The organism is Telluribacter sp. (assembly GCF_035998675.1).
In the GTDB taxonomy this organism is placed as follows: domain Bacteria; phylum Bacteroidota; class Bacteroidia; order Cytophagales; family Spirosomataceae; genus Telluribacter.
Genome location: NZ_DASYHI010000013.1, coordinates 173,014 through 230,684 on the forward strand (window position 1 = coordinate 173,014; position 57,671 = coordinate 230,684).

General features: G+C 50.3%; 47 protein-coding genes (2 of these 47 only partly in view). 36 read left to right on the forward strand and 11 right to left on the reverse strand.

Annotated features, from left to right (window positions below):
• A protein-coding gene (locus VGN67_RS05645; protein WP_327485804.1) for an MFS transporter crosses the window boundary here: on the reverse strand, window positions 1-637 show its 5' portion. Its footprint begins 611 nt before the window's first position; the window shows 637 of its 1,248 coding nt (coding positions 1-637); its start codon is at window positions 635-637; its stop codon lies beyond the left edge, outside the window.
• A 174-nt stretch (window positions 638-811) separates the two neighbouring features.
• Here VGN67_RS05645 and VGN67_RS05650 point away from each other — a divergent pair, with 174 nt between their 5' ends.
• On the forward strand, window positions 812-1,462 hold the full coding sequence (locus VGN67_RS05650) for a phosphoribosylanthranilate isomerase (RefSeq protein ID WP_327485805.1): 651 nt from the start codon (window positions 812-814) through the stop codon (window positions 1,460-1,462).
• A 15-nt stretch (window positions 1,463-1,477) separates the two neighbouring features.
• Here the strand turns inward: VGN67_RS05650 and VGN67_RS05655 are convergent, their stop codons facing one another.
• Both VGN67_RS05655 and VGN67_RS05660 read right to left on the reverse strand, forming a co-directional pair.
• Window positions 1,478-2,386 (reverse strand): carboxypeptidase-like regulatory domain-containing protein, encoded by a 909-nt coding sequence (locus tag VGN67_RS05655; protein ID WP_327485806.1) that lies wholly within the window; start codon window positions 2,384-2,386, stop codon window positions 1,478-1,480.
• Window positions 2,379-2,678 (reverse strand): hypothetical protein, encoded by a 300-nt coding sequence (locus VGN67_RS05660; protein WP_327485807.1) that lies wholly within the window; start codon window positions 2,676-2,678, stop codon window positions 2,379-2,381. The genes VGN67_RS05655 and VGN67_RS05660 overlap by 8 nt, the downstream gene beginning before the upstream one ends.
• Before the next feature lie 314 nt (window positions 2,679-2,992).
• Between VGN67_RS05660 and VGN67_RS05665 the strand changes: the two genes are divergently transcribed.
• From VGN67_RS05665 to VGN67_RS05675, 3 genes are all read left to right on the forward strand, one after another.
• Window positions 2,993-3,769, forward strand: coding sequence for a 3-hydroxyacyl-CoA dehydrogenase (locus tag VGN67_RS05665; protein ID WP_327485808.1), 777 nt, complete (start codon window positions 2,993-2,995; stop codon window positions 3,767-3,769).
• A 240-nt stretch (window positions 3,770-4,009) separates the two neighbouring features.
• On the forward strand, window positions 4,010-4,588 hold the full coding sequence (locus VGN67_RS05670; protein WP_327485809.1) for a YceI family protein: 579 nt from the start codon (window positions 4,010-4,012) through the stop codon (window positions 4,586-4,588).
• A gap of 18 nt (window positions 4,589-4,606) precedes the next feature.
• Window positions 4,607-4,816, forward strand: coding sequence for a YwbE family protein (locus VGN67_RS05675; RefSeq protein ID WP_327485810.1), 210 nt, complete (start codon window positions 4,607-4,609; stop codon window positions 4,814-4,816).
• A gap of 8 nt (window positions 4,817-4,824) precedes the next feature.
• On the opposite strand, the gene VGN67_RS05680 is transcribed toward VGN67_RS05675, so the two are convergent.
• Window positions 4,825-6,105, reverse strand: coding sequence for a sodium:proton antiporter (locus tag VGN67_RS05680; RefSeq protein WP_327485811.1), 1,281 nt, complete (start codon window positions 6,103-6,105; stop codon window positions 4,825-4,827).
• 317 nt (window positions 6,106-6,422) lie between these two features.
• On the opposite strand from VGN67_RS05680, the gene VGN67_RS05685 reads away from it, so the two are divergent.
• Complete coding sequence (locus VGN67_RS05685) at window positions 6,423-7,784, forward strand: DUF6600 domain-containing protein (protein WP_327485812.1); 1,362 nt, start codon at window positions 6,423-6,425, stop codon at window positions 7,782-7,784.
• A 264-nt stretch (window positions 7,785-8,048) separates the two neighbouring features.
• Window positions 8,049-10,445, forward strand: coding sequence for a response regulator (locus VGN67_RS05690; RefSeq protein WP_327485813.1), 2,397 nt, complete (start codon window positions 8,049-8,051; stop codon window positions 10,443-10,445).
• 135 nt (window positions 10,446-10,580) lie between these two features.
• Here VGN67_RS05690 and VGN67_RS05695 read toward each other — a convergent pair whose 3' ends face one another.
• Window positions 10,581-12,671 carry a prolyl oligopeptidase family serine peptidase gene (locus VGN67_RS05695; protein WP_327486021.1) on the reverse strand — a complete coding sequence of 697 codons (2,091 nt, stop codon included), beginning with the start codon at window positions 12,669-12,671 and terminating at the stop codon, window positions 10,581-10,583.
• 593 nt (window positions 12,672-13,264) lie between these two features.
• On the opposite strand from VGN67_RS05695, the gene VGN67_RS05700 reads away from it, so the two are divergent.
• The 8 genes from VGN67_RS05700 (at window position 13,265) to VGN67_RS05735 (ending at window position 20,858) form a co-directional block, all read left to right on the forward strand.
• Window positions 13,265-13,816: a fasciclin domain-containing protein gene (locus tag VGN67_RS05700; RefSeq protein ID WP_327485814.1), complete on the forward strand. Its 552-nt coding sequence runs from the start codon at window positions 13,265-13,267 to the stop codon at window positions 13,814-13,816.
• Between the two features lie 237 nt (window positions 13,817-14,053).
• Window positions 14,054-14,533, forward strand: a complete 480-nt coding sequence (locus tag VGN67_RS05705) for a DUF1456 family protein (protein ID WP_327485815.1) — start codon at window positions 14,054-14,056, stop codon at window positions 14,531-14,533.
• A gap of 80 nt (window positions 14,534-14,613) precedes the next feature.
• Window positions 14,614-15,390, forward strand: coding sequence for a rhamnogalacturonan acetylesterase (locus VGN67_RS05710; RefSeq protein WP_327485816.1), 777 nt, complete (start codon window positions 14,614-14,616; stop codon window positions 15,388-15,390).
• A 26-nt stretch (window positions 15,391-15,416) separates the two neighbouring features.
• Complete coding sequence (budA, locus tag VGN67_RS05715; RefSeq protein ID WP_327485817.1) at window positions 15,417-16,211, forward strand: acetolactate decarboxylase; 795 nt, start codon at window positions 15,417-15,419, stop codon at window positions 16,209-16,211.
• A gap of 585 nt (window positions 16,212-16,796) precedes the next feature.
• Entirely contained in the window at window positions 16,797-17,414 is a 618-nt protein-coding gene (locus tag VGN67_RS05720; RefSeq protein WP_327485818.1) for a hypothetical protein, read from the forward strand.
• Between the two features lie 595 nt (window positions 17,415-18,009).
• On the forward strand, window positions 18,010-18,585 hold the full coding sequence (locus VGN67_RS05725) for a S41 family peptidase (protein ID WP_327486022.1): 576 nt from the start codon (window positions 18,010-18,012) through the stop codon (window positions 18,583-18,585).
• Window positions 18,586-18,703: 118 nt separating this feature from the next.
• A complete protein-coding gene (locus VGN67_RS05730) occupies window positions 18,704-19,201 on the forward strand; it encodes a DUF1440 domain-containing protein (protein WP_327485819.1) in 498 nt (165 codons plus the stop codon).
• Window positions 19,202-19,439: 238 nt separating this feature from the next.
• The gene (locus VGN67_RS05735) at window positions 19,440-20,858 is read left to right on the forward strand and encodes a pyridoxal phosphate-dependent decarboxylase family protein (RefSeq protein ID WP_327485820.1); all 1,419 of its coding nucleotides are present in this window, start codon (window positions 19,440-19,442) and stop codon (window positions 20,856-20,858) included.
• A gap of 129 nt (window positions 20,859-20,987) precedes the next feature.
• Here VGN67_RS05735 and VGN67_RS05740 read toward each other — a convergent pair whose 3' ends face one another.
• Window positions 20,988-23,786, reverse strand: coding sequence for a M16 family metallopeptidase (locus VGN67_RS05740; protein ID WP_327485821.1), 2,799 nt, complete (start codon window positions 23,784-23,786; stop codon window positions 20,988-20,990).
• Between the two features lie 141 nt (window positions 23,787-23,927).
• Window positions 23,928-26,198, reverse strand: a complete 2,271-nt coding sequence (locus VGN67_RS05745) for an FUSC family protein (protein ID WP_327485822.1) — start codon at window positions 26,196-26,198, stop codon at window positions 23,928-23,930.
• Between the two features lie 298 nt (window positions 26,199-26,496).
• Between VGN67_RS05745 and VGN67_RS05750 the strand changes: the two genes are divergently transcribed.
• The 5 genes from VGN67_RS05750 to VGN67_RS05770 all read left to right on the forward strand — a co-directional run bounded on the left by VGN67_RS05750 (window position 26,497) and on the right by VGN67_RS05770 (window position 31,208).
• Complete coding sequence (locus tag VGN67_RS05750) at window positions 26,497-26,901, forward strand: hypothetical protein (protein WP_327485823.1); 405 nt, start codon at window positions 26,497-26,499, stop codon at window positions 26,899-26,901.
• Between the two features lie 176 nt (window positions 26,902-27,077).
• On the forward strand, window positions 27,078-28,538 hold the full coding sequence (locus tag VGN67_RS05755) for an alpha-L-fucosidase (RefSeq protein ID WP_327485824.1): 1,461 nt from the start codon (window positions 27,078-27,080) through the stop codon (window positions 28,536-28,538).
• A gap of 53 nt (window positions 28,539-28,591) precedes the next feature.
• Window positions 28,592-30,160: a beta-N-acetylhexosaminidase gene (locus tag VGN67_RS05760; protein WP_327485825.1), complete on the forward strand. Its 1,569-nt coding sequence runs from the start codon at window positions 28,592-28,594 to the stop codon at window positions 30,158-30,160.
• A gap of 488 nt (window positions 30,161-30,648) precedes the next feature.
• The gene (locus VGN67_RS05765; protein WP_327485826.1) at window positions 30,649-30,981 is read left to right on the forward strand and encodes a DUF6883 domain-containing protein; all 333 of its coding nucleotides are present in this window, start codon (window positions 30,649-30,651) and stop codon (window positions 30,979-30,981) included.
• The gene (locus VGN67_RS05770) at window positions 30,978-31,208 is read left to right on the forward strand and encodes a DUF4926 domain-containing protein (RefSeq protein WP_327485827.1); all 231 of its coding nucleotides are present in this window, start codon (window positions 30,978-30,980) and stop codon (window positions 31,206-31,208) included. Before VGN67_RS05765 ends, VGN67_RS05770 begins: the two co-directional genes overlap by 4 nt.
• 75 nt (window positions 31,209-31,283) lie before the next feature.
• Here the strand turns inward: VGN67_RS05770 and VGN67_RS05775 are convergent, their stop codons facing one another.
• Complete coding sequence (locus tag VGN67_RS05775; RefSeq protein WP_327485828.1) at window positions 31,284-33,398, reverse strand: NHL repeat-containing protein; 2,115 nt, start codon at window positions 33,396-33,398, stop codon at window positions 31,284-31,286.
• A gap of 467 nt (window positions 33,399-33,865) precedes the next feature.
• Here VGN67_RS05775 and VGN67_RS05780 point away from each other — a divergent pair, with 467 nt between their 5' ends.
• Window positions 33,866-34,273 (forward strand): carboxypeptidase-like regulatory domain-containing protein, encoded by a 408-nt coding sequence (locus tag VGN67_RS05780; protein WP_327485829.1) that lies wholly within the window; start codon window positions 33,866-33,868, stop codon window positions 34,271-34,273.
• 222 nt (window positions 34,274-34,495) lie between these two features.
• On the opposite strand, the gene VGN67_RS05785 is transcribed toward VGN67_RS05780, so the two are convergent.
• Window positions 34,496-35,539, reverse strand: coding sequence for a ferredoxin--NADP reductase (locus tag VGN67_RS05785; RefSeq protein WP_327485830.1), 1,044 nt, complete (start codon window positions 35,537-35,539; stop codon window positions 34,496-34,498).
• Window positions 35,540-35,823: 284 nt separating this feature from the next.
• Here VGN67_RS05785 and VGN67_RS05790 point away from each other — a divergent pair, with 284 nt between their 5' ends.
• The 15 genes from VGN67_RS05790 (at window position 35,824) to VGN67_RS24500 (ending at window position 55,755) form a co-directional block, all read left to right on the forward strand.
• Complete coding sequence (locus VGN67_RS05790) at window positions 35,824-36,414, forward strand: RNA polymerase sigma factor (RefSeq protein ID WP_327485831.1); 591 nt, start codon at window positions 35,824-35,826, stop codon at window positions 36,412-36,414.
• 99 nt (window positions 36,415-36,513) lie between these two features.
• A complete protein-coding gene (locus VGN67_RS05795) occupies window positions 36,514-37,533 on the forward strand; it encodes a FecR family protein (RefSeq protein ID WP_327485832.1) in 1,020 nt (339 codons plus the stop codon).
• A 255-nt stretch (window positions 37,534-37,788) separates the two neighbouring features.
• A complete protein-coding gene (locus tag VGN67_RS05800) occupies window positions 37,789-41,100 on the forward strand; it encodes a TonB-dependent receptor (RefSeq protein WP_327485833.1) in 3,312 nt (1,103 codons plus the stop codon).
• A 26-nt stretch (window positions 41,101-41,126) separates the two neighbouring features.
• Entirely contained in the window at window positions 41,127-42,647 is a 1,521-nt protein-coding gene (locus VGN67_RS05805) for a RagB/SusD family nutrient uptake outer membrane protein (RefSeq protein ID WP_327485834.1), read from the forward strand.
• Between the two features lie 157 nt (window positions 42,648-42,804).
• The gene (locus VGN67_RS05810) at window positions 42,805-43,779 is read left to right on the forward strand and encodes a sugar phosphate isomerase/epimerase family protein (RefSeq protein WP_327485835.1); all 975 of its coding nucleotides are present in this window, start codon (window positions 42,805-42,807) and stop codon (window positions 43,777-43,779) included.
• Between the two features lie 37 nt (window positions 43,780-43,816).
• A complete protein-coding gene (locus tag VGN67_RS05815) occupies window positions 43,817-45,214 on the forward strand; it encodes a BNR-4 repeat-containing protein (protein WP_327485836.1) in 1,398 nt (465 codons plus the stop codon).
• A 131-nt stretch (window positions 45,215-45,345) separates the two neighbouring features.
• Window positions 45,346-45,939 (forward strand): DUF3885 domain-containing protein, encoded by a 594-nt coding sequence (locus tag VGN67_RS05820; protein WP_327485837.1) that lies wholly within the window; start codon window positions 45,346-45,348, stop codon window positions 45,937-45,939.
• A gap of 246 nt (window positions 45,940-46,185) precedes the next feature.
• On the forward strand, window positions 46,186-46,722 hold the full coding sequence (locus tag VGN67_RS05825) for a GrpB family protein (protein ID WP_327485838.1): 537 nt from the start codon (window positions 46,186-46,188) through the stop codon (window positions 46,720-46,722).
• Between the two features lie 155 nt (window positions 46,723-46,877).
• Window positions 46,878-47,465, forward strand: a complete 588-nt coding sequence (locus VGN67_RS05830; RefSeq protein WP_327485839.1) for an RNA polymerase sigma-70 factor — start codon at window positions 46,878-46,880, stop codon at window positions 47,463-47,465.
• Window positions 47,466-47,544: 79 nt separating this feature from the next.
• Window positions 47,545-48,588: a FecR family protein gene (locus tag VGN67_RS05835; protein WP_327485840.1), complete on the forward strand. Its 1,044-nt coding sequence runs from the start codon at window positions 47,545-47,547 to the stop codon at window positions 48,586-48,588.
• A gap of 188 nt (window positions 48,589-48,776) precedes the next feature.
• The gene (locus tag VGN67_RS05840) at window positions 48,777-52,349 is read left to right on the forward strand and encodes a TonB-dependent receptor (protein ID WP_327485841.1); all 3,573 of its coding nucleotides are present in this window, start codon (window positions 48,777-48,779) and stop codon (window positions 52,347-52,349) included.
• 27 nt (window positions 52,350-52,376) lie between these two features.
• A complete protein-coding gene (locus VGN67_RS05845; protein ID WP_327485842.1) occupies window positions 52,377-54,179 on the forward strand; it encodes a RagB/SusD family nutrient uptake outer membrane protein in 1,803 nt (600 codons plus the stop codon).
• A gap of 297 nt (window positions 54,180-54,476) precedes the next feature.
• A complete protein-coding gene (locus VGN67_RS05850) occupies window positions 54,477-54,668 on the forward strand; it encodes a hypothetical protein (protein WP_327485843.1) in 192 nt (63 codons plus the stop codon).
• The gene (locus VGN67_RS05855) at window positions 54,665-54,976 is read left to right on the forward strand and encodes a hypothetical protein (protein ID WP_327485844.1); all 312 of its coding nucleotides are present in this window, start codon (window positions 54,665-54,667) and stop codon (window positions 54,974-54,976) included. The genes VGN67_RS05850 and VGN67_RS05855 overlap by 4 nt, the downstream gene beginning before the upstream one ends.
• A gap of 695 nt (window positions 54,977-55,671) precedes the next feature.
• Window positions 55,672-55,755, forward strand: coding sequence for an HNH endonuclease (locus VGN67_RS24500; protein ID WP_414717293.1), 84 nt, complete (start codon window positions 55,672-55,674; stop codon window positions 55,753-55,755).
• Window positions 55,756-56,304: 549 nt separating this feature from the next.
• Here VGN67_RS24500 and VGN67_RS05860 read toward each other — a convergent pair.
• Together VGN67_RS05860 and VGN67_RS05865 are read right to left on the reverse strand one after the other, a co-directional pair.
• Window positions 56,305-56,646: a DUF86 domain-containing protein gene (locus VGN67_RS05860; RefSeq protein WP_327485845.1), complete on the reverse strand. Its 342-nt coding sequence runs from the start codon at window positions 56,644-56,646 to the stop codon at window positions 56,305-56,307.
• Window positions 56,639-56,953, reverse strand: a complete 315-nt coding sequence (locus tag VGN67_RS05865; RefSeq protein WP_327485846.1) for a nucleotidyltransferase family protein — start codon at window positions 56,951-56,953, stop codon at window positions 56,639-56,641. The genes VGN67_RS05860 and VGN67_RS05865 overlap by 8 nt, the downstream gene beginning before the upstream one ends.
• 334 nt (window positions 56,954-57,287) lie before the next feature.
• Here VGN67_RS05865 and VGN67_RS05870 point away from each other — a divergent pair, with 334 nt between their 5' ends.
• Window positions 57,288-57,671, forward strand: partial view of an endonuclease/exonuclease/phosphatase family protein gene (locus tag VGN67_RS05870; protein ID WP_327485847.1) — the start only. Its footprint extends 459 nt past the window's final position; the window shows 384 of its 843 coding nt (coding positions 1-384); the start codon lies at window positions 57,288-57,290; its stop codon lies beyond the right edge, outside the window.

Genomic DNA, 57,671 nt, shown 5'->3' on the forward strand with positions numbered 1-57,671 from the left:
TGGTAGTCCGGACAAAAGCGGGAATTGTTTTGATAAACGAAAGCAGCACCAGACATACGCCAAAGCTGAGAATTACTACCAGCAGGGTGTTGGTTAGTCCAATATAGGCGTACATAAAGCCCGCGATAGCCGGTCCCAGGATAGCGCCCGCCTGCCAGAAGGAGCTACTCCAGGTGGAGGAGTTGTGGTAAATCTCGCGCGGTACCAGAAATGGCTTCAGCGAAGACGAAGCCGGAGAGTAAAATCCCTTGGAAAAGCCAATCAGAAAAAACACCGAGTAAATCAGCACGAGTTGCTCCCGGAAGGTAAGGTCATCCATAAATCCCGGCTGAAACGCCAGATAAAGAATAACCGACCCCAGGATAATAACGCTGAGGCTGATACGCATGATCGTGATCTTGTTGCGCTGGTCGGCGATGTGCCCGCCAAAAAGAGCTGTACAGATGAACGGAACTACCTCGGCCAGCCCAATGAGCCCCAGCGACAGCGGGTCGTGCGTCATGCGGTAGAGCTCATAACCTACAATAACTTCCTGAATCAGGATGGTAGCCGTAAAGAGGGTACTATTGGCAATAAAAAACCGGAAGTCGGGATAACGCAGGGCCGCGTAGGCGTCGGTAGAACGGGTTGATTTCAAAATAAAAGCTACTAATGAAAAAATAGGGATCCGGTACTACCAGGGTACCCGCTGCTTCGCCTTAGTGAAACAACAAAATCCGGCCTTAGTTCTCCCGCCCGCTTCTCATTTTTGTGTAAAGATTATTTTCATTGTTCTTTCAATGGTGTTACTTGCTATTTTATTTCCAAAACTATGCTACCCAAAGTAAAAATTTGCTGCATCAGTAGTACTGAAGAGGCACGGCTGGCCATTCGGTACGGGGCCTCGGCGCTGGGGCTGGTAGGCCCTATGCCCAGCGGACCGGGTATACTTTCTGACGAGCTTATCGCTGAGATTGTCCCGACGGTACCTCCGCCCATTGCTACGTTTCTGCTTACCAGCGAAACTACCGCCGTAGATATAATAGCCCACCAGCGGCGGGTCTATACCAATACCATTCAGTTGGTCGATGCCGTCTCTGAAGGTACCTACGCCCTGCTCCGGCAGTCGCTGCCCGCGGTGAAGCTGGTGCAGGTTATCCACGTCATAGACGAAAGTTCGGTGGAAGAAGCCCTGATGGTGGCCGACGGAGTAGATGCTCTGCTGCTGGACTCGGGCAACCCAAAGCTGGCCGTAAAGGAACTGGGTGGTACCGGCCGCACCCACAATTGGTCGCTGAGCCGCCAGATCGTGGAGCAGGCCCCGGTGCCGGTTTTTCTGGCGGGCGGATTGAAAGCGGAGAACGTACAGGAAGCCCTGGATACGGTGCAGCCCTTCGGCCTGGACCTGTGCAGCAGCGTCCGCACCAACGGGCACCTCGACGAGGCGAAGCTGGAAGCTTTCTTTCGGGCGGTGGGGTACTGAGTCAGCTGAAAGGATTTAATTTGATAGCTTTACCTGAATCATAGGCGAATAGCCGGGCATAATTTGTTGAACTAGGGCAGGTCTCCAGCCCTGGCCTAAATTTTCCAATACATAGCGCCTGTCTTTTTTTCCAAAGCCGATATGTACTCCTTTACTATTACCGTGCTGCTTTGAAGATGAGGTCGGTAAAAACTCAACGGATACAAAAAAACCATCTTTGGGAATAGCAATAGGAGGCACTGAAAGTTCATTAAAATTTACCTCATACCATTTACCTTTTAGACGTCCTCTTTCTACTTCTATCTGAAATGTACGATTGATCAATTCTTTGGAAATTATGTTTTCTGCTCCCGCTCCATAAAGCTTCACCCTTACAAGCCCCTTTCCAAAAACCTCTCTGTTATACATAAATATAGATAGAGATTGAATATACAAGTCTTCGGTGAATTTTGGCTTCGCAAAATAAGTAGCTAACTCATAGTACCAGGAGGAAAAAGCAGCATTATAACCCATTCTGCTAAACCTGGAATTGTTTCCGATCCTGAAATCTTGCTTTTTTTGGGGTATAACATTCAGAACTGAAAGTTGGATAGGTAATTCCTGTAGTAGTATAGTAGAATTTTGACTTTCTATCCCCTGATTAATTGGAATATATTTTGAAGTATACCCAAGCATAGAAACGACTAACGTGTCCTTTCGTTCCGGTGATGGTAATATAAATGTACCATCATTATTAGTGTAGGTACCTATTTTTGATGTATTCTTAAAATATACTAATACATAGTTAAGCGGTGTATTAGTTGTAGAATCTAACACAGCCCCTTTTATTTGGGCATTACTTTTAAATATTACTACAACAAGTATGATAAATATGTAACACATTCTTATCATACTTGTTCTAATAAAAAATAATCCCTTAGCCACGTCTTGATTTAAGTTTATTATCTATATTACCAGTTGTAGTTTTACAAGGAACTATATTCCAGGCAACCTCCGAGTCAACAACAAAACCAAAGAAATAATAATTACGCACTACCATTGAAAAGCATTGAGATCCATCAGGTGTTGTAGAATTTTCAGTTCCTAAGAATTCCCAACTATCCCATCCAAATAAACGCCAAGCATAAGTTGGAGTCGCATTAGTAACCAAAAATAAAGTTATAAGCAAAGCGGTAACAAATTTTGCCTTTCTTGTCCTACCTGCATTTTCTTTCAAATAGAATTTCTTTTCATTACTTATAAAAGTGGTTAGCTTAGGACCTACTCATACGCTTTTCGGCTTCGGCGGTTGAATTATCCAACATCACTTATGTAACAAATAAAAAATATACATTACAAAAACTCATCAAAATTTTCTGTGCAACAAATTTAAAATTATTCTAATCAATTATTTTCCAGCAGCGTCCGCACCAACGGGCAGCTCGACGAGGAGAAGCTGGAAGCTTTCTTTCGGGCGGTGGGGTACTAAAAAAATAACATTTAGGTACTGCTCAGGTTAAGAAAGCACATAACTAATTCCCATAAAACGATATGCAACTTACAAATGCCGTAGCCCTGGTCACGGGCGGTGCCTCAGGCCTGGGTGAAGCTACTGCCCGCCTTTTTGTGGAGGAAGGCGCCCGGGTGGTGGTGCTGGATATGAACGAAGAAAAAGGGCTGGCCCTCGAAAAAGAACTACGTGGTAAGGTACGATTTGTAGCAGCCAGCGTTACGGACGAGGCGGCGGTACAAAAAGCCATTGACTCGGCTCTGGAATGGGGGCCGCTGCGGGTGGTCGTCAATTGTGCGGGGGTGGCCGAGGCCCGCAAAACCCTCGGCAAGGTGGCAGGTACGTACGGTCCCCACGCGCTGGATGTTTTTCAGAAAGTCATTAACATAAACCTGGTAGGTACCTTCAACGTAATCCGGCTGGCGGCCTTTGCCATGGAAGCCAACGAACCCAACGAGGAAGGTGAACGCGGGGTTATCATTAACACTGCTTCGGTTGCGGCCTATGACGGACAAATGGGTCAGGCGGCCTACTCGGCCAGTAAGGGTGGCATTGTGGGCATGACGCTGCCCATTGCCCGCGACCTGGCGCGGTCGGGTATCCGGGTTATGACCATTGCGCCGGGCTTGTTTGAAACGCCGCTGCTGGCGGGCCTGCCCGAAGAAGCCCGGCTCTCGCTGGGTCAGCAGGTACCTTTTCCCTCCCGACTGGGTCGGCCTTCCGAATATGCTTTACTGGCCAAAGCCATTGTGGAAAATCCCATGCTCAACGGAGAAGTAATCCGGCTGGACGGGGCCATCCGGATGGGGCCAAAATAATTTTTGGACTTTTCTCTGCACTGGTGGCTATTCAACGGGTATTTTATAAATATCCGAATGAATCATATTGTCATTCCACTTTTTTCGTTTAAATTTATATTCCTTTTGTCATCCACCCAGCAGATTTGGAATAATCTGAGCAATCAGAATTACGCGTAGCAGCACGTTTTTTTCAGGCAGTTCTATCGCTGCCTGAGCGTTCGGTACCCTTATTTACCTATCCAGAACTTCTGTGATCCTATGACAAGATTCCTCTCCATCGGGCTACTCTGCCTGCTTTCAGCCTTTGTGTCGGCTCCGGTACCTTCCTGGTCTGTGAAATCACTTTCGATTACTTTCAGGACCAAAAACGCGGGTATCCCCGTTACGGGTACCTTGTCGGATATGCACGCCAGCCTCCGCTTTGACCCTAATCGTCCTACGGAAAGTACCCTGACTGCCTCGGTAGGTGCCAGTACCATCAATACGGGCTTCAGCCTCCGCGACTACCAGCTACGCGGCCGAAACTACCTGTACGCTGAGAAGTACCCGCGCGTGCTGATGCAATCCAAACAAATCCGGGCCGTGGGAAAAAACAACTACGTAGGGCTGTTTTACCTGACTCTAAGAGGAGTCACTAAGGAAGTAGAAGTACCTTTCAGTTTTAGTCAGCAGGGTAGTATGGTTACCTTTAAGGGCAATTTTTCTATTAACCGCCGCGACTTTGGCGTGGGTGGTTCTAGCCTGATTCTCGACGATAAAGTAACGATCGGGGTGGAGGTAACAGCCAGTGACAGCAGCAAGGAATCCGGCCCCCCTTCTACACTTCCCAAAACCTGATCTTAAACCTCACGCTTTATGCCCGGCCTCTCCGGAACCGAACGAAAGAATATTGTACCCGGCCTGCTGGTGTCCATAGTACTGAAACAGGATCAGCGCAGCGGCCAGCTGACCGAAGGGGTCGTAAAGGATATTCTGACCAAGTCGCCCCACCACCCGCACGGCATCAAGGTACGTCTGGAAACAGGTGAAGTAGGTCGGGTAAAGGAAATCCATGACGAGGAATAGGCTGCTTCCTATTGTACCTTAGAGTCCAAGTCATGATCTTCTGAGACATCTTCGGCGAACTCTTCTTCCAGGTTTTTCATGCTGAACCTGGCTGTGATGCCATGAACCACCAGCGATATAAGAACGGTAAAGGCTACCAGGGACCAGATATCATCCCCAAATAAAAAGTCGGTTTCTTCCAGCGCGAAGGCCAGATAGAAAAACGAGCCGATTCCTTTTATTCCAAAAAAAGAAATGGCCAATTTCTGCTTCATGTGAAGGCCACTGCCCATGAGACCGATATAGCCCGAAAGCGGACGCACCACCAACACGAAAGCGGCGGCATACAAAGCCATTTCCCAGGTGAGTTCATCTAAAATAACGGTTATCAGGCTCCCTCCAAACAAAATCAATACAATGGCCACCAGTATGCGCTCAATCTGGTCGGTAAAGGAATGTAACTCCGTATGAAATTCATGTCTAAGCTCCCGGTTTCTGAGAGTGACTGCCCCCACAAATACGGCCATGAAACCGTAACCATGAATCATTTCGGTGAGTCCGTAAATGAGCAGCGTAGTGGCCAGGGCTATAAATGCATTATCAGCCTCTACTATCTTTTTCCCCTTTAACCAGTCCCATTCTTTAAAAATCAGGTAGGCCAATAGCCGCCCAAGTGCATACCCGCAGATAAACCCGGCGCCAATCCGGTAGAGGAAGTCCATAGTAAACCATTCCAGCAGGCTGCCTTCGGCGGTAGGAGAAGTCATAAAGGCTACTGTGACCGCCATCCAGGTAAACGGAAAGGCCATGCCGTCGTTCAATCCGGCTTCCGCCGTAAGGGCAAACTTTACTTCGTCCCTTTTTTTCTCGTTGGGTGGTCCTACCTGTACATCCGAAGCCAGAACCGGGTCGGTGGGTGCCAATACGGCTCCCAGCAGGAGGGCGGAGGCTATATCATACTTCAGGCCCCACCAGCCCAGCAAGGTAATAAGCCCGATACTCAGTAACATGGTAATACTTATGAGCCGGAAAGGTATCCGCCAGCCCTTCAGCGAAAAGGGCTGGTCAATTTTCAGACCGGTTCCCATCAATGATATGATAACCACCATCTCGGTCAGACGCACCGTATACTCCTGCTCCCGGATGGGGTCCGGCAAGGGAAGTACATCCACAAACATATAGAGGAGTGCCCCGAATAGTACATAGAGAACGGCGTAGGAAATATTGGTTTTCTTGGTAAAAACAGGCATCCAGGCCATACCCAGGGCGGCCAACCCGATGATGGTAATAACGATGATATAGGTATCCATAACTGAATGATTGGGAAAATCTTAAGACGCCGTAGCAGGAATATGTTCGATTCCACTTAAAATACTGTGCCCCGCTGTTTTTTCGTCCTGAGCTTACGGCTCCCACCTACCCGCTCCATCTGCTTAAGTACCCGGATAACGCTCGGTTTCCCTCCCTGAAGTACCCTGCTTTGGGTAGCGTAGAGAAAGCTGGTGGTGCTAGGTACTGGTTAACTGAAGAAACTATTTATTTTTCTGTGTTCCGTTTAAACCTTTTGTCGTTATATGAATCTAACTAGCAGGAAGAAATTACACCGAATCATTATCCATCTATAGCCATGAAAATACCCTATATAGTACGGATGCTGTGCCTGAGCGCTGTGTTGACTCTGGGTGCAGCCGTCGGGGACAAGGCGATGGCCCAACCGGGCGTCAGCGTGTCCTTTCAGACTTTTTATAATGACCTGGCTCCCTACGGCAATTGGATGTCGCACCCGCAGTACGGGTCGGTATGGGCACCTACCGTGGCGGGCGACTTTCAACCTTACGCCACTAACGGACGCTGGGTAGTAACTGAATACGGTAACACCTGGGTGTCCGACTACGACTGGGGCTGGGCGCCGTTCCACTACGGACGCTGGCACTACGAAGACTTTATGGGCTGGGTATGGGTTCCCGATTACGAGTGGGGACCGGCCTGGGTAAGTTGGCGCTCCGGAGGCGGCTACTACGGCTGGGCACCGCTGGGACCGGGTATTCATGTGAATGTACAGGTAAACCTGCCCTATAACTACTGGGTTTTTGTACCGCAGGTATATATTACCAGTCCGAGGCTCTATAACTACTGCCTGCCCCGCACTAGGGTGGTACATGTCTACAACCAGACAACCATTATCAATAACTACTACCGCAACGATAACCGTGTATATGCCTACGGCCCGCGCCGCAACGAAATTGAACGCGTAACCCGTAATACAGTACCTGTTTACAGGGCGGAAGAGTTTAGCCGCAACAATCGCTCGCGCTTTGAAAACGACCGCGACAACAACCGGACCTACAGCGCCGATGGCAATAGTAACCGCGCACGTAGCCAGTCGCGTCAGAATGACCTGAACAGCGACCGGGCTGCTTCCCGCTCCAACCGCGAAAGTGCCGTGGGCGTAGAGAACAATCGGGCCACCCGCGACTATAGTACCGCTGCACCCAGCCGGGCCCGCCGGAGCTACGGAGAAAGTAGCCGGAGCGATAGCAACTATGACCAGGCTGACAGACCTACCCGGAGCCGTTCCGGTGCCGACTGGTCAGATGCTACCCGCAATACCCCAACGCCAGGTACTGACTACCCCGAACGTAGCAGCCGGAGCCGTCAGAGTGGTATGGAAGCGGAACGCAGCACGCCTTACAGCAGCAGTCGACCGGGTACCTACGAGGCCGAAAGAGCACCTTCCAGCCGTAGCTATGGCACTACCGGGCCGAGCCGGGCACGCAGCAGCTACGGGGAAAGTAGTCGGAGCAGTGCACCGGCTACCCGCCAGCAATCGCAGCCCTCGTCCCGCTCAGGTTCAGAAATGTCAGCGCCGCGTAGCCGAAGCAACCAGGGCAGCTACCAGGCTCAGCCCCAGCGGCAGCAGCCTACGTCGGGCGGAAGCAGTAGCCGGCCGTCAGCTCCCCGCTCCAGCCGTAGCCGGGGCGTAGAGTAAACATAAGCCAGTAAGTTATAGCCAGCCGCCCCACCCCGGAAGATCCGGGTGGGGCGGCTGGCATTTTATCGGCACTACTCACCCGATTCTCCTTCCTGATTAAGCCCCGGACCAGCCGTTGGTACATTACAGTTACTTCCTGTAAAAATTATCGGGCTATCTTTTCTTTACTATATTTTTTTTCAGGTATCTTTCTTGTTTAATAGCAAATCGGGCCCGAAAATTGATCGGGTTGTTGCTAGCCGTGACCCTCCACGAAATGATATGACACGTGTTAATGCCCTCCGGATCAAACTATTGATCGGTTTACTACTGGTAGTGAGCTATTGTCCCCTTTTCATTAAGGCTACGCTAGCAGCGGGTACTCCCTCGGCTCAGCGGGGGCTGGTGGACCTGCGAACTACCGATCTTTCGGAGCAAACGGTCCGGCTGAACGGTGAATGGAAATTTTATTGGAACCGGCTTCTTACTCCGACTGACTCAGCAGGGTACTTTGAATACGTAGATATTCCTAAACTCTGGACTAACAGCACCTGGAAACAGCAGGTACTTCCGGCCCAGGGCTATGCCTCTTATACTCTTACTGTACTTTTACCGTCCACCAACGAGTCGCTGGCGCTGACCATACCTGAGGTGTACTCAGCCTATCACCTCTATGCCAACGGACACCTTCTTGCCCGAAACGGTACCCCCGGTACTACCCCCGAAGCTACCGTACCCTACTGGTCCCAACAGGTAGTTGCTATTCCGGCTGCTACCGATACCCTTCGGCTTCTGCTACAGGTCGCTAACTTTAGCCATACCAAAGGAGGCCCTAACAAAGAGATCAGCCTGGGCTCGGTCACTAACCTACAGGCCGCCCGCCAGACCAACTTTGCCTTTGATATTTTTCTGGCGGGCTGTCTTTTTATGGGGGGGTTGTTCTTCCTGGGGTTGTACTCCTTTGGGCACCACGATAAATCCATCCTTTATTTCTCCTTATTCTCTATACTGTATAGTTACCGGATAGTGGGCACCAAGCAGTACGTGCTGCATTCGCTGTTTCCTTACCTGAGCTGGAGCCTTACCCTACACCTCGAATACCTTTCTTTATTCATGGGAGTAGCCATGTTTGCGTTTTATACGCGTGAGCTTTATCCTAAAGATGTTTACAAGATTATTCTTCACCTGATAATCGCGATTTGTCTGGTCTTCTCGGTGGCTACCCTCGTTCTTCCTACTACTCTTTTCACCCAGCTGGTTTTCCCATTTCTGGTGGTAATGATAGCCGGCATCCCCTATACTTTTTATGTATACTGGCTGGCGGCCCGCAACCAACGTCCCGGCGCGACCTACGCGCTATTGAGTACCGGTTCGCTCCTGATTATTTTCATGGCTATCATTGCCGAATATTTTCAGATAGCGGCGCCCAGCAAATTCCTGCTGTTTTTCGGGTACATCGGATTTTTCTTTCTGCAGTCCCTGATTCTGTCGTTCCGGTTTGCGTCGGCGCTGAAAAAAGCCCGGGACGAAGCCGAGTTGGGTCTTAAGACCAAAAGTGAGTTTTTGAGTACCATGAGTCACGAGATTCGTACTCCGCTTAATTCGGTGATCGGGATGACGCACCTGATGCTCAAAGACGGCCCCCGTCCGGACCAGAAGCAGCAGCTGGATGTCTTGCTTTTTTCGGCTAATAATCTGCTTACTATTGTAAATGATATCCTGGACTTCAATAAAATTGAAGCCGGAAAAATCACCTTTATGACGGGCCCTGTTGACCCGGCGCTCATTGCCCGCAATATCGCGTCGGGTTATAGCAAGTCAGCCTCGGACCTGGGTATTGAGCTACGGGTAATTATTGATCCCTCTCTTACTACCCATGTTCTGGCTGATCATACCCGGATGTCGCAGGTGATTGGTAATCTGGTACAAAATGCCGTTAAGTTTACCCTAAAAGGGTCGGTTACGCTGCGCCTGGTGGTGGAAGAACAGACTGACAAGGATATCACGATTACTTTTTCAGTAGAAGACACCGGAATTGGAATAGCGCCCGATAAACAAAAAGTAATTTTTGACCGCTTTACGCAGGTCGATTCCTCAGATACGCGTGGTTTTAGTGGTACCGGCCTGGGGCTGGCCATCAGTAAAAAGATCCTGGAAATGCAGGAGGTAGATCTCCACCTTATCAGTGAGTTAGGAGCCGGTTCTACCTTCTACTTTACCCAAACGTTTCCGCTGGCTCCCACGGCCGAAATCGCCAAACCGGAAGCCCCCGCTCCTCAGGCTGAAAAACCGCTTCAGGGAAAAAATATTCTTATAGTGGAGGATAACTCCATGAATATACTTGTTGCCCAAAACTTCCTGAAACGCTGGGGGGCGCAGTCGGAAGTGGCCCGCAACGGAAAGGAAGCACTGGAACTGCTGGATAACACCCGGCACGACCTGGTCCTGATGGACCTGCACATGCCGATTATGGATGGGTATGAGTCTACCCGCCTCCTACGCGAGCGCGGCGAAACTATTCCCATTGTAGCCCTTACGGCCAACATTGCGCAGGAGGTAGAAGGGCGGGTGTACAGCATTGGATTCAACGACATCGTGGTAAAGCCTTTCAATCCGAATGACCTGCTACGGGTCATTGTTGGCTACGTTCAGCAAAAAAACCAGACACAGCTACCTTAATACCTTAGCTGCGCAGTACTCCATTGCCTACTTCTTTCACCTACCACTGGCTTTGCTCCTACCCTGCTAATAAACATTAACCCCGGCAACTCTTTTATAAGCTGCCGGGGTTAATAAACAAAAGAAACGTAGGGGCTACTTCCAGGTCAGCCCCATGTTATGGAACATAAAGGCATAGATGTCAGCCGCTGTTTCGAGGGCTTTTTTGGTGTTGCTGGCGCCGTGGCCGGAGTTGGTGTCAATCCGGATCAGGAACGGATTGGCAGACGAAGTACCTGCTTTTTCCTGCAGCGTAGCCGCGTACTTAAACGAGTGCGCCGGTACTACGCGGTCGTCGTGGTCGGCGGTGGTGATGAGGGTAGCCGGGTACCGGCCACCCGCCTTGATGTTGTGCAGGGGTGAATAGGTATACTGGTACTTAAATTCCTCCGGGTTGTCGCTGCTCCCGTAGTCGGCGATCCAGTTCCAGCCGATGGTAAACTTGTGGAAGCGCAGCATGTCCATTACCCCTACCGCCGGGAAGGCCACCTTAAACAGTTCCGGACGCTGGTTCATAACCGCTCCCACCAAAAGGCCTCCGTTAGAGCCTCCCTGAATAGCCAGCCGCTCGGGCGAGGTATATTTCTCCCGGATCAGGTACTCGGCCGCTGCTATGAAATCGTCGAATACATTCTGCTTCTTGAGCTTCATGCCCTGCTCGTGCCACTTCTCACCGTACTCGCTACCGCCCCGGAGGTTGGTCTGCACAAACACCCCGCCCTGATCCAGAAACGGAATACGCGTCGGGCTGAACGAAGGCGGCAGACTTATGTTGAAACCACCGTAGCCGTACAGGAGCGTCGGGTTGGTACCGTCCAGCTTCAGGCCTTTCTTATACACAATAAAAGCAGGTACTTTGGTACCGTCTTTACTGGTATAAAATACCTGTTTTGTTTCGTAGTCGGCAGGTTTGAAAGATACTTCCGGCTCCCGGAACACCGTACTTTTCTTAGAAGCTATATCGTAACGGAAAATGGTAGGAGGGTAATTGAACGAGGTAAAGGTATAGAAGACAAAGTCATCTTCTTCCTCCCCACCAAAGCCCCCTGCCGTACCCAGGCCGGGCAAAGCTACTTCGTTTTCTAGCTTACCTTTCAGATCGTAAACATATATCCGGCTGGTAACGTCTTTGGAGTATTCCGCAAACACTTTTCCTCCGGCAGTACCCGCGTTTACCAGGGGTTCCGGCTTTTCGGGCAGGAAAGGCTTCCAGCTTTTTGCCTTTGTATCGTACAGTACTACTTTACCGTTGGGCGCGTCAGCATTGGTCTCTATAAGGAAGCCGCCGTCTACATTATCCACTATGCCGTACTTAAAGTCCGTAATCTCGCTGACAATGGGGGTAAAGGTGGTCTGTCCCTGTGCCATCACCCACAGGCCATTCCCGTCCTTGCCCTTGCCCCGGTCACTTACGTAGAGGGCAGCAAAGCGGCCATCCTCTGTAGTACTTACAGTATGAAAGCGTTGCGGATTGGCGGCATCTTCAAAGACCAGTTTATCGGCCGACTGCGGGGTACCTACCTGGTGGTAGTACACCTGGTGGTTCTCGTTTTTGGCGGCCAGGGCACTACCTTCCGGCTTAGGATAGCGGCTGTAATAGAAGCCATTACCCTGCCAGGCGGCACCCGACACCTTCACCCACTCTACCTTATCCGACAGCATTTTGAGGGTTTTCATGTCCATGACCTGGTACTCCTGCCAGTCCGAGCCGCCCTGCGAGAAGCCCATAACCGCGTAGGCTCCATCTTTGGAAAGGCTGAATACCGTCAGGCGCGTAGTACCGTCGGCCGAAAGCTTATTGGGGTCAAGTACTACCTCGGGTGTCCCGTTTAATCCCTTTTGCCGGTACAGTACCGACTGGTTCTGCAGGCCGTCATTCTTATAGAAATAGAAGTAGTCGCCCTTCTTGCGGGGGGCCGAGTACTTGGGGTAGTTGTAGGCTTTTTCCAGATCGTTGTAGATCTCCTGCTTGAACGGAATCTGGCTGAGGTACCCAAACGTCACCTCGTTCTGCGCCTTTACCCAGGCGGCGGTTTCGGCCGAGCGGTCGTCTTCGAGCCAGCGGTACGGATCGGGTACCTGGGTACCGTGGTAATCGTCGACGTGATCTACTTTATTGGTTTTGGGATAATCTATTTTTTGCGCCGTCCCGTCGGCATTGATAAGCAGGGCGGTTATCAGGGTCATTCCTAAAAGGGTTTGTTTCATGGTAATTGTAGTCAGGTTTGAGATGAAGGGAATTACAAATGTACTATTCGTTTGTGTGACAATCAATGTAAGGAGAGGCTGTTGTGCCTCTATGGCAACGAAGGACCACGTGCCCGAAGTACTTTTTATCCCGCTCAGGCGATATAGTTTAGCATTTGAAACCGGGACGCGTAGTCCGGGACGCGTAGTCCGGGACGCGTAGTCGCTGTTTGATTCTCTTCCAGCAAGAATTAACGGCATCTCCCCACTACTGACCCCAGTACTTTGAGCGGTAGAATCTTCACCTACTAAATAGCACAAAACAAATATCGCAAGAAAGCCGAAAGCTAAGCCTAAAAAATGGGTTTTCCGTTTCGATAGGAACGCCATATAGGGCGTCCCTTTTTTGTAATAAGACTAGCTTCTTCTTTGACTATCAAAGAATATTTTAGTACAAATGACACAATTTCAACAGTTTGTAAAAATTTTTTAAAATATTTTCATTGTGTTTCAATCCTTACAGAAACATAAGTCGTAAGTTCAGTCATAATCACTCTTAAAAAACAAGATCCAACAATTAATTTAATCTACTCATGAAAAAAGTTGCACTTTTTGTGGTGGCACTATTTGCCGCACAGGCTTCGTTTGCCCAGGGAAACATGCGCACTGTCAAAGTTGGCGGCGCCGAGATGTACCCTAACAAAAACATTGTTGAAAACGCTCTCAACTCCAAAGATCACACTACCCTGGTAGCAGCCGTAAAGGCCGCCGGACTGGTAGAGACCTTGCAGGGAAAGGGCCCCTTCACCGTCTTTGCTCCTACGAACGATGCCTTTGGCAAACTGCCCGCCGGAACCGTTGAGACGTTGGTAAAACCTGAAAATAAAGGTACCCTAACTACCATCCTGACCTACCACGTAGTACCGGGCCGGATGGACTCCGAAGCCATCGCTGAGGCCATTAAAAAAGGAAATGGCAAAGCCACATTCAAAACCGTGGAAGGTGGTACCCTCACAGCCATGATGAAAGGAAAGAAACTGGTGCTGACGGATGAAAAAGGGGGAACTTCCACCGTAACTATCAAGGATGTGTACCAGAGCAACGGCGTAATCCACGTAGTTGACACCGTAATAATGCCTGATTAACCTGACTAAGTTGAATTAGTGTGTGTTGTGAATGACAAAGAGTCGGCGCGTTTGTGCCGGCTCTTTGTGTTTATATCCAATCGCCCTTGGATGAAAATTTGGGCATTATCCACCGCTCTACGCTCGCCCTAGCCGGGCCGCGCCCGATTTGTGTTAGCAGGTTCGGCTTTAACTAAGGGTGGAAAAATGTTCAATTCCTTTTACCTTAGCGGTAATCCATTTCCGAAAAACTTTACAATGAATAATAACGATATACTACGCCGCCTGCGCTTTGCCTTTGACATGAAAGATGAAGAGATGATGCGACTCTTCCGGCAGGGCGGCTACGAAGCCAGCCGGGCCGAGGTGAGCGACTGGCTGAAAAAGGAGGAAGATCCCGAGCACAAGGTACTGGTGGATGTAAGGCTGGCTACTTTCCTGAATGGATTTATTGTGGAGAAGCGCGGCAAAAAAGACGGCGAAGAACCCAAAGCTGAGAAAAAAACAAATAATAACCTTGTACTCCGGAAGCTGAAAATCGCCCTGAGTATGAATGATACGGATATGCTGGAGGTATTCGATCTGGTCAGCTTCCGGATCAGTAAACACGAACTCAGCGCCTTTTTCCGAAATCCCGATAATCCGCACTACCAACCCTGTAAGGACCAGGCACTTCGTAATTTTCTGGTAGGGCTGCAGTTGAAGTACCGACCCACGCAGGATGAAGAGGATCGGTGATGGTACCGGATCAGGGTTAGTAGTTGTACAGGAGACCAGCTCTTTCCTGCGTCTAAGTAAAGTATAATTTAATAAGACTAATGAAAATCCGACTCCTCCTCCTCCTCGGCCTGTCGCTGCTGGCCTTAGCCCTGACCAAACCCGCTCCCGTAAGCCTGTACCTCATTGGCGACTCTACCGTCAAGACCGGCTCGGGCAAGGGCGAAAACGGTCAGTGGGGCTGGGGCAGCTTTCTGCACGAGCACTTTGACACGACAAAGATCAAGGTCCACAACCACGCCATCGGAGGGCGTTCCAGCCGGACGTTCATCAGTGAGGGCCGCTGGGATAAGGTACTATCGGAGCTTAAAATAGGCGATTACCTGCTGATCCAGTTTGGGCATAATGACGCCAGCCCCGTCAACGACTCACTCCGTGCCCGGGGTACGATCAGGGGCATCGGCGAAGAAATGGAAGAGATTGATAATCTCATTACCAAAAAACACGAGGTCGTGCACTCGTACGGCTGGTACCTGCGCAAGTACATTGATGAAGCCAAAGCCAAAGGAGCCATTCCGATTGTCTGCTCCCCCATTCCCCGCAACAGCTGGGAAGGGAGTCGCATTGTCCGCCCCACCGACAGTTACCCCCAATGGGCGCAGGCCGTAGCCAGGTCGAACGGAGCTTATTTCATTGACCTGTACGAACTGGTCGCCACCGAATACGACAAGACCCCACCCACCCAGGTAAAGCAGCAGTACTTTACCCCGGCCGACAATACCCACACCTCCCGACAGGGCGGTCAGCTCAATGCTCAACTGGTAGCCGAAGGCATTAAATCATTAAAAAAATGTAATTTGAAGAAGTATTTGAAATAGTACCTGCCTCCTCAACCTTCCTGTACTTGAAAAACCTTTGCGCTTACTGTTGCCTGGTCGGCTTATATTATGTACTGCTGGGCTGCACCAGCCTCTCCAAAGAAGCCCCGCACCAGCAGGACGAGGTACTTTACCAGGTATCAACGATTGACGCACTGCTATCCGGCGACTACGACGGAACGGTTACCTGCGGCGAGCTACGTCAGCACGGCGACTTTGGCATAGGTACCTTCAACGGCCTCGACGGAGAAATGCTGCAGCTGGACGGAGAGATATTCAAAATCCGGTCGGATGGAAAGGCCTACGCCGTGCCCGACTCGACCCGTACTCCTTTTGCCTCGGTTACGCATTTTTCGGCGGATACCGTTATTGAATTGAGTGGCAGGCTTAGTTATGAGCAGTTGTGCGCCTATATTGACAGCCTGGTTCCCACAGAGAATATTTTTTATGCCATTAAGGTGGAGGGCGAGTTTGCGTACGTGAAGGCACGCAGCGTTCCCCGGCAGTCGAAACCCTACCTGCCGTTGGTAGAGGTAGTAAAAACACAGCCTACCTTTGAGTTTGAACACGAAACGGGTACCCTGCTGGGCTTTCGCACGCCGCCGTACATGAAGGGTCTCAATGTGCCCGGTTACCACCTGCACTTCCTTACCAGCGACCACGCGCGGGGCGGCCACGTAATGGCCTGTACCCTTGGCAAAGTAAAGTTGTCGATTGACTATACCTCCGCCTTTCACATGGTACTTCCCGCTACGGGTACCTTCCAGCGCGTAGACCTCACGCAGGACAAGCAGGAAGAACTCGAAAAAGTAGAGAAGTAAGCGTAGCTTTTTCTTTCAGATAAAAAACTACGGATACGGGTAAAAACAGTTTTAAGCGGGGTCATCGTAACCGAAACCGAAGCATGCGTTCTGCTCCGGACGGATAATCTGGGAGAGTACTTATCGCACCTTATAAAATTGAAAAGATAGACCGTAACGTGGCCGGGTACTACCGCAACGGCCAGTTCTGGTTTCAGAATCCATAAGTAGCTAATTAATTGCCCTCAGCAGCAGGCAGTGCACCGAAGGACACTTTCGAATAAAGGTCTCTCATCGGAGCCGAGCGACTGCGAGGATCAGGTCCGTTCCGCAATGCTACTACCAACGTTGCTAGTTGAAACAGCTCCTCTCAATTCACAAATTTATAGATTACAAAAGCTCAGGTTTGTAATTTATTGTAACACTATTTTACCCCAAATGAAATCAAAAATAATAAGAGATTGATGACTTTATATTTCTTGCTATTATTATACAATAAGTAACCTAAAAGAATATTCTAAGTGGGATATTGTTTCTGAAAAAGTGATACGCTACATTTACAGATCCTCGTATGCAATAGTGCATACCAGAAACCATAAATCCTATATGAAAAAATCAGTTTTACTTTTTTTGCTATTGGCAGCCTGGACGCTATCATTTTCACAGGACCAAAAAGGATTGGCCCGAGTCAACAAGATTGACGGGGTAGAAGTCTACTTTATGAATGAACCTTTAAACAGCTATGATGTCGTTTTTGATGTGGGTACTGGCCTGAAAGCCACCTCGCTTCTCACCGGTGGCATGGTCAACGAGGGGGTAAGTGATAAGGCTTCCCAATTTGTAAGAAAAGCAATTAAGGAGGCTAAGGAAGACAAGCATGAGTTTGATGCGATAATTTACTCATCAGGCAAAAAAATTGTTGCCGTAAAGTTTAAGAACCCCGATCCAAAATTTAAGTCGCTGGCCAGAGCACAAAAAGTGGAAGGTCTTGAGGTATATATCCTAAGCGAGCCCCTAAAGGACTACGAAGTTTTAAATTCAAAAAAAGGAGGCATTAAAATGAAATCCTATTTGACGGGGGGATTGGTAAATAACTCCATCGAAGAAGATGTAGCTCAGTTTGTAAATAAACTTCTGAAGGATTCCAAAAAAGACAATGAAAAGATCGATGGGATTGTGTACGGAGCGGGCAAAAGTGCCTCAGGAATAAGATTCAAATCATAGAGGTTTATAATTTGTCGCTCCCTTGTAAAAGACTATCCGACAAGAAAGTCAAGTAAAAGTGCGGACTGTTTTTTTACACAGTCCGCACTTTTACTTTTTTCAGTCTTTGGAATGGCAACTGTTACATGTATCAAGTACACTTTAGCTTTTATTCAAGATAAAAAAACGGGATTAGCTTAGACATTGAGGGGCATTTAGAGGATTTGTATGGTCTGGAAATCAGCACTGGACAGTTGTCACAGACAAGATACTACCGGTAGTGGAGCAGTGGTGCTCACCTCCTTCGAGCCAGGATTGTATCACAGGATTCCAGTCTGTAACACAAGCAGCTCATACAGCTTATGAAGACAAACTCCCTGCATCGGAAGACGATTGATTGAGATAGCTTCACCACCCAGGTTCTGGCCCGGGCTAAGGGGGCTCAAAACATTGATGATCCCAGTGTCAGCCCAGCCATCATACGAGCCCTTACTCTACTGGATGATTCCCATAGTTTTTTATTACCTATAAAGGATCCCGTCTGTACGGTGCAGTCCAACAGGACTGCTCAGACGAGACTCCGGTTTTACCCTCACTGGGGAATGATATTGGCTATATAAAGATCAGTGCTTACAGTGGTATAGACAGCGACGCGCAAGGACATGCTGAGACTATTCAGAATCAGATACGACGCGCCGATTCACCGAACCTGCGCGGCTGGATAGTGGACCTGAGAGGCAACACTGGGGGTAACATGTGGCCCATGCTAGCCGGAGTAGAACCTATTCTGGGAGAAGGTATTTTAGGCTATTTTATTGATCCGGAAGGAAATACTTCTCCCTGGAATAAGAATACCATCTTTTATCCTAAAGTTACGTTCCCTTACACCCTATATAAACCTAATCCCAAAGTAGCTGTACTGACCGATCGAGTCACAGCCAGCTCGGGAGAAGCAGTTGCGATTGCGTTCCGGGGCCGCCCTAATACCCGCAGTTTCGGTAAACCTACTTGTGGTCTTTCTACTGCCAATCGTGGGTTTTCGCTTACAAACGGGACCGTCCTCTTTCTTACAGTTTCCACCATGGCTGACCGCACCGGTACAGAATATGGCAAAAGTGTAGAACCTGATGTCCTGGAAGCTAATCAGCAACTTTGCTTGGAAAAAGCCCTGGCGTGGCTCCGTGAGCCGTAGGCAAATAGAAAGCTCCAGAGTACCTACGTGCAGGTAGGACTTTTTTTCAATATACTTTTGCTATTCGCATGGTTTTTTTAGAATCTAGGAATCACATGTTCCACTAAAAACCGAAGATATGACAAGTGCAAAAAAAGAATTGCTGAAAGGAGCTATAGCCGGAGCGGCTGCTGTATGGCTGATGGACAGGATGACGCGGTATATGTACAGGCATGAGAGCCAGGAAGCATACGAGCAAGAAAAGGAGGCCCAGATCGGAGGTAAGTCTGTAGCCTTTGTGGCCGCCAATAAGATGGCCGGTGCGGCCAGTGTAAAATTGAACGACCAGCAGGAGTACATAGCTGGCAAAACCGTCCATTATCTAATGGGCGTTGTACCGGGTGCGCTGTATGCACTTCTCCGCCATCGGATAAAAGGATTGAATAAAGCACATGGACTACTCTACGGGCTCGGCCTGTTCATAGTAGTAGATGAATTGATGGTGCCCGCGGCTGGCCTTGCCTCCGGTCCTCTGGCTTATCCGTGGCAGGCACACGCCAGAGGCTTGGTTGGGCACCTTAGATTAGGATTATCCACCGACACTGTAGTTCGTGCTCTTGATAAGGTTGTAGACTAGTATGCTGTCTGCTTCCTGCGGTAGGCAGAGCAGCCTATAAAAAAGCCCCGCGGTACTCACAGATACGCGGAGCTTTTTCTTTGTGCACTTTCAGTACTGCTTCTTTTCCGCATTAGAACTACTTCAATGTAGCTGGATTGGATTTATCGAGGTACTTCCCATAACCGGAACTGAACCAGAAATAGTAAGAATAAGTAGTACCCCGGATGTATATTTGTTGCTTATTCATCAACCTGCTATGCTGAACGACGCTTATTCTGCCGATACATTCCGTACCCATGCCCACCAGTTAGTTGACCTCCTGTCTGATTATCTGCAGCAAACCGAAAACCGTCAACTCGAGAAAGTAATCCCCTACCAGTCCCCTGACGATAGTCTGGCTTATTGGAATGACGACTTTGCACAGGGTCCGGGCGACGTGGATGACTTTTTCCGGAAGGTTATTAAGCAGTCTACCCACCTGCACCACCCCCGCTACATGGGACATCAGGTATGCCCGCCACTGCCCATAGCGGCTATGGCAGGCTTACTAACCGGACTGCTCAACAACGGTATGGCGGTGTATGAAATGGGGCTGGTCTCTAACCCGCTGGAACGGATTGTCTCTGAACTGCTGGCACGCCGCATTGGCTTTGACGAAAAATCATCCGGACTGCTGACTTCCGGAGGTACCCTGGCCAACCTGACGGCTCTGTTGGCCGCCCGCGCCGCCAAGGCTCCGGGTGATGTATGGCAGCATGGCTCACAGGAACGCCTGGCGGTCATGGTAAGCGCAGAAGCCCACTACTGCATTGACCGGTCGGCCCGTATTATGGGATTTGGGGAAGGAGGTATTATCAAAATACCCGTAAATGCCCAGTTTCAGATGCGTACCGACCTATTGGAACAGTACTACCAGCAGGCTACCGCCACAGGGTTAACAGTAATTGCCGTCATCGCCAGTGCCAGTTCCACCTCTACCGGAGCGTACGACAACCTGGAAGCAGTGGCTGATTTCTGCGACAAACATAGCCTGTGGCTGCACATAGACGGAGCCCATGGCGGAGGAGTCGTTTTTTCAGACACGTACCGACACCTGGTAAAAGGCATGGACCGCGCCAATTCTGTAGTTATTGATTGGCACAAAATGCTGATGACTCCTGCCCTGGCTACCTCGCTCATCTTTCGTCGTAATGAGGATTCTTTTCGTACCTTTCACCAGCAGGCGCAGTACCTATGGGCCAGTAGCTCCGAGGACTGGTTTAACTCCGGCAAGCGTACCTTTGAGTGTACCAAGCTCATGATGAGTGTAAAGATTTACGCCATCCTGAAAGCCTACGGAGAAGCTATCTTTACCGAAAATGTAGACCGGCTCTATGACCTGGCCCGTCAGTTTGCCGACCGTATCCGCCAGCATCCCCAGCTGCAGCTGGCCGTCAGTCCGCAAAGTAACATTGTTTGTTTTCGCTATTCAAATAGTGCTTCGGCTGACCTCAACCAGGCGAATTCTCAGATTCGGCAGGAGTTGCTGCAGGAAGGCCGCTTCTACATCGTGCAGACCACGCTACATGGCGAGGTGTACCTTCGGGTATCGCTCATGAACCCACTCACCACCTTAGACGACCTGGATGATTTGCTGGGAGCTATACTAGCCATAGTCCCTGTCCCTAGGGCATAGGCTCCCGCCTAAACCCATAATCAGATTTTCAGTCTCCGAAATCGGGGGGTGGAAATGATCATGATACACTAAAACGCCCTGTGGTACCTTCCGGTCCGCAGGGCGTTTTGGTGTATTATAGAAAGTACCTTACTTCTTCTCCGGCATGAGCACTACCTTGATGTAGTTAGACTCGTCGAGGTACTTCTGGGCGGCGGCTTTAGTACTGGCAGGTGAAATCTGCTTCAGAAGTTCCGGCTGCTTAAGTACTTCATCCAGATCATCCCCGTAAAACTGGTTACTGGAAAGATACCCCCGCCAGAATTCATTGGTACGAAGGTCTACCTCGGTTTTACGGTTAGTTTCGGCCACAAACTTCTGAACATCCTGCAATTCGGCGCCCTTCTGCTTAATCTTGTTGATTTCTTCCAGGGTACGGTTTACCAGCTTATCCACGTTTTCGGGGCCGCAGCCGAAGCTGATCTGCATGCGGTAACGGCCGGAGGGAAATTTGTCAGTACTTTCGGAAACGCCTACTCCGTACACTCCGCCCTCTTCCTCACGCAGCGCTTCAATGAGCTTAATCTGGAGTACCTCCTGCAGGGCCTCGATCTGTACGTTATTTTCAGGACTGTACTCGTACTCGCCGCTGAAAATCATGGTAACACGGCTTTTGGGCTCCAGTCCTTTGTACACTGTTTTTTCAATGCGACCTTTGGGCGGGAATATATTGGGGTGCTTAAAGGTATCATTGCGGTCGGTGGCGGGCAGGCCCCCCAGGTACTTCTCCAGCATCGGCCGGATTTCCTCCTCCTTAAATGCTCCTACGAAAGTAAAGACAAAGTCGGAGGCATCGGCAAAGCGGTCTTTATAGATTTCCAGGGCCCGGTCCAGATTTACCTTATCCACGCGCTCGGGGGTCAGGGGCCGGCGGCGCGGATGATTATTGGTCAGGACGCTGGTCAGGGTATCGGAGAATACCTTTTCGGGCGTGGGCGTCTTCATCATATTTTCCAGGTACGACTTCTGGTTGGAAAGTATACCTGAGACTACATCAGCATCCTTGCGGGGAGCCGTGAAGTAGGCATATACCAGTTGCAGAGCCGTCTCCAGGTCCTTAGGGCTGGCACTACCCACCAGGCCCTCTGAAAGTTCGCTGATGTAGGGCCGTACGCTGACGCTCTTGCCGGCCAGGTACTTCTGCAGCTGGGTCTGGCTGTAAGTACCTACGCCCCCGGCCCCCACCAGGGAGGCGGCAAACAGTCCGGTTTCGATGTCGTTGGGGTAAAGCGAGGTACCTCCCTTGGCGGTAGCGTCAAAGATGATCTGGTCGTTCTTGAAATCCGTAGACTTCAGTACCACCTTTACACCATTGCCGAGGGTCAACTCGGTTACGCCCAGTTTCGGGTGCTTTTTCTCACTCACCACTTTGGTTCCCTGCGGCTCGGTAGCCAGTAGCGGCTGGTCCACGGCATCATCCACGTAAGCCGTAACGTTCTGACCGGCCGAAGCCAGTATTTCTTTCACCTTCGCCTCCGTGGGAAGTTGGGCTTTAGCTGAGGCAGGACCCATAACGACCACAGCGCGGTTTTTATCCGTTATAAACTGGCTGGCCAACGCATTAATCTCCTCGATCTTTACGCCGTCAAGGTGCTTCTTAACAAAGTCGTAGTAGTAGTCAATACTGATCGACGGAGAGCCTTCCAGAAAATGCTGCACGTACTCCTGGGTATAGTCGGCCGACTTCGTTTTGTCCTTTTCTTTGTACGCTTCTTCAATCTGATTCAGGAAGGAGCGCTTGGCGCGATCCAGCTCGGAGGCATTGAAGCCAAACTTCTGTACGCGCTTGTTTTCTTCCAGCAGGGTAGTCAGTGCGCGCTCCACCCCACCGGGGTCTTTGGCCAGCGCAATGGAAGAGAAAGCGTCCAGATTGCCCAGGAAACCTCCGTAACTGCTATATCCCACCAGAAACGGCGGGTTAGCGTTTTGGGTCAGTTCCTGCATTCGGTCCCCCATCATGGAGTTGAACAGCGACCGGGCTATGGCGTTGCGGGCATCCAGCAGCGTTTTTTCCTTTATTTCGGGCTGTTTATAAATAACCTGTACTACGTTTTGCGGGTACTCGGGGTCAGTCACTATCGCCACATCCGTGGAGCCGGCCAGCGGTATGGTATATTCAGTGCGTTTGGGCGGACTAGCGGGTGCCTGAATCCGGCCAAATTTCTCCTGAATCAGCTTTTCTACCCGGGCGGCGTCAAAATCGCCTACCGCCACTACCGCCATCAGATCGGGCCGGTACCAGTCTTTGTAAAACTGCCGGATGGTTTCGGGTTTGAAGTTCTGAAGAATACTGTCCTTACCAATGGGTAACCGCTGCGCGTAGCGGGAGTTGCCCAGAATCATCGGAAAGTACTCGTCACGCATGCGCTGCTGCGCCCCGCGCCCCAGCCGCGACTCTTCCAGTACCACGCCCCGCTCCTTGTTGATATCGTCGGTTTCCAGCAGGGCGTTGTGGGCCCAGTCTTCAAGTACCTGCAGGCCCTTTTCCACCAGCCCGGCCGAGTCGGTCGGGATGGGGAGCATGTACACCGTTTCGTCAAAGCTGGTGTAAGCGTTGAGGTCGGCCCCGAAGCGTACCCCTGTTTTCTGGAGAAAATCGACCAGTTGATTTTTAGGGAAGTTTTTGGTACCATTAAAGTTCATGTGTTCCATGAAGTGCGCCAGCCCCTGCTGGGCGTCATTTTCCAGAATAGAACCAGCCTTAATGACCAGCCGGAGTTCAGCGCGGTTTTGGGGCTCGGCATTTTTACGGATATAGTAGGTAAGGCCGTTTTTCAGTTTACCGACTTTCACATCAGGATCAAAAGGAATGGGTTGTTTGGCCAAATCCTGAGCCAGGACCGGCACCGTGAGCAGCAGCCAGACCCAGCTATATAGCACTCTTTTCATAAGCTTCATGTAGGTTAAATTTGGAGTAAGAAGATTAATTAACGGTAAAATGGTGAAGTCTGTTACATCAGTACTTAGGTACAAGTATACTGGTTTTCCACAAAGTACTCAAAGAGTAGCTTTCCTGTACCAGATTTGTGATTAGCGGAAAGCCTCAGACCGTAGTAACCGTTCCAGCTTTCGGTTCAGTTCCATCAGTTCAAAGGCTCCTTCGCCCCAGAACAAATCACGTACTTTGCTAACGTACAAAGGATTATCCGAATTTGCCAGCTGATTTACTTCTTTTCGCTGCTGGCTCAGCCAGTCTATCATGTCGTGCCGGATAACATCCCTTTGGTCGTCATCGGCCGGAGCCGCGCGTCCCTCGGGGCTTTGTGCCACCTGCTCCATTGCCCGCAGCGCCTCCCGAAGGTACCTCGTCAGGCCAGGCTCGTGGAGATGGTAGGTGGGGTGCCGCTTGCAGAATAGCCCCAGGTTAACCAGCACCGACAGCTGGTAGTATACCGAAAGTACCACCTGCTGAATGCTGTTCAGAAAATCCAGCTGCGTGGGGATTTCGGCCTTGGTAAGCCGGTAGGTATTCATCAGGTTGTCCATTTGTACATAGGCTTCCTTGCGGCTGAGTTTATAGGCTGTAGCGTCAAAGCCCTCCGTTTGGAGCTGAGCCAGAATGATAGCCAAAAAGTCGTGGTTGGCCCGCAGCGCCGTACCTACCGCCTGCGGTAGCTTCTGTTTTTCCCAGTAGGGCAGCACGTACCGGATGGACAGCCAGCACAGCGCCGCCGCCAGCAACGTATCCAGTAGCCGGTACCAGGCCGCCTCCAGGAAATCGCGGTGCAGGTAGCGGTAAAAAAACAGGATAAACAGCGTAAAAAACAGGGAAGAAACCGCGTACTGCCTCTTGATAAAGGAAAATGCAATGAACATGGAGGCCAGAAAAATAGCCATACTAACCAGCAACCCGGGCTGCAGTACATAAAACAGCCCCAGCCCCACGGCGGCCCCGGTTACCGTACCTACTACCCGCTGGGAGAGCCGCTGCCGGGACAGGCTAAAGCCGGGTTTCAGGATAAGAAGTACCGTCAGCAGCGCCCAACTGGGGTTACTCAGCCGGAACAGCGTAGCCAGGTAGTAGGCCGCTACTGCCGTAAGGGCGGTGCGCAGTGCGAAGCGAAAAAAGCCCGACTGCCAGTTGATATGGTTCCGGAGAAAATCCAGACCCAGATTTTCGCGGATGGCAAACTGGCGCAGTTGAGGACCCGCTATGTCCAAAGGGGTACTTCGCCGGGCCAGTATATCCTGCATCCGGGTTAGGATAGAGAGCTGATGCTCGCTGTATACCTGCACCCTCCGCAAGGTTCGGTACGTACCCGACGAATCGGGCTGCGCGGCGGTCTGTAGCTTCATGGCATCCAGGTAGCCGGTAAGTTGAGCCAGTACCTGCGTGGCTTCATCCACTTCGGTTGGGTTAGCCTCGTTGGCCGAACGTGCCAGCCGCTGGTCCGCCAGCCCCTGGTCCGCCAGCCCCTGGTCCGCCAGCCGCCGCAGGCGATTGACCGTGTACTGGTTCAGGGAGCGAAGCAGGGGAAGTGTGTCGCTACCGGGTAGCTGGTTCGCCAGCCGCTGTTCGGCCACGGCGTGTATAGACCAGGAAGCCGCCGTCGCCAGCTCAAAAATATCCACCAGGTGGGCAAAAAAGTAGGTCGCCCTCCCCAGGTAGGTATCCGGATTGGTCAGGTTCATTGGCTCCCGCAGCAAGACTTCCCTGATTTGCTGATGGGTTTCAACTACCTCGCCCTGTTTTTGGGAAAGCGAAAGAAGTACTTCCTGCAGGTCGGCGTGAGGTTCAAAAAGCCGGGCCTGCTCGGCAAAGTACCCGGCCGTCAGGCGCAGGCACTCCTGGAGGCGCCGCCGGAGCTGCCGGGGCCGCTGCAGGAGGTGCATCAGTATCGCGTACAGTATGTACCAACCCGCTCCGGCCAGTATATAGCCTGCGTTGCCCAGGGCTTCATCCAGACTGTTTATGGTTTCGGCCATGCTCAGGCCCATCATGATTGACAGGCTGATAAGCAGGGCCACAATGCTGAAACTGGCGCTGACCGGGGCCAGCAGACTCAGGGCGAAAACAGAAAAGAACAGGAGGGGCGCGTTGAGGAAAGGGTACGGCTCTACCTGCGAAAAAAGAAGAAAGAAAAGGACCGAAAAGACTCCCGATACGGCCATAAAAGCGACTTTCTTGGGCAGGGCAATGGCAATATCCAGCCCGTGCACAAACAGGGAACCCAGCAGGAGAAAAATACCGATTTCCGGATAGCCCATCAGGTTAGCGATTACTAACGGAATGGAAGCTCCGACCGTAAACCGGAAAGCCGATTCGGTATCTTCGGACGTCAGGTACTGCTGTAAAGTCATAGGGTGTACGGCGCGGCTTTCCTTCTAAATAAAAAAACCTTTCTTGCTTGTTGCTTTATCCTAAGTACCTCTACACCCGATTTAAGTTTGGACAAACAGTACATTTTTGCTCCCTCCATAGCAAAAAGAGCGGAAGACCCTGGTAACCTTCCGGTCTTTTCCGTAATGGCTATAAAATTTATTACCTTACACAAGTACAATCAGCCGACAAATTTCTGACCCGAATGGAAAGTATTCTCATTAGTTTTGGCCCCGCTCCTGATTTCAGAAAAGAGCCGAATTTTGAATTTTATTTACCATGACGAACAAAGGAAGAAAGTACCTGCTGGGCGCGGCTGTATTAGGAGTACTGGTCTGGATTATCAGCCAGGCGGTAAGTCAGCCGGGCGTACAGGATTTATCGGGTAATTTTGAGGAAGTAGCCCTGTACCGAAACGAGAACAATACCGGGCCTATTATCCGGATTTATGCCGTTACGCTCACCGACACGCTTTGGTCCCAGATGGAACAGTACGGCAACTTTATGCCCCACACCAAATACGGCTACACCAAAGTTTATTTTTTCCTGAAAGGGAGCCCAGTCCCCCAACAAGTAAGTCCGGGAGGAGAAAACTTTGACCCGGCGCTGCAAAAATACTGCCTGGCTCTCTACGAAAAAGATGCCAATGGTACGGTTTCATTTCGGAAGTATCCGTTTTTATAACTACTCCCGCTGAATTGGGTTACTATATCGGAACGAGCCGGAAAAGCTATGGAAAAGTACCTCCGGGCGGTACCCAAATTGGTGATTTTCTGGTTTTGTTTATAATTTTTACATTAGGAAATACCAGATGATAGGCTTTTATTTACTGATTGTGAAGTACCCTTGACCCCTTGGTGATGAAAAAACTTGTACTATTTTTTACTTTACTCTCCTTTAGTCTGCTGGCGCAGGTACCTCCCAAACCGTACGGCGCTTTGCCTTCCGAACGCCAACTCCAGTGGCACGATACGGAGGTGTACGGACTGATTCACTTTACGCCTACTACGTTCGAAAATAAGGAATGGGGCTACGGCGACGCCGACCCGAAGCTGTTTGACCCCAAAGAGTTTGACGCCGAGCAAATTGTGCTGGCGGCCAGGGCAGGCGGACTGCGGGGACTGGTACTGGTAGCCAAGCACCACGACGGCTTTGCCCTCTGGCCCACCAAAACCACCGACTACAATATTTCTAAAAGTCCGTTCCGGAATGGCAAGGGCGACATGGTAAAGGAGTTTGAGCAGGCGGCCCGCAAGCACGGACTAAAATTTGGCGTGTACTGCTCGCCCTGGGACCGCAACAGTGCCGCCTACGGCAGCCCCGAATATGTAAATATATATCGTGACCAGCTCAAAGAGCTCTATTCTAACTACGGCCCCCTATTTATGTCGTGGCACGACGGTGCCAACGGCGGGGATGGCTACTACGGTGGTGCCCGTGAAAAACGCTCCATCGACAACACGACCTACTACGGCTGGGACTCGACCTGGACCAACCTGACCCGCAAGCTACAGCCTACGGCCAATATTTTCAGTGATGTGGGCTGGGATGTGCGCTGGGTAGGGAACGAAAAAGGTATCGCCGCCGAAACCCACTGGGCTACTTTCACGCCCCAGCCTCCCAAGGGGGTGAGCGTAGCGGTACCCGGCCAGGCCAACTACCCCGAAAGCCCCGAAGGCCACCGCGACGGTAAGTTCTGGATGCCCGCCGAGTGTGACGTGCCGCTGCGCAAAGGCTGGTTTTACCACCCCGACGAAAAGCCCCGCAGCCCGGATGAACTCTTTGACCTGTACCTGAAAAGCGTCGGACGCGGTGCCGCCCTGGACCTGGGGCTGGCCCCCGATACCCACGGCAAGCTGCACGAGGATGACGTGGCTGCGCTGAAAGCCTTTGGAGACCGGCTGCAGAAAACCTTTGCTACGAATCTGGCCAAAAGCGCCTTTATCCGCGCCTCCAACGTACGCGGTTTTAATTCCCGCTACGGTACCAAAAACCTGGTGGATGATAATAAAACTACCTACTGGGCCACCGACGACGACTACAAAACCCCCGACCTGATAATAGATATGTACCAACCCCGGACATTTGACATTATTACCTTAGGCGAAAATGTCCGGCTCGGGCAACGAATCGAGGCTTTCGCGGTGGATGTGCTGGAAGGGGAAAACTGGCGGGAAATCTACAAAGGAACCAGCGTGGGGGCCAAACGGGTTGTCAAGCTCTCCACGCCTGCTACCGCCCAGAAAGTGCGGGTGCGTATTACCAAGTCCCCCGTAGGCATGGCCATGAACGAACTGGGACTTTACAAGCAGGCGGAATAGTCGCAATTACCTTTCTCTTATTATTTCACAATAATTATATACTTCAATCAGGTATGTTTCATAAAGTACAAATCTTAAAACCCCTGGTGGTACTGGCGGTAGTCGCCACCACTTTTTCGTGCAGTACCCCTGATCCGGCCCGCCTTTCGGAACAGAGCCTGATTCCCATGCCCGTGTCGGTCACCGCTACCGACAGCGTATTTGAATTGACCACTGATACCGACATCTACGTACAAGGAGGCTCCGAAGAAGTAAAAAAGATCGGTCAGTACCTGGCCGATAAGCTAAATCCGGCGACGGGGCTGGGATTAGAAATAAAGACGGCCAGTGGAGAACCCGCAGCGGGTAACATCTATCTGGCTACAACGGGCAACGAGGCCGAACTGGGTGAAGAGGGGTACGTGTTATCGGTAACCAGAGAAGGCGTAAGGCTCACTGCTAACAAGCCCGCGGGACTCTTCCGGGGTATCCAGACGCTCCGGCAAGCACTGCCCGCTGCCATTGAAATGAATGATAAACAGCGGGGCTCCTGGAAAATACCCACCGGTACTATCCGCGACTACCCTACCTATGAGTACCGCGGTGCCATGCTGGACGTAGCCCGCCATTTTTTTAGTGTGGAGGATGTAAAGCGATACATTGATCTAATATCGGCTTATAAAATGAATGCGTTGCACCTGCACCTGGCCGATGACCAGGGCTGGCGCATCGAAATAAAGTCGTGGCCTAAGCTGACTACCCACGGTAGCACTACGCAGGTAGGCGGAGGCAAAGGGGGGTTTTACACCCAGGAACAATACAAGGAGCTGGTCAGGTACGCGCAGGACCGCTACGTGACGATAATACCCGAGATAGATATGCCCGGCCACACCAACGCGGCCCTGGCCTCCTACCCCGAACTTAACTGTGACAACAAAGCCCGGGAGTTGTACACGGGCATCGAAGTAGGCTTCAGCACCCTATGTACCAGTAGTGAAATTACCTACAAGTTTATTGACGACGTGGTTCGCGAACTAGCGGCCATGACGCCCGGTCCTTTTATTCATGCCGGGGGTGACGAATCGCACGTCACGCCCATGAAGGATTATATCCCCTTTATTAACCGGGTACAGGATATTATACAGTCGCACGGCAAGCGGATGATCGGCTGGGATGAGGTAACCAACGCCAGCCTGAAGCCCAGCTCGGTAGCGCAGTTCTGGGCCAAAGCCGAGTACGCCAAATCGGCCGCCGACCAGGGCGCGAAGGTACTTATGTCGCCGGCTACACGCGCTTACCTCGACATGCAATATGACTCCACTACCAAACTCGGGCTGCACTGGGCCGCCTACATTGAGGTGGACAGCGCCTATATCTGGGACCCCGCTACCATGGTACCCGGCGTTTCCCGCCAAAATATCCTGGGTGTAGAGGCCCCCCTATGGACCGAAACCATTACCAACATGGAAGAACTCGAGTATATGGCTTTTCCACGACTACCGGGCATCGCCGAAATCGGCTGGTCACCGGCGGCGTCGCGCCAATGGAGTGAGTACCGCACCCGCCTGGGCAACCACGGCCCGCGCCTGAAAGCGATGGACATTAACTACTATCCCTCAAAACGGGTGGAGTGGAGCGAATAGCAGGAATTTGTGAATTCTGAATATAATCGACTTGTATCAAAAGCCCCGGCTGCACCTGCTCCCGGGGCTCTGATTTTTTATTGAAGAAGGATAAAGCGCTGCTTCGGAAACAATTCATAACTCAGCATCAGTAGTGTACGAAGGATTTTCAAAGGTGCCGTGGCGGCGGTAGCTGGGGCTATTTATTGATCGGTGAGTAAGCTTGTAAAGATATATATTCAAAACGTTTTCTACTGGTGTCACCTCTCCGGGGTTTGTTTATTCTAACTACCCTTTTGTTACATAACAGGGCAGTCCAGATCAAACATATGCTATAACATTCATGAAGAGCTATTTATCGGAGATAGGATCCATAAGAGGTACTGAAAAATAGTTGTTTAAACTAAAATAGAGAGGAAACAACTTTACTTTATGCTGGATGAAGGGAAACCTATACAGTAAGCTCATTTGTTTTTTACCTGCTACTGGCCTACATTTCGTACATGTATATGCCAAGTCGAGAAAACGCCCTTGTAGAAGATACTAAAATAACCGGTTATCTGCTCAATTTGGAGCATCCGGACGGCAGAAGCAAAGCTAGTTTATTTTTGAAAGCGGGATTTAGGCTAGATAACATTGCTGAGTTTAGAGCGTTTTTAATAAACCATGCCCAGGTGCATCAGGTAGCGAAAACGGAGCAAACGAAGTTTGGCACCAAATATATTATAGAGGGGCAAGTAGAAGGGTTAGATTCTTTCCGCTTTAACCTGCGGACAGTATGGATAATGACTACTAGTTCGAAGCAACCAAAATTGATAACCGCTTATCCTTTACCGTTATGATAAAAGAGTTCGAAAGAGTTATTCTGACTGAGGACATACCCGGTACCGAGTTAAGAAAGGGGGATGTTGGCATAGTGGTTGAAATATATAATGAGGGGGAAGGCTATGAAGTAGAGTTCTTTGCTTTGAATGGCGATACCGTAGCTGTGGAGACGTTAGAGAGCAGGCAAGTACGCTCGGCAACAAATAGGGAAATTCTTCATGTTAGGGAGTTAAACGCGGCTTAATTTCAATTGTCACGTCCTAAAAAAACGACCCTTTTTATAAAGTAAGGGTGGCAACTACCAACTAGACAAATATAATTACTTGAACCTACGTATACGGTGATTCCATTGATCGACAATGTATACATAACCAGCTTGATCAATAGCTATACTGGTCGGACGATTCAGACTGGCAAGGGTGGCAGGTCCGTAGTCACCACTTGAACCGGCTTTGCCATTACCGGCCACCGTATTGATAATACCATCACCGGCATTCACTCTTCGGATTCGATTATTACCTATCTCAGTTATATAAATATTGCCTTTGTCATCAACAGCTACACCCGTAGGCCCATTAAGGCTGGCATCGGTGGCCGCCCCTTGATCGCCGCTAAATCCACCTGCGCCATTACCAGCCACCGTACTTATAGACCCTTCTGTGGAAACCTTACGGATTCGGTGGTTGCCGCGGTCACTAATATAGATATTACCCGAACCGTCTACTGCTACGTCAGTGGGGTTTTTAAGCTGTGCCCGAGTAGCGCTGCTGCCGTCACCACTGAACCCTTCTGATCCGGTTCCTGCTACCGTACTTATGATACCATCCGGTGTAACCTTCCGAACGCAGTGACTCCAATATTCAGCTATATAAAGATTTCCTCTTGCATCAAATGCCAAGCCGGAAGGATGATGTATACTGGCACTGGTAGCAGGTCCACCGTCACCGCTGTAACCATACAAACCGTTACCTGCCACCGTACTGATTATACCGCTCGTGGCGTTTACCTTACGAATACGGTTCGTATTACTATCAGAAATGTAAATATTGCCAGCCGCATCCACGGTTACCTCCGTTGGATACCTCAGGCTGGCACTGGTAGCTGGCTCACCGTCGCCAGTAAATCCGTCCTTTCCATTTCCAGCTACAGTACTAACAACACCCTTGGGAGTAATCATACGAACACGTTGATTACCCTGGTCTACCAGGTATACATTTCCTTTTTTATCTACTGTTATACCAGTCGGATTAGAAAAACAGGCGCTTACTGCCGTTCCACCGTCCCCACAGAAGCCAGGATTGCCACTGCCAGCTACAGTTCTTATAGTACCATCAGTTATACTTACTTTTCGGATACGTAAGTTGCCCTTATCCGTAATCAATAGGCTTCCAGCTGCATCAATGGCTACTCCCGAAGGTAACGATATGCTAGCATTGGAAGCAACTCCGCCATCCCCACCAAATCGATCGTTACCATTTCCAGTAATTGTACTGATGTTACCATCTTTGCCATCTACCTTGCGAACCCGAAAGCTCCAATGATCGGCAATAAAGATGTTACCCTTTGCATCCACGGCCACTGCGATAGGAGAATTCAGCCTTGCATTGGTGGCCGGCATAGCATCACCATTATAGCCTAATGTTCCATTACCAGCTATTGTAGAGATTACTCCATTGGTAGCCACTTTGCGTATGCGATGGTTTCCACTATCAGCAATGTAGATATTCCCCGATGCGTCCACGGCTACCCCGGCAGGCATGTTTAGATGAGCACTCGTAGCGGCCTTACCATCCCCATTGTGTCCCGCTGTCCCAGTACCGGCCATGGTACTTATCTTATTCTCACGGACGCTTACCTTCCGGATTCGATGGTTATCCTTATCTGCGATATAAAGATTACCCGCTTTATCCACCACTACGCAGAAAGGGTTGTTCAGGCTGGCCCGGTTGGCTACTCCACCGTCACCACTAAATCCTGGTGTTCCATTACCCGCTATGGTAGAGATTACTCCGTTGGTAGCCACTTTACGTACTCGATGATTACCACCATCAGCAATGTAGATATTCCCGGCCGCATCTACTGTGACGCCAGTAGGAGAATTCAAGCTGGCGTTAGTGGCTACTCCCCCATCGCCACTAAATCCCGCCGTTCCATTGCCCGCTATGGTACTTATATTCCCGTTAGGAGTAACTTTCCTGATGCGATTATTGCCAGTGTCAGCGACATATATATTTCCGGCCGCATCTACCGCTAAGCCGTTTGGATTATTAAACCTACCTTGAGTAGCCGGGGCCCCATCGCCTGTACGTTCTCCTGCAAAAGTGATAATGGGGTTTTCAACTTCTACTGTTCTATCAGGAGTTACTGGTTTTTGCCGACAAGCGACCACTAAAAAAATAGTAATCGCTAAAATGATAGTTACTGATTGTTTCATAAAGAAGGGTAATGAGAATACTAAGGTAAAGAAAAGCCATAGGTACTACTTTCTCAAACAATATAGGTCGGCAGTGAATATTATGCGTTCGGAATAAAGCCTATTATCCCAGATACATAAAGCCATCCTGCACAATAGCCTTCCAGTAACGGCTGAGACGCCTATGGCTGCTTCCCTGGAAGCGGATGTTTGGCCTCCTCTGTGCAGGTAAGATAGTAGCTATTTCTACATAAAAGAGTAAGTTGCAAGCAAAAGTGTAGAATAAAACCTATTTATTTATCTAACGGTCCATTTCTATAAGTAAGGCTTCTTTCCGTCCGGCTATTAGGAGCTAAACAGATGTAAGAGGTACCGTTGGATAACATTTTGGAAGAATAGCTTGCCTTACAATAGCAATAAATTAACTTACCTGAACATCCATTCCAAACGTAGACTCAACAGTTGACATCTCTAAAAGAAGCTCTTCAATGAAAAGACGACAAATATTAAAATTACTTAAAGCTTTGCCTGCGGGCATTTTGATTGCCTGTCAGAATAACTTCCCTTCCACCCCCACCGTAGCGACAGGAAAGATAGTAGATGAAAATGAAATGCCCTTAGAAGGGGTGAGTATTCACCTCTACGGATTCAAAGTGAAGGGCTTCTCGCCAATTCCTACTTTTGAAGAAAGAACGAAAACAGATAAAGATGGCACCTATCGTCTTTCCTATGTTGTACCAAGGGGTACCCATGAAGTACGAGTTTTCCCCGAAGTAAATCTTCTTATCAAACAGGGAATAAATGGGAGGTATGAAAAAGTTACGGCACCAACAAGGGTACCTAGTGAGGATTATGGTAAAAAATTGATATATAACTTTCAAATAATAAAAAACTGAAATATATATATTCATACTACTACACTGTCTCATCCTGATTTTAGTTGACACTTTGATACGTCCTAGAAAATGTTGACCCTAAAAGGACCCTTTTTCTACTGGTTTGATGCGGCAGCGACCGTCCGCCCCATTGGAGCCGGCATCCACCAAAATTTCGATAATGTTTTAAAGAAAAACACTCCTTCGTACAATTCATAACTTAGCCTTCACGAATTCAGAATTCTAGATCACCTCTATCCGTACCCCGTCGTCGTTGAGGTAGGCGGTGCAGGTAAGTACCCAGCCTTGCTCCAGATCGCGCTCGGTAAGTACGTCGTTAATACTCATGTACAGGGTGCCACTCCGGCACAAGACCGCGCAGGCCGAGCAGCGCCCGCCTTTACAGCTGTAGGGCAGCGGAATACCCGCGTTGAGAGCTGCCTGCAGCACGGTAGTATAGGCGGGTACGTTCAGCTCCTGCTCCTGCTCCCCAAACCGGATTCGTACCCGGTGCGGCTGCGACTGCCGCGGCGGTACGGGCGGCGCATCTATGGTAAAGTTCTCCTTCCGGATCTGTTCCTTACCGAATCCCATAAACAGCAGCGTAATCTCCGCCGTCCGCATCAGCTCAAAGGGTCCGCACAGAAAAAAGCTCGCCCGCTCCGGAGCGAATCGCAACGAGGTACCTACCCATTTTTCTATCCGGAAATTATTCAGCCGCCCCCGTTGGCCGGTCCAATCGTCGGTAGGCTGGCTCAGGACGTGTAGCACCCGCAGGCGTCCGGGAAAGTGGCGCTGCCACTGGTCAAGCTGTTCGTAAAAAATGGTCTCGCTTTCGCGGCGGCTGGCGTAGAGCAGCGTCACCTGGCTTTCAGGCTCGGTACTCAGGGTTTGTTTCAGGAGGGCAAACAGGGGAGTAATACCACTTCCGGCAGCAATCAGGACTATATCGCGCGGTTGTCCAGAGGCCTCCAGAGTAAAACGCCCGGCGGGTGGCAGGGCTTTCAGCAGGTCGCCTTCCTTAACCGTATCCAGCCAGTAGCGCGAGATGCTGCCGTTGGTCATACGCTTTACGGTAACCGCCGGTAGCGGATCTACCCCCGGAGCCGTATGCATCGAGTACGAGCGGCGCACCGGCTGCCCCCGGTAGTCCAGCAAAAACGTCAGGAACTGTCCGGCCTGGTACTGAACAGGTTGACCGTCGGTTGCTTCAAGTACGTACGTTTTAGCGTCGAAGGTTTCAGAAACAACCTGGGTTACCCGTAGTGTCAGCGTATTTTCCTGCATTACAAATCTTTTCAGCCTTTACCGTTTATTTTCCTAACAATTTAGCACCAGAATTGATTTAAGAAGTACCATCCGCCGCAATGGATTTTCCTGACGGGCAGTACCTGTTAGGTACCTGCTTGGAGTGAATTCATCCGGCCGTGGCACTTGGTTCTCCGGGTAATTTACAGGTAAAATTATAGCCTTTAAAACTTTGTTTATAATATTGTAAAAGCTCAAACTACCGGAACCGATGATCGGATTGGCAGTAGCTAGTGGGAAAGAAAGCTTAAACGCAGGAACAGGTGAGTGAACGCTACGTGAAATATTCGGATGAAGACCTACTTGAACTCATGCGCCGGCATGACGACGAGCTGGCCTTTGATGAGTTGTACCACCGGTATGTTCACCAGCTTATGCAAACGGCGGTACGCAAAACCGGTGACTCGGCCGTAGCCGAAGACCTGGTGCAGGAGCTGTTTGTCAAATTCTGGATAAACCGGCACAAATGTACCATTCAGAAGTCGCTACCAGCCTACCTGCACGGCATGCTGCGGAACTACGTAGTTACCTACTACTACCAGGAACAGGCCAAACACCCCCGGTCGCTGGACGAAGCCAAATGGATCACCGATGAAAACACGAGCGAGCAGATTCAGTACAATATCCTGAATGACTTCTACGAGCAGTCGCTACAGAAACTACCCGAAAAATGCCGACAGGTATTTGTCCTGAGCCGAAAAGGCTACAGCCTGAAGGAAATAGCGCAGCTTCATAATATTTCCGACAAAACCGCGGAAGCCCACATCAGCAAAGCCCTCCGTATCCTCCGCGTTGAGATGAAAGACTACATTGCTACTATACTCATTATCAGCACCTTCTTCTCCCTCGTTTAATTTTTTTAAAAATTTTTCTTTCCGGACTAAGGGATTTTCTTTAAAACTACTGACTGTATAGTAAAGCGGTACTAAACTGAGGTATTTTTAAACAAAACAATGGAAAGGAATCCTTTACCTGCTGATTTGCTCAAAAGGTACCTCGCCGATGAGTGCAGCGAGCAGGAGCGCCGGAAGGTGGATGAATGGTACCGCAGTCTTGACCAACAAACGGAGGTTACGCCCTATTCGTTTAGCGCGGATGCGCTTCAGCAACGGATTCGTTCGCGAATCCGCGAAGAAGAAGATAACCGGGCTCCCGCCCTTATACGGCCCCTCCGCCGCTGGTGGGCGGTGGCCAGTGGAGCCGCGGCGGCAGTGCTGGTAGCGCTGGGGTTTTTGTACCTGCTGAGCCAGAAAGTCTCCCGCTCCGGCTCAGTACCTACCCTCGTTGAGCAAAACGAGGCTTGGGTAGACTACCGGAATGACCAGAAAAAGGTGGTGCGGTACTCCCTGCCCGACCGCAGCGTGGTATGGCTCCATCCGGGAGCGCGTGTGTCGCACCCGCCTGCGTTTGCCGCCGCCCGCCGCGAGGTGCGTTTTGTGGGAGAAGGATTTTTTGACGTAGTCCGCGATACCCTCCACCCGTTTGTTATTTACAGCGGCCAGCTCCAGACGCAGGTACTGGGTACGAGCTTTAACGTAAAAGCCTACGAAAACGACCCTACCTACCACGTATCGGTGGTGACGGGAAGTGTAGCGGTAAGGTCAACGGCCCCGGCTGCGCACCAAACCGAACCCCTGGTACTGAAGCCCAACCAGCAGGCTACTTTTACGAGCCATACCAGCAGGCTGACCCTCAGTACCATTGCCGAAAAAGAGTTTAAAAAAGAGGCCTGGCAGCCCGTATCGCTGACTTTTGACGATACGCCCCTGACGGAAGTAGTGGCCCGCCTGCAGAAAACCTTTAAAGTAAAGATAGAACTGACCAATGTACAGCTAAGCCGGTGCCGGTTAAAAGTAGACTTTAATAACCAGCGGTTACCTGAAATACTGGAAATGATTAATACGTTATTGGGTACTACCTACGAAATGGAAGGAGAAACTATTTTTCTGTCCGGTGAAGGCTGTGCCAGCTAATGCAGAATTCAACTAAATCAACCCTGTTTGAATGACTAAATAACCGAAGTACCAAGTACCTGTTTATTGGCCGACGGTAGCTATTCAATCATCAGGAGTGCTGGAACCACCCCTGATGATTGAATAGCTAACCGAAAGCTTCCCGTACCAGCGCCGACCAGCGTAATAGGGGATTACTATTTCTAACTTTAACCATTCTATACTAAAAGTATGAAGAAACATTTGCATTCCAAACACGGAATCCTGTTCACACTTATGCGAGTAACTTTTTTCCAACTGCTGTGTATAGGTTTTCTGTCGGCTATGTCGTACGCACACACATCGCCGGCCCAGGAACTTCTGAACCGCGACGTAACGCTTAAGGTGTCCAACGTGACACTCAGCGAAGCGCTCGACCGGATTGAAAGCAGCGCTCAGGTGCGTTTTGCGTACAGCCGTGACCTGATTCGGCTCTCGCAACCAGTAGCTGTAACGGCCCAGCGGGAACCCCTCTCGTCCGTTCTTGACAAGCTGCTGATTCCGCTGAAAATAGACTACCGGGTTGTTAACAATCAGATCTTGCTGTCGAAGTCTAAAAAACTGTCCATAGCTACTCCCGCCCTGCTTGACAACCGACTGCCGGAGCGGGTAATGCCACTGGAAGTGGCCATCAGAGGTACCGTAACCGGGGCGGATAACACCGAGCCGCTGCCCGGTGTAAGCGTAGTGGTGAAAGGAACCAGCCAGGGTACTACTACCGATGCCTCGGGTAACTACCAGCTAACGGTACCCGGCCCCAGCTCGGTGCTGGTATTCAGCTTTGTGGGGTACTTGTCTCAGGAAGTTACCGTGGGCAACCGCCAGCAGGTCAATGTACGGCTTGAGGCGGATGTGAAAGCCCTGAATGAGGTAGTGGTCGTAGGCTACGGTACCGTAAAGAAAAGTGACCTGACCGGTTCGGTGTCGTCGGTAGGTTCGGAAGAACTAACGGCTTATCCGGCCCTGGGTACGGTGCAGGCCCTGCAGGGCCGCGCGGCCGGGGTGCAGATTCAGGCCAACAACGGTGAGCCCGGTGCTAACTTCAAAGTACGTATACGCGGAGGTACCTCCATCAACGCCAGCAGTGACCCTATTTATGTAGTAGACGGCTTTGTGGGTGGGGCCATTCCGCCTCCGGAAGACATTGAGTCGCTGGAAGTACTGAAAGATGCGTCGGCTACGGCTATTTACGGTTCACGGGGGGCCAACGGGGTCATTATGATTACCACCAAACGAGGTAAGTCAGGCAAGCCCCGCATTGACTTTAACACTTCTTTTTCCGCTCAGAACGAAATAAACCGGCTGGATTTGCTGAACGCGGAACAGTTTGGTGCCTATATCAAGGAAGCCCGTCCTAACTACGTGTCGGCGGGTGCTAACACCGACTGGCAGGACGAGATTTTCCGGACCGGGGGTATCCAGAACCACCAGCTGTCTATCTCAGGCGGTAGCGATGCCGTCAACTACTACCTGTCCGGAGCGCTGTATGACCAGACGGGTATCATCCTGAACTCCGGGTTCAAGCGGTTTTCAATTACGAGCAATGTGGAAGTAAAAGCCAGCAACCGGCTCCGGATTGGCCTTAACCTTTTTGCGCAGCGTAACGAGAAAGAGCAGGCCTTTACACAGGAAGGCTCCGGTGGTCTGACTCCGGGCGTTGTGGCCTCAGCTTTTAAATTTGAGCCCGACCAGCCCATTCGTGATCCGCAAACCGGGCGTTTTACCGTAGCGCGTTTGAATGACCCCCACGATAACCCCTACGCGGTAGCTACTGAACTGAAAAACGAACAGCTCAGCGACCGCATCCAGGGTAACCTGTTTGCGGAATACGATATTCTCGAAGGGCTGAAGTTCCGCACTACCCTGGGCGCTACGACCAACAGCGGCCGCTTCGGGTACTTTGCGCCTACTTCCCTGAATGAAGGGCGTATTGTGGGTGGCCGGGCTTCGGTCAACGGGTCAAAGAGCACGCAGCTCCTGAACGAAAACTACCTGACTTACAGTCGCACCATTGGCGACATTCATGACTTCTCGGTGATGGGAGGCTACTCCTACCAGACTTCATCCAGCGAAAACTGGGGTGGTACCGGACAGTCGTTCATAACCGATGCCGTGTCGTACTGGAACCTGGGGGGCTCCTCGGTCTGGCAAAGCCCCACCTCGGGCCTGACCGAGTGGCAGCTTGGCTCCTACTACGGCCGGATCAACTACTCGTTGCTCGACCGCTACCTGTTCACAGCCAATATCCGCCGCGACGGTTCGTCTAACTTTAGCCGGAACCACAAGTGGGCTACCTTCCCGTCGGGTGCCTTTGCCTGGAAAATGTCCAACGAGCCTTTTATGCAAAACTTCGAAGCCATCAGCCAGTGGAAGTGGCGCGTCAGCTACGGCCTGACCGGTAACCAGGCCATTGAGCCTTACCAGACCCTGGCCCGGTTTTCCAACGTATTCACCATTATTGACGGCGTACCCGTTAACGCCGTACGGCCTACCACCGTGGCCAACGACGACCTTACCTGGGAAACTACCGCACAATTTGACGTAGGGGCCGATATCAGCTTGTTCAACAACCGGATTAACCTGGTACTGGACTACTACCGCATGGTTACGCGCGACCTGCTCTTCAGCGTACAGCTCCCGCAGTACTCGGGCTACGCCACGCAGCTTCAGAATATTGGCTCGGTAGAAAATAAGGGTTTTGAATTGACGGTCAACACCAGAAATACAACGGGTGCCCTTAAGTGGAATACCGATATCAACTTTTCGCTGAACCGCAACAAAGTACTCCGGCTACCCGGTGGTACCGAGCTACAGTACTCGGCTGCTCCCGGCCACCTGGTGGGACTGGGCAATACCCACATCCTGCGGGAGGGGTACCCCGTAGGTAGCTTCTTTGGCTGGACCTATGAAGGCGTATATCAGCAAGGTGATGGGTTTCTGCCGGGCGGCGGTTTTGAACAGGCCGCCGGAGGTGAGAAGTTCAGGGATACTAACGGGGACGGAACGCTCAATAGCAATGACCGTACTATCATTGGCAACCCCAATCCAGATTTTATCTGGGGTCTGAATAATGAATTCAGCTGGAAAGGCTTTGACCTGAACCTGTTTTTCCAGGGTTCGCAGGGCAACGACATCCTGAGCTACACGCTCATGGAGCTGAACCTGCTGTCGGGTATTAACAACGCTACCACCGCCGCTCTGAACCGTTGGACACCCACCAATACCAACACCGACGTACCCCGGGCATTTGCCGGTCGTACCCGCCGGGTATCGACCCGCTGGATCTACGATGGTAGCTACGTACGTCTGAAAAACCTGGCGGTGGGGTACAACCTGCCGGCTTCGGTAACCCGGAAGCTGGGAATGACCAAGCTCCGTGTTTATGCCAGCGCTCAGAATATCCTGACGCTGACCCAATACGAAGGCTACGATCCGGAGGTAAACTATGCCTCTGAAGGTGCTACCAACAGCAACCGGAACCTGGGTCTGGACTACGGCAGCTACCCCAACGCCAAGTCGTATACCATTGGTCTGAACATTGGTTTTTAATAATCACAACTAAAAGCATTTAAACGATGAAACGTTTCTTAAATAAATTTACCCTTCTGACGCTGACCGGACTGCTGCTGCTGGGCTGCGCCGACCTGGAAGAAAGACCCGTTGGAATCCTGGCCCCGGAGTCGCTGTTCAGGACATCCCAGGATGTCCGGACCGCCATTTTTGGTGCCTACGGCTGGATGGCCACCGAGCGCCTGTACGGCCGACAGTTTGTGACCGCCCTGCTCCTGCGGGGCGATATGGCCGACATCGGCGACCGGGGTACACCGGCCGAACGCCAGCAGGTCAACGACTTCAACATGGATGACAATAACAACATGGTGAACGTGTTCTGGCCTTACTGGTATCAGGTAATCAGCGCCGCCAATGCGGCCATTGCCGGGGCTGAGTCCCTGAATCTACCCGAGAATGAGATCAATCCACTCATAGCCGAGGCACGCTTTATCCGGGCGTTCAGCTATTATCACCTGGTACAGGTGTTTGGCGATGTACCCTACCTCGACCGCTTTATTTCTGACCCTAATCTGGTCAAAGATATCGCCAAGACTCCCGCGGCCACTATCTATCAGAATATCATTGCTGACCTGGAATATGGCAAGCAGTGGCTTCCTGATAAGCAGCCCTCTGACGTACGAAGCCGGGCTACCAAGGGTACCGCAGCCTCCTACCTGGCGTCAGTACACCTCACGCTGGCTGACTACCAGAAGGCCTATAACGAAGCTAAATTTGTCATTGACAACAAGGACCGCTTTGGTTACGGCCTGGTGGATGACTTCCAGACCCTTTTCAGAGCGCCTCAGCCCGCTAATCTCCGGGAGCATGTATTTGCCATTGACTTCCTGGGTTTACAAAGCGGCTCCGGTGGTGCCAACGACGATATTATGCCACCCATGACCGGTGTACGCGGCGGAGATGCTCCCCGGAGCGGCTGGAGCGTAGCGGTACCATCCATGGCCGTGTACAATACCTGGGACTCGCGCGATTATCGTAAGGAAGTAAGCATGGAGGACTCACTTTTGATTGGAGGCAAACTTCAGCCCTATACCGTATTCCCGAATACAAAACGGCCTCACATTGCCAAGTACTCGCGCTACGCTGGTAACTCCAACGCCGAAGGGCGCTACTCGGATCACAACTACGCCGCCATGCGTTACGCCGAAGTACTTCTTATCGCGGCCGAAGCCCTGGGCGAAGTAAGTGGTGCCAATGCCGAAGCCGTTGGATACGTGAATCAGGTACGGGCCCGGGCCCGCAACTGGGCGGGTCGGCAGACCAACTTCCCCGAAGCCGTAGCCCCCGGTATGAGCAAGGAAGCTTTTATCAACCTGGTACTGGAAGAACGACGCCTCGAGCTGGCCTTTGAGTACAAGCGCTGGTACGACATCAAGCGCCGGAAGCTGGGTGAGCAGGTCTTTAAAGGACCTAACTCCCTGGAGCCGCACCCTAACTTCGACCCCAACCGTGACTACCTGATGCCCCTTCCCCGCGTAGAGCTTCAGGTCAATCCGAACCTGGGCCCGCAAAATCCCGGCTATTAATCTTAATTTTTAGTAGTCATTCAGTGAATGGTCCTGACTCTATCGTCATAGATAGCAGGACCATTTTCTTTTACTCCGGATTTGATTTTTTGTGAATCAGGTATAGATCCGGTACTCTGAACTTTACCTTACCAAGTGCTTAAACGCTTTTCAAGCTATGCAAGATAACCTCAGTCGTCGCGATTTTATCCAGAAAGCCGCGGTAGCGACCGGCGCGGTAACGACCGGCGCGGTAACGACCGGCACCCTTCCTTTTTTGACAATGGATCCGGTAGCCGCCCAACCGCAGGCTGCGCTACCTCCCGTATTGATTTTTTCCAAGCACTTACAGTTTCTGGATTATAAAGAAATGGCGGAGAAAGCCGCTGAAATTGGTTTTGACGGCGTGGACCTGACCGTAAGGCCCGGCGGACACGTACTACCCGAACGCGTCAAAACCGACTTACCAAAAGCAGTAGAGGCAATAAAAAAAGCCGGTATCCAGCCCCTGATGATGACCACCGCCGTGGAGGACGCCAAGGGCACGGACGAAGTACTGTTAAAAACCGCCGCTGAGCAAGGCATTAAGTACTACCGGATGAACTGGTACAAGTACAAAGAAAAAGAAGCCTTGCCCGACACCCTCCGGCAGTACAAGCAGCAGGTCACGGCCCTGAGCCAGCTCAACAAGCAACTGGGCCTCATCGGTAGCTACCAGAACCACGCCGGTAAACTGGTGGGGGCTTCGACCTGGGAAATATGGCAGCTGCTGCAAGGTGCCAACCCCGACCACATGGGCGTACAGTACGACATCCGGCACGCTACCGTAGAAGGCGGCCTGTCGTGGGAAAACGGGCTACGGCTCCTGCACCCGCATATTAAGATATTAGCAATAAAAGATTTTGTATGGGCCAATCAGAACGGAAAGTGGGCCGTGAAAAATGTACCGCTGGGAGAAGGTATGGTAGATTTTAAAACTTACTTCGGCCTCCTGAAGCAGTACAACGTACAGGTACCCATCTCGATGCACTATGAGTACGGCCTGGGCGGTGCCGAACACGGCTCACGTACGCCTACGGTAGACAGGCAGGTAATTTATGACGCCATGAAACGGGATCTGAATAAACTAAAAGAACTGTGGACGCAGGTATAACAAGTACCATATAGTTTTATCCTCTTCTATGCTAACTATGAAATCGCTATTACTTGGATGTGCCTTACTCTTGTCAGGCTTTACGGTCATTGCCCAAAACCAACCTACCCGAAACAACCAGAAGGTAGACGGCTACAAAGGGATCTGGTTTACGCTGGGGCAGTTCTCCGAATACGGCGATAAGTACTCGGGCGGACTGGGTACCTACACGGCCAAGCATATTCCGCTGGCTATTTATGCCCCGACCGTGAACAAAACCTTCTTTGTGTACGGAGGTACCACCGGCCCCGACGACAAGTACCTGCTCTGCATGATTGGCAGCTACGACCATGCCTCGGGTACAGTAGCCCGCCCTACGGTAGTGTACGATAAAAAAGGAGTCGAAGACCCGCACGACAACCCCAGCCTAAGTATGGATAGCGACGGGTACCTGTGGGTATTTGTGAGTGGCCGCAACACCAGCCGCCCGGGCTTCAAGTACCGCAGTCAAAAGCCGTACAGCACCGAAGGCTTTGACCAGATTACCGAGGAGACGATGACCTATCCCCAGCCGAAGTACATCCCGGGCAAGGGCTTCCTTAACCTGTTTACCAAATACACGGGCGTGCGGGAGTTGTACTTTGAAACCAGCCCCGACGGGGTTACCTGGACCGAAGACCGGAAACTGGCGGGCATGAAGCGACCTGAGGACAAAAACAGCGGTCACTACCAAATCAGCGGTCAGCACGGCGAAAAGATAGTTTTCTTCTTTAACTGGCACCCCAACGGTGACGTAGACCAGCGCACCAATATCTACTACCTCCAGACCACCGACTTCGGCCAGACCTGGACCACCGTCGACGGGAAGGAAGTCACTATTCCGGTCACGGATGTGGCTTCGCCGGTCCTGGTGAAAGAGTTTTTCAGTCAGGGACAGAATGTGTACATCAAAGATGTCAATTTTGACGAAAAAGGCAACCCGATTGCCCTGTACCTGTCGGGTCCTGGTCATCAGCCCGGGCCTAAGAATGGCCTGCGGCAGTGGGCGGTCATTTACTGGAACGGCTCCGCCTGGGAAAACTACCCCATTGCCACCTCCGACCATAACTACGACACCGGTAGCCTGTTTGTGAAGGATAACGAGTGGATGGTGGTAGCCCCCACCGAAAACACGCCTCAGCCCTGGGGTGGTGGTGGCGAAGTAGTACTTTGGAAAAGTACCAACAAAGGCAAAACCTGGACGCGCACCAAACAGCTCACAAAAAACAGCCCCCGCAACCACAACTACATCCGGAAGGTAGTGAACGGCCGCGACCCTTTCTACTACTTTTGGGCCGACGGCGATCCGGGTAAGTTCAGCCCGTCGCAGCTGTACTTTGGTGATAGTCAGGGTCAGGTATGGGAATTGCCGTATACCATGACGCAGGAAGCAGAGAAGCCGGTGCGGAGGAAGTGAGGTTGGGAGAGTTTCTGTGGAAAGTACAGCACAAAAAGTGCTAGTATATATTTTAAAAGTACAAATAAATACAAAAAGTACTGCAAAACTTGCGTATATCTGAGAGTTGGCAGTAATTGTTACGAGACACGATGACAAAACAAGATTTTCAGAAATTATGGAATTTAAATTACCCAGAGACTGTACCGATTGCGTATCTGTTCAAACACGAATATTCTGACAGGTGGTTTAGAATTCATAGTTTGCCTGAATCAAAGCGATATGCAGAAGATGAAAACGAATGGCAAATTCTTCTTTCAAGACAAAACGAAATTATTACAGACTTGTTTGGACATGAAACACCAATTCTAATTGTGACAGGTGAATATAATTGGGGCGACAACAGTCAAACTCATATAACACAGGAAGAAGAAATATTTAAACCTTTTTCATTTTTACGGCTTGACAACATTGAGTTGAATAAAATTGACGCTGAACAATATGACGAGCCTGACATTTACAGACCAGCATTTGCACTGACTATTTGGAAACCAAACTATCACGACAAACTTTTGAGAGAAATTGCAAAAGACAATGCAAGAGCATTCTTCATATCGTTTGACAAAAATGTAATTGTTGCACCTTATGACGGGGGCATTGACTTTATGCTGAAAGATTGTTTGACAAAAGAGAGTTATAAAAATAAATATAGACATTGGTTATCAGAACGAGAAGATGGATTTTAAGAGTGAAACAGAAACAACTACTGCCAACACTACATTGGCGTTATGGCGGCTGAAGGAAATAATTCCCCCGCTAACCCCGATTTGTAATCGGGGTTGCATCCATTTTGCGTTTTTTAACGCGAGCCATGCATGAGGGTATTCGCGCGGTCGGCCGCAGCCGTTGCAAACGCGGGGAGACAGCATCCCGATTACAAATCGGGACGAGCGCGATAAAATACGCTAAAAACACTCATTTTAGAAAATAGAATGCTACTAAAAGCATATACATCCACTTGGATTAAAGATTTTTCGGATATAAAACGTGAAATAGAAATCGTCTTTGACGGCATTGAATATAGTATTGAACACGTTGGAAGTACTTCGGTACCCAATTTGGATTCAAAACCGATAATTGACGTTGATATTGTTTATTCCAATCAAATAGACTTCGAAAAAATAAAAACGGGGCTTGAAAGAATAGGGTATGATCATAATGGAAACCAGGGAATCCAGAACCGGGAGGTGTTTAAAAGAAATGGAAAATGGACTAATGAAGTTTTGGACACAATAAAGCATCATCTTTATGTTTGTCCAGTTGGCAGTAAAGCATTGGAAAGACACATTTTATCTCGAAATTTTTTGAGAAGAAATGATTGGGCCAGGATAGAATATCAGCAAATGAAATATGAATTAGCTGAGAAAGCTAATCAGGACAGAAAAGAATATGCTGCTTTGAAAGAACTGTTTGCCAATGATTTTATCGACTTAATGATAGAAGAAGAAAAACAAACGCATAACAACTAAGCTTCGTTGCCCCGTAATACAAAACAAACCCCTGGCCCCCTTCCCCCCCAAACCCAAGCCAAACACAAAACAAGTAAAAAACACGCCGCCCCGGCTTAGTAGGGATAGTTGCGCTGGTATTCAGCAGTAGCTCCGTGAAATTAACTCTTTGTCAGATGAGTGGACGCTACGTGACGTATTCGGATGAAGATCTGCTTGACCTCATGCAACAGCATGATGACGAGCTGGCTTTTGGCGAATTGTACAACCGGTACTTCCGGCTGCTATTCAACTACGCCTACGAAAAAGTAAGTGACCAGTTTGTGGCGCAGGAAATTGTGCAGGAGTTGTTTGTCAGCCTGTGGCAGCAGCGCCACCACGCTTCTATCCAGGCCTGTCGTCCCTATGTATTCTCCGTTGCCAAAAACCTTATTATCAGCCACTACCGGAAGGAGTTTACGCGTCAGCGCCATTACCAGCAGTGGGGTACCCTTCTCCCTTTTACCTCCGACCAGTGCGACCAGAAAGCGCTGACCGACGACCTGCAGCAGCACTACGAAAAGGGGCTGAATTTGCTGCCCGGCAAGTGTCGGGAGGTATTTGTACTGAGTCGGCAGGGACTTCCCAATCGTGAAATCGCCCGTGAGCTGGGTATTTCCGAAAAAACCGTAGAGCAGCACATTACCAAAGCCTTACGCATTCTGAGGGTACACCTTAGGGAGCATCTGCCTTACTGTCTTATTGCATTTCAACTATTTCTGTAAATTTTTCTATTTCAACTAAGGGTACCGGACTTTTCGTGCGACTTAAGGAGTAACTAACCTTACGTACGGAAAAATTGGCATGAACAAGCCCCCCATTTCCTCTGATTTATTACAGAAGTACCTTAATAACGAATGCACCGATCAGGAAAAAGAGGCGGTTGAAGAATGGTATGCCTCCCTGAAAGGAATTCCTGACTACCTGGAAACCCTTCCGGTACAGGAAAGAAACCATATCAAAACAGAAACACTTCGGCGAATAAGGGAGCAACTTGCCCCTGTCCAGCCGGTACCTGCTCTACCGGCCACGCATCGGGTCCGGTCCCTGGGCTGGTGGCTGGGAGCCGCCGCTTCGGTTGTTGTGGTGGCTGGCTTATGGTTTGCGTATACAGGCCAGAGAGCGTCGGACGTAGTAACGGCCGAAGTACAGCAGCCGCCAAAAGAATCATTGCCTTCAACCGGAATAGTCAGGTTTGTCAATGAAGAACCCCGAATGGTCATGCACCAGCTACCAGACGGCAGTACGGTATGGATGCACGCTGAGGCCTCCATTACCTATCCCCGGTCTTTTGCCGAAGAACGCCGCCTGGTGACATTTGAAGGGGAAGGTTTCTTTGATGTAAAATCCGACAAAAAACGGCCTTTCACTATTCAGAGTGGTGATATGCGGGTAGAGGTACTTGGCACGCGCTTCAACGTAAAAGCCCCTCCCAAGCAGCTGATCTACGAAGTTTCGGTGGTATCGGGTAGTGTGGCTGTCAGTACTCCGGCCAATGATGCCGCCTCCCAAAAGGTAGTGCTGGCGCCCAAGCAACAGGCGCTTTTTGAAACCAGGACCAGACGCCTGACCTCCAATACCATACCCGCTGAACCTAAAAAAGAAATCTACGAACCCGTAACCGTCACCTTTGAAAGTACCCCGCTAAAACAGGCCATTGAGCAACTGAGCCAACGCTACGATGTACGGGTACATCTGGTCAATCCTGACATGAACACCTGTAGGCTAACGGCCGACTTTGAACAACAGCCCCTTCCGGCTATCCTTGAAATGCTGTGCGCCACGTTAGATGCCACCTATACCATGTCCGGCAAAACCATAATGATAGAAGGAGAACCTTGTGAATGACCACCTTTAACCCCTGCCTAAGCCATGATTACCTATTGCGAAATACCACCCTAGAAACAAAAAAACCGGGAGTGTGCCACCACCCCCGATTATCCTTGTTTATCAGTACTTGTACACAATTTCACGTGCCACCGTGAGGGTGCAGGTACTCATTGTCCAACAGAGCTAACCATCAGACAATCAAATTTATGAAAAAATTACTACGTAACAAGCCGATCAACTGGCGAAAGATTATGCGCTTCGGACTGCTGCAATGGCTATTGGCCGCCCTGCTTGCCAGCGTTACCTACGCCCGGGAAAGTACCGCCCAGTCTATCCTGAGCAAGGATATGACAATTCAACTGACTAACGTGCCCCTGAAAGAAGCCCTGGGGCAGATTCAGGAAAAAGTTCAGGCTAAATTTGTGTACAGCAGCCGGATTTCGCTGGATGACCGAATCACCATTGATGCTAAAAACGAGAAGGTTTCTACTATTCTGGATCAGATCCTGGTTCCACGCGGGATCAGCTACCGGGTCATCAACGATCAGATTGTACTGTCACGGCAGAAGTTGAAGACCACCTCCGTACTGCCTGATCTGGAAGAACGGCTTCTTAACTGGAACGCCCCCAAAGATGTAACGATCCGCGGACAGGTACTTGCCGCCGACAACAGCGAGCCGCTGCCGGGGGTAAGTGTAGTAGTAAAAGGTACCAGCCGGGGTACGACTACCGACGGCAACGGTGCCTACGAACTGGTAGTACCCGATGTTCAGTCGGTGCTGGTGTTCAGTTTTGTGGGGTACCTGCCCCAGGAGGTGACAGTGGGTAACCGCTCCCAGATCGACATTACGCTTCAGGCCGACATAAAAGCCCTGCAGGAGGTAGTAGTAGTAGGCTATGGTACCCAAAAGAAAGTAAACCTGACCGGAGCCGTGGATCAGGTATCGGGTGAAGTATTTGACAACCGTCCGCTGACCAACCTCAACCAGGGCTTGCAGGGGGTACTGCCCAACGTCAATATCCGGATGCTCGACGGTCGGCCTACCCAGTCACCTACCATCAACGTAAGGGGTACTACCTCCATCGGTCAGGGCGGAAGCGCCCTTATCCTGATTGATGGTGTAGAAGGCGACCCCTCAATGCTGAACCCCAACGACATTGAGTCCGTAACGGTACTGAAAGATGCCGCCTCGGCGGCAGTTTACGGTGCAAGGGGTGCGTTTGGGGTAGTACTTATCACCACCAAACTACCCGCCAAGGATGCTTTTTCGGTTACCTACAACGCTAATTTCGGCACCAAGCAGCCTACGGTACTTCCCAACTACCTCACCGATGGCTTTACCTGGGCCAGCATGTACAATACGTCTTTTTTCAATTGGGAGAATACTTATCCGCAGAACGTAAACAAGACGCTGAACTTCTCGCAGGAATACCTGGCCGAGCTAGAGCGCCGGTCTAAAGACCCCAGCCTGCCCAAAACGGAGGTGGGTCCGGACGGTCGGTATGTGTACTACGAAAATACCGACTGGTTCAACCTGCTCTATAAAGACCGGCTGAAATTTCAGGAGCATAACCTGTCGTTATCCAGAAGTACCGACAAGGCCAACTTCATGATTACCGGGCGCTACAACGGGCAGGATGGGTTGTTCCGGTACAACTCCGATGACTTCCGGGTGTATAACCTCCGGGCCAAAGGCGCCATTAAGCTGTTTCCCTGGCTGGAAGTAAACAACAACGTCGACTACTCCAACCGCTTTTACCATACTCCCATCAACGTGGGCGAGGGTGGCGGTATCTGGCGGAATATCGGGGATGAAGGACACGTGCTATCACCCATGCTCAACCCCGACGGCACCATTACCCACTCCGGTGCCTTTACGGTTGGGGATTTTTACTACGGCAAAAACGGTCAGGATACCGAGCGGAGCATTATCCGGAACACCACCGGTTTTGAATCCAAATTTTTGAATAATTCGCTTCGGGTCATTGGGAACTTTACGTTTCAGAATATCTACAATGATGAGAACAGAAGGCGCGTACAAGTACCATTCAGCCGGTCGCCGGGGGTGATCGAGTACGTGGGTAACCAGTACAACGACCTCACCGAGTACCACAACCGCACCCGGTACATGGCCTCTAACCTGTACGCTGAGTACGAGAAAACGGTGAACAAGCACTACTTCAAGGCCATGGTCGGTACCAACTACGAGCAGTCGACCTACAACCGCCTGGAAGTACAACGCAACGGACTTATTTTTGAAGATGCTACCAATATCAACCTGGCTCTGGGGCAGGCTATCTCTACCTCCGGTAACTACGAAGCCTGGAAAATTCTGGGAGGTTTCTCGCGCCTGAACTACATATTCAATGATAAGTACCTCATTGAGTTCAACGGCCGCTACGATGGCTCCTCCAAGTTTCCTGAAAACGAGCGGTTCGGCTTCTTCCCCTCCATATCGGTAGGATGGCGCCTGTCGCAGGAGGAGTTCTGGCCCGTGTCGGACCGGATTGTTACCGACCTGAAGTTCAGAGGCTCCTACGGCTCGCTCGGTAATGGTAACATCGGCTCGTATGCTTTCCAGGAAACCTTCTCGATCGGACAGATGGGCCGCATCCTGAACGGCATTCTGCCCCAGCGCACCCGTCTGCCGTCTGTTCTTCCCGACGGCCTTACCTGGGAAACGGCCACTACCAGCAACGTAGGGATGGACCTGACCATGCTGTCGGGCAAACTGACGCTGAACGCCGACGCTTACATCCGCAAAACTACGGATATGTACACCATCGGTCTTACCCTACCGGCCATCTTCGGCGCTACCTCGCCCCGCGGTAACTACGCCGACCTGAAAACCACCGGCTGGGAAGTGGTTATGGCCTGGCGCGACCAGTTCAACGTCGGTTCCGGCCCCTTCAACTACCGCATTGGCTTCAATCTGGCGGATAATCAGTCTACCATCCTGCGGTATAATAACCCCAATAAATTCCTGAATGACTACTACGAAGGCATGAAAATAGGGGAAATGTGGGGCTACGTGAACGACGGATTCTTTAAGACCAAGGCGGAAATCGATGCGCACGCCAACCAGCGGTTGTTTCTATCCACCGCCCGCGGTGAGATCTTGCCCGGTGATATCAAGCTAAAAGACCTCAACGGTGACGGCAGCATTACCCCCGGCGACAATACCGTGGATAATCCCGGCGACCGGATCATCATCGGAAACTCCGCTCCCCGCTATACCTTTGGGGTTAACTTAGGTGCCGACTGGAAAGGCTTCTTCTTCTCAGCCTTCTTCCAGGGCGTAGGCAAGCAGGACTGGTACCCCAGTACCGAGTCCAACGCCTTCTGGGGGCAGTACAACCGTCCTTACGGCGACGTTCCCAACTGGCACCTCAATGAAGGAATTATCTGGTCCGAAGAAAATCCCGATTCGTTTTTCCCCCGGTACGTATCGCGGCTCGCCAACCGTAGCGGTGGTATCCTGACGGTCCGTCAGACCAAGTACACCATGAATGCCGCCTACGTCCGTCTGAAAAACTTCCAGGTAGGGTACAACCTGCCGCAAAGCCTGCTAGCTCCGGTTAAATTCGTAAAAGGCGCGCGTATTTACCTGTCGTCCGACAACCTGCTGACCTGGTCGCCGCTGCTTCGTATCGTGGACAACATTGACGTTGAAAACGCTAATGCGCCCTCCGATCAGCTGTTTAGTGGCAATGCCGGCGATGGCTACAATTATCCGATGCTGAAAAGTGTTGCGCTTGGTTTATCCGTAACATTTTGATGTACCATCTTTAAAATATACCTACACATGAAGAAGTATTATATAGGACTACTACTTATCAGCTTGATGCTGACCGGCTGTGACCTGGAAGAAGTACCCCAGCATACCGCCAACAAGCAGGCCGTATTTGGCAGCGAAAACGGCCTGCAGCTCTACGCCAACTCTTTTTACGAGTGGATGCCGAGCGCCAACAACATCCACCAGGCCGACGCCATCTCGGACTACTCGGCCCGCCGCAACGCGCCCGATTTCCTGCGGGAAGGAGTATACAGCTCCCGTACCAGCGACAATACATCCGCCTCGGGCTATGACATGGTAGCCCTGGGGGGTGACTCCAACTGGGGCTGGGGCGCCCTGCGGAATATTAATTTTTTTCTGGCCAATAACGTAAATCCCAACGTACCCGAAGCCACCCGGATGCACTACAATGGGTTGGCGCGGTTTTTCCGGGCCTGGTTTTACTTCGAAAAGGTAAAACGCTACGGCAATGTACCCTGGATCGACAAGCCCCTGGATGTATCTGATCCTCAGCTTTATGCCGAGCGTGACCCGCGTACGCTGGTCATGGATAACGTACTGGCCGACCTGAACTTCGCCGTTGAAAACATCCGGACGGTGGACGATGCCTCCCGGACCCTGATTACCAAAAACATAGCCCTGGCGTTGAAATCGCGGGTGGCCTTATTTGAAGGTACATTCCGGAAGTACCATACCGATAAAGGCCTGGCCAATACAGCCAACACCTGGTTAACCGAGTCGGCCAATGCCGCCAAAGCCATCATGGATAGCGGCAAGTTTCGGCTCCATACAACCGGCGGCCCGGATGCGGCTTACCGGCAGCTATTTACCAGCGACGTACCGGTTGCTTCCGAAATCATGCTGGCCGTGGTGTCCAGCGCCAGTCTGGGCATAAGGCATGCGGCTAACTGGTACTTTACTTCGTCTACTACGGGTACGCGGTTCAGCTTTATCCGTCCGTTTATCCATACGTACCTCAATATCGACGGTACCCCCTTTACCAGTGAGGCCGACTACCAGACCCAGACGTTCCAGGAAGAGACCAAAGGACGTGACAAGCGGCTTCAGCAGACCATCCGGACCCCCGGCTATACCCGCGTAAACGGCGGTACCCGCGTAGCGGCCCCCCCCGCCTTCACCTATACGTACACCGGCTACCAGCCCATTAAATGGAGCGTGGACGATGTGACCATTGACGGTGGAAACAACAGTACCAATGCGGTGTCCATATTCCGCTACGCGGAGGTACTGCTCAACTACGCCGAAGCCAAAGCCGAACTGGGTACCATTACCAACGACGACTGGGCCAAAACCATTGGCGCCCTGCGCAGCCGGGCCGGTATTACGGGTGGGCTTACTACCTTACCTACCACTATTGATCCGTACCTTAAGTCGGTGTACTTCCCCAACATCTCTAACCCGGTTATTCTGGAAATTCGCCGCGAACGGGGCATTGAGCTGGCACTGGAAGGCTTCCGCTTTTATGACCTGATCCGCTGGAAGCGCGGGGAGCTGTTTGAAATGGAGTGGCGGGGCATTTACGTACCCGAGGCCAATAAACTGATTGACCTGGACGAGGATGGCAAGCCCGATGTGTTCTTTTTCACCACCACGCCGGCCAGTCAGGTAAGTGGAGTTACCTACATCAACGTAGGCGTAGCCGCGCAGAAACTGACCAATGGTACCTCAGGGGAAATTACCTGGCTGACCAATATTCCCCGTAAGTTTGATGACAAGAAGTATTTTTATCCCATTCCGGAAACCCACCTCCTGACCAATCCCAAACTGGGGCAGAATCCGGGCTGGCAGTAGCAGGATGTATTAGTCATTTTTAAAAGCATGAACGGACTGTCGTCACAGATGGTCCGTTCATACTTTTTTGTGTAGGTAAGGGAAGGTTACTGATAATTCCGTTTGGTAAAAATTGGGGTTTGTTTGATGGAAGGGAGTGGAGAATGGAGTATCTTGGGTTTGGATGGGTGTGAGGGGTGATTTGAAGCGTTGTTGTGGATAGATGCGACCTCAAAAGTTATATGCTGTATCAAGAAAGTTTAAATTTTCGTGTACTAACGCGTCATCAAAATAGATCAAATACTAATTGTTCGAGAAATGGGATCAAATAATTTATTGCTTGAAAATGAAAAAATAGATGCTATTGAAAAATTTTTATATGCCCTTAAGAAATTAAACGAGTTAAAAATTATCAACAGTCGAAAGGATTTTACATCTCAGCTTGGAGAATGGCTGGTTGCAGAAATGTATGGTGCTACTTTGGCAGAAAGCAAAAAGACTGGGATATGAAAGTAGGTGATATAAAAATTCAGGTAAAATCACATTCAAAAGCGAAAACCACAAAAAGAGCAAATACTGATTTTAAATATTCTGAAGATGCATCGATTGATGTTTTCATTATTGTTATTTTTACCGACAACTACAAAATCAAAACTATATATGAAATTCCGTGGGAAACGGCTTTAAAGCTAAAAACACAAAATACAATTGATCCAGTTATTACATGGTCAAAAATACCGAAAGAATGTATAGTTAGTTTAGAATACAAAATCGGAGATAATAAATTATTAAGAAGTTTCATCGAAATAGGAAATTAGATGCTACTGCTAACCCCGATTTGCAATCGGGCTTGCGTCCACTTCGCGTTTTTAACGCAAGCCGTGCATAAGGGTATTCGCGTTACAAACGCTGGGAGATAGCATCCCGATTACAAATCGTGACGAGCGCGATAAAAGGCCTTTAATACCATATTAAACGATGGAAAGAAAAATGCGAATAATAAAACCACATTCGAAATGTTTAACAAGTTAAACGCATTAAAATGTACAATGATTTAGATTGGAAAAACACAATTTCTCCCCTAGGATCGTCTACATGGGATTTTATTTCTTATAGAAAATCAGATTTGAGTATATTGGGTTTACGAAATGAATACTTCTTTGGGCGTTGCTATGCTGTTATATTGGCAAAAGCGGGGATTATTGTATTTTAATAAGTACTCTGCCTAACAAATTGCATTTTTAAATGCGTTTAACCTGAATGCTTAACTACAAATTGGAGTACATGGACATCCGCTTCGACAGGGCAAGTACATTTCTATTATAAAACGTGCAGGCGTGATAGAGCAAAAACTTATACTCACAGAAAAAATACAGCAAGGGGAACGCATACGCGGAGACAATGGCTTAATAAACTTGCAGAATTTAACCATTGTCTTAAATGTTTACGCAATTGGACAGTTATTCCTGTTAGACCTGATAAACGTTTTAAGTTTGTTTAGACAAAAGACCATATCCTTCCATTAAGTCGAGGAGGCACTGATGAAATTAATAACATTCAGCTATTATGTTACCAGTGTAATTTTGGCAAACGATAATTTGGAAAGCCAAATCCGTGGTCTTTGTCCCCACCATAGCCGTCAGGCTAACGGCCTCGGAGAGGCACAACGGGGGAACATATTAGTTACCCAACACCGTAATACTCCTGATTTTAAACTTAAAATTCAAAATGCATGCAACCTGCGGTGAAGAGAACTGTCGATTCGTTCAAAAATAGGGACGGTGAAAACATCTACTATATAATAGACTGTCCCTTGAAAGAGAGGTATTTTAAAGGTGGTCCGAACGCTGGACGCTCATATGCTGCTCCCAGTAGGTGTGAACAATGTCCTCACAAGGTTGAGCATGAGCGAACTTTCTATTTTATCGGAGACAATAAGATTGAGACTCCGTGGCTAAGCTCAATTGTTTGTAAAGGATAGTAATGCTGTTTCCGGTAAGCCCTACCCCCCCGCTAACCCCGATTTGTAATCGGGACGGTCGGCCGCAGCCGTTGCAAACGTGGAGAGATAGCATCCCGATTACAAATCGGGTGGTGCCCCATCGAGACGAGCGCGATAAGCGCCGATTACCAATCTGCTGCCAATCTAAATGTCTTGTAGTATATTCTCAATCTCGCCCTTTAACGTAGGTATACTGCCTTGGATAATCTGCCAGACTTCCTCAGGGTTGACCCCGAAATAGTTATGGGCCACGATATTACGGAATCCTTTGTACCTGGCCCATGGAATACGGCTTCGGCTTTCCTTCAGGTCTAGGGTTAATTTTGATACCGTTTCACCAATGATGATAAAATTCATCAGTACTGCATCAAACGTCTTTTCATCTTCATAAAAACGATCAAAATCCTCGACACCCTCAACAAAATGTTGGATTTTAGTGCAGGCTTCCAGAATCGCCATCAGGTTCGCCGTATCCTTTTCAGACATAGAGTGCAGAGCGTAGGATTTGACTCTTGAAGTAAGGCTTTACGTACTTTTCGCTACACAGATCTACCTTTTTGCCCAATTCCGACTCAAACATACCCTTTATTTCGTGCTTTTTGTCGTACAGATTTGGAGTACCGGGTTGAAAATCAATCAATAAGTCAATATCGCTATCTTCCGTTTCTTCCCCCCGGGCATACGAACCGAATAGCGCCAGTGTATTTACCCTATACTGCAAAGCCAGCTCTTCTTTCTTAGCCCGCAGGTACTCCAGTATATACTCGCGGGTTATCGCTCTTTTCGTTTTCATGCTGTTGGATGGCTTTACTACAAACGTTTGATACAAGTTTAACGATTTTCCAGGCTATTTTCAAAAACCTCGTCTTCAGTACCAGCCGATTTGTACGCAGTTTGCCTCAGCACTCCGGCCTGAATCCCCTCAGGCCTTCCACGCCTGGACAACCTGACCGCCCACACAGAGAGTAGCCAGCTATTACCTCTGCCATCCTGAGAAAAAAACAGTCCCCTCAGGCTCCAACCTAAAAGCGATCCCGGAATTTCAAACAAATTTAATCTCCTTATCCAGCCCAAATTCCCTTACTTTGTAATACTCATTTCAGTAGTTTAACATGTAAGCTGTTCCCATGAAAACCAGTATTTTATTCCTGTTCCTAAGCCTCTGCGCTATGCAGACTACCTTTTCGCAAGCCAATACTCCCCTGGTAGTAGCTACCTACAACCTCCGCTACAATACGCCCAACGACGGGGTAAATGCCTGGCCTAACCGCAAAGAGAACGTGAAAGCGCTGATCCGGTACCACGAGTTTGACATCTTCGGAACTCAGGAGGTACTGAGAGGGCAACTGGAAGACGTAGCCGAGCTGAAAGAATTCGCTTTTTTGGGCAAAGGCCGCGACGACGGCAAGCAAGGCGGTGAGCATTCGGCTATTTTTTACAAAAAAGACCGCTTCAAAGTCCTGGACTCCGGCGACTTCTGGCTGAGCGAAACGCCCGACGTACCCGGCAAG

Excerpts from the sequence above, each read along its gene's own strand:
- VGN67_RS05810 (WP_327485835.1), top strand. The coding sequence starts at position 42,805 with ATGCAAGATAACCTCAGTCGTCGCGATTTTATCCAGAAAGCCGCGGTA.
- VGN67_RS05730 (WP_327485819.1), top strand. The coding sequence starts at position 18,704 with ATGACAAGTGCAAAAAAAGAATTGCTGAAAGGAGCTATAGCCGGAGCG.
- VGN67_RS05650 (WP_327485805.1), top strand. The coding sequence starts at position 812 with ATGCTACCCAAAGTAAAAATTTGCTGCATCAGTAGTACTGAAGAGGCA.
- VGN67_RS05815 (WP_327485836.1), top strand. The coding sequence starts at position 43,817 with ATGAAATCGCTATTACTTGGATGTGCCTTACTCTTGTCAGGCTTTACG.
- VGN67_RS05745 (WP_327485822.1), bottom strand. The coding sequence starts at position 26,198 with ATGACTTTACAGCAGTACCTGACGTCCGAAGATACCGAATCGGCTTTC.
- VGN67_RS05755 (WP_327485824.1), top strand. The coding sequence starts at position 27,078 with ATGAAAAAACTTGTACTATTTTTTACTTTACTCTCCTTTAGTCTGCTG.
- VGN67_RS05735 (WP_327485820.1), top strand. The coding sequence starts at position 19,440 with ATGCTGAACGACGCTTATTCTGCCGATACATTCCGTACCCATGCCCAC.
- VGN67_RS05805 (WP_327485834.1), top strand. The coding sequence starts at position 41,127 with ATGAAACGTTTCTTAAATAAATTTACCCTTCTGACGCTGACCGGACTG.
- VGN67_RS05765 (WP_327485826.1), top strand. The coding sequence starts at position 30,649 with ATGCCAAGTCGAGAAAACGCCCTTGTAGAAGATACTAAAATAACCGGT.
- VGN67_RS05695 (WP_327486021.1), bottom strand. The coding sequence starts at position 12,671 with ATGACCCTGATAACCGCCCTGCTTATCAATGCCGACGGGACGGCGCAA.
- VGN67_RS05775 (WP_327485828.1), bottom strand. The coding sequence starts at position 33,398 with ATGAAACAATCAGTAACTATCATTTTAGCGATTACTATTTTTTTAGTG.
- VGN67_RS05830 (WP_327485839.1), top strand. The coding sequence starts at position 46,878 with ATGAGTGGACGCTACGTGACGTATTCGGATGAAGATCTGCTTGACCTC.
- VGN67_RS05850 (WP_327485843.1), top strand. The coding sequence starts at position 54,477 with ATGGGATCAAATAATTTATTGCTTGAAAATGAAAAAATAGATGCTATT.
- VGN67_RS05720 (WP_327485818.1), top strand. The coding sequence starts at position 16,797 with ATGAAAAAATCAGTTTTACTTTTTTTGCTATTGGCAGCCTGGACGCTA.
- VGN67_RS05665 (WP_327485808.1), top strand. The coding sequence starts at position 2,993 with ATGCAACTTACAAATGCCGTAGCCCTGGTCACGGGCGGTGCCTCAGGC.
- VGN67_RS05675 (WP_327485810.1), top strand. The coding sequence starts at position 4,607 with ATGCCCGGCCTCTCCGGAACCGAACGAAAGAATATTGTACCCGGCCTG.
- VGN67_RS05750 (WP_327485823.1), top strand. The coding sequence starts at position 26,497 with ATGACGAACAAAGGAAGAAAGTACCTGCTGGGCGCGGCTGTATTAGGA.
- VGN67_RS05840 (WP_327485841.1), top strand. The coding sequence starts at position 48,777 with ATGAAAAAATTACTACGTAACAAGCCGATCAACTGGCGAAAGATTATG.
- VGN67_RS05835 (WP_327485840.1), top strand. The coding sequence starts at position 47,545 with ATGAACAAGCCCCCCATTTCCTCTGATTTATTACAGAAGTACCTTAAT.
- VGN67_RS05670 (WP_327485809.1), top strand. The coding sequence starts at position 4,010 with ATGACAAGATTCCTCTCCATCGGGCTACTCTGCCTGCTTTCAGCCTTT.
- VGN67_RS05820 (WP_327485837.1), top strand. The coding sequence starts at position 45,346 with ATGACAAAACAAGATTTTCAGAAATTATGGAATTTAAATTACCCAGAG.
- VGN67_RS05690 (WP_327485813.1), top strand. The coding sequence starts at position 8,049 with ATGACACGTGTTAATGCCCTCCGGATCAAACTATTGATCGGTTTACTA.
- VGN67_RS05865 (WP_327485846.1), bottom strand. The coding sequence starts at position 56,953 with ATGAAAACGAAAAGAGCGATAACCCGCGAGTATATACTGGAGTACCTG.
- VGN67_RS05780 (WP_327485829.1), top strand. The coding sequence starts at position 33,866 with ATGAAAAGACGACAAATATTAAAATTACTTAAAGCTTTGCCTGCGGGC.
- VGN67_RS05825 (WP_327485838.1), top strand. The coding sequence starts at position 46,186 with ATGCTACTAAAAGCATATACATCCACTTGGATTAAAGATTTTTCGGAT.
- VGN67_RS05860 (WP_327485845.1), bottom strand. The coding sequence starts at position 56,646 with ATGTCTGAAAAGGATACGGCGAACCTGATGGCGATTCTGGAAGCCTGC.
- VGN67_RS05770 (WP_327485827.1), top strand. The coding sequence starts at position 30,978 with ATGATAAAAGAGTTCGAAAGAGTTATTCTGACTGAGGACATACCCGGT.
- VGN67_RS05700 (WP_327485814.1), top strand. The coding sequence starts at position 13,265 with ATGAAAAAAGTTGCACTTTTTGTGGTGGCACTATTTGCCGCACAGGCT.
- VGN67_RS05705 (WP_327485815.1), top strand. The coding sequence starts at position 14,054 with ATGAATAATAACGATATACTACGCCGCCTGCGCTTTGCCTTTGACATG.
- VGN67_RS05710 (WP_327485816.1), top strand. The coding sequence starts at position 14,614 with ATGAAAATCCGACTCCTCCTCCTCCTCGGCCTGTCGCTGCTGGCCTTA.
- VGN67_RS05845 (WP_327485842.1), top strand. The coding sequence starts at position 52,377 with ATGAAGAAGTATTATATAGGACTACTACTTATCAGCTTGATGCTGACC.
- VGN67_RS05855 (WP_327485844.1), top strand. The coding sequence starts at position 54,665 with ATGAAAGTAGGTGATATAAAAATTCAGGTAAAATCACATTCAAAAGCG.
- VGN67_RS05685 (WP_327485812.1), top strand. The coding sequence starts at position 6,423 with ATGAAAATACCCTATATAGTACGGATGCTGTGCCTGAGCGCTGTGTTG.
- VGN67_RS05795 (WP_327485832.1), top strand. The coding sequence starts at position 36,514 with ATGGAAAGGAATCCTTTACCTGCTGATTTGCTCAAAAGGTACCTCGCC.
- VGN67_RS05800 (WP_327485833.1), top strand. The coding sequence starts at position 37,789 with ATGCGAGTAACTTTTTTCCAACTGCTGTGTATAGGTTTTCTGTCGGCT.
- VGN67_RS05680 (WP_327485811.1), bottom strand. The coding sequence starts at position 6,105 with ATGGATACCTATATCATCGTTATTACCATCATCGGGTTGGCCGCCCTG.
- VGN67_RS05760 (WP_327485825.1), top strand. The coding sequence starts at position 28,592 with ATGTTTCATAAAGTACAAATCTTAAAACCCCTGGTGGTACTGGCGGTA.
- VGN67_RS05740 (WP_327485821.1), bottom strand. The coding sequence starts at position 23,786 with ATGAAAAGAGTGCTATATAGCTGGGTCTGGCTGCTGCTCACGGTGCCG.
- VGN67_RS05785 (WP_327485830.1), bottom strand. The coding sequence starts at position 35,539 with ATGCAGGAAAATACGCTGACACTACGGGTAACCCAGGTTGTTTCTGAA.